The organism is Cohnella soli (assembly GCF_042655525.1).
In the GTDB taxonomy this organism is placed as follows: domain Bacteria; phylum Bacillota; class Bacilli; order Paenibacillales; family Paenibacillaceae; genus Cohnella; species Cohnella soli.
In genome coordinates, this window is the sequence record NZ_JBHSMI010000062.1 from 57,672 (window position 1) to 115,342 (window position 57,671).

47 protein-coding genes and 1 riboswitch (2 of these 48 cut by a window edge) are annotated in these 57,671 nt (G+C 53.8%); of the genes, 39 read left to right on the forward strand and 8 right to left on the reverse strand.

The annotated features are described in order from the left end of the window. The 13 genes from ACFPOF_RS29055 to ACFPOF_RS29115 all read left to right on the forward strand — a co-directional run. A protein-coding gene (locus tag ACFPOF_RS29055) for an asparagine synthase-related protein (RefSeq protein ID WP_378138885.1) crosses the window boundary here: on the forward strand, positions 1-338 show its 3' portion. It extends 1,615 nt beyond the left edge of the window; only the last 338 of its 1,953 coding nucleotides appear in the window; its start codon lies off the left edge, out of view; its stop codon occupies positions 336-338. Between the two features lie 6 nt (positions 339-344). After that, on the forward strand, positions 345-488 hold the full coding sequence (locus ACFPOF_RS29060; RefSeq protein ID WP_378138886.1) for a paeninodin family lasso peptide: 144 nt from the start codon (positions 345-347) through the stop codon (positions 486-488). 127 nt (positions 489-615) lie between these two features. Next, positions 616-1,557: an aldolase gene (locus ACFPOF_RS29065; protein ID WP_378138887.1), complete on the forward strand. Its 942-nt coding sequence runs from the start codon at positions 616-618 to the stop codon at positions 1,555-1,557. 24 nt (positions 1,558-1,581) lie between these two features. Next, positions 1,582-3,396 (forward strand): ABC transporter ATP-binding protein, encoded by a 1,815-nt coding sequence (locus ACFPOF_RS29070; protein WP_378138888.1) that lies wholly within the window; start codon positions 1,582-1,584, stop codon positions 3,394-3,396. An 80-nt stretch (positions 3,397-3,476) separates the two neighbouring features. Then, a complete protein-coding gene (locus ACFPOF_RS29075; RefSeq protein ID WP_378138889.1) occupies positions 3,477-4,661 on the forward strand; it encodes a nucleotidyltransferase domain-containing protein in 1,185 nt (394 codons plus the stop codon). Then, complete coding sequence (locus ACFPOF_RS29080; RefSeq protein ID WP_378138891.1) at positions 4,658-5,725, forward strand: glycosyltransferase; 1,068 nt, start codon at positions 4,658-4,660, stop codon at positions 5,723-5,725. Before ACFPOF_RS29075 ends, ACFPOF_RS29080 begins: the two co-directional genes overlap by 4 nt. Positions 5,726-5,739: 14 nt before the next feature. After that, positions 5,740-6,897, forward strand: a complete 1,158-nt coding sequence (locus ACFPOF_RS29085; RefSeq protein ID WP_378138893.1) for a polysaccharide pyruvyl transferase family protein — start codon at positions 5,740-5,742, stop codon at positions 6,895-6,897. 7 nt (positions 6,898-6,904) lie between these two features. Beyond that, on the forward strand, positions 6,905-8,098 hold the full coding sequence (locus ACFPOF_RS29090) for a glycosyltransferase (protein ID WP_378138895.1): 1,194 nt from the start codon (positions 6,905-6,907) through the stop codon (positions 8,096-8,098). 10 nt (positions 8,099-8,108) lie between these two features. Beyond that, positions 8,109-9,296 carry a glycosyltransferase gene (locus tag ACFPOF_RS29095; protein ID WP_378138897.1) on the forward strand — a complete coding sequence of 396 codons (1,188 nt, stop codon included), beginning with the start codon at positions 8,109-8,111 and terminating at the stop codon, positions 9,294-9,296. 21 nt (positions 9,297-9,317) lie between these two features. Beyond that, positions 9,318-10,508, forward strand: coding sequence for a glycoside hydrolase family 88 protein (locus ACFPOF_RS29100; protein ID WP_378138899.1), 1,191 nt, complete (start codon positions 9,318-9,320; stop codon positions 10,506-10,508). Next, positions 10,505-12,052 carry a lipopolysaccharide biosynthesis protein gene (locus tag ACFPOF_RS29105; RefSeq protein WP_378138901.1) on the forward strand — a complete coding sequence of 516 codons (1,548 nt, stop codon included), beginning with the start codon at positions 10,505-10,507 and terminating at the stop codon, positions 12,050-12,052. Before ACFPOF_RS29100 ends, ACFPOF_RS29105 begins: the two co-directional genes overlap by 4 nt. A 4-nt stretch (positions 12,053-12,056) precedes the next feature. Further along, the gene (galE, locus tag ACFPOF_RS29110) at positions 12,057-13,070 is read left to right on the forward strand and encodes a UDP-glucose 4-epimerase GalE (protein WP_378138903.1); all 1,014 of its coding nucleotides are present in this window, start codon (positions 12,057-12,059) and stop codon (positions 13,068-13,070) included. 114 nt (positions 13,071-13,184) lie between these two features. Next, positions 13,185-13,267, forward strand: a riboswitch (cyclic di-GMP riboswitch). A gap of 17 nt (positions 13,268-13,284) precedes the next feature. Further along, entirely contained in the window at positions 13,285-13,476 is a 192-nt protein-coding gene (locus tag ACFPOF_RS29115; protein ID WP_378138905.1) for an anti-repressor SinI family protein, read from the forward strand. Between the two features lie 8 nt (positions 13,477-13,484). Here ACFPOF_RS29115 and ACFPOF_RS29120 read toward each other — a convergent pair whose 3' ends face one another. From ACFPOF_RS29120 to ACFPOF_RS29130, 3 genes are all read right to left on the reverse strand, one after another. Beyond that, positions 13,485-13,823 carry a helix-turn-helix domain-containing protein gene (locus ACFPOF_RS29120; RefSeq protein ID WP_378138907.1) on the reverse strand — a complete coding sequence of 113 codons (339 nt, stop codon included), beginning with the start codon at positions 13,821-13,823 and terminating at the stop codon, positions 13,485-13,487. Between the two features lie 149 nt (positions 13,824-13,972). Beyond that, a complete protein-coding gene (locus ACFPOF_RS29125) occupies positions 13,973-14,428 on the reverse strand; it encodes a lasso peptide biosynthesis B2 protein (protein WP_378138909.1) in 456 nt (151 codons plus the stop codon). Next, a complete protein-coding gene (locus ACFPOF_RS29130) occupies positions 14,425-14,727 on the reverse strand; it encodes a lasso peptide biosynthesis PqqD family chaperone (RefSeq protein WP_378139019.1) in 303 nt (100 codons plus the stop codon). Before ACFPOF_RS29130 ends, ACFPOF_RS29125 begins: the two co-directional genes overlap by 4 nt. 387 nt (positions 14,728-15,114) lie before the next feature. On the opposite strand from ACFPOF_RS29130, the gene spoVT reads away from it, so the two are divergent. Further along, the gene (gene spoVT, locus ACFPOF_RS29135; protein ID WP_378139021.1) at positions 15,115-15,657 is read left to right on the forward strand and encodes a stage V sporulation protein T; all 543 of its coding nucleotides are present in this window, start codon (positions 15,115-15,117) and stop codon (positions 15,655-15,657) included. A gap of 95 nt (positions 15,658-15,752) precedes the next feature. Here the strand turns inward: spoVT and ACFPOF_RS29140 are convergent, their stop codons facing one another. Next, positions 15,753-16,457, reverse strand: coding sequence for a FadR/GntR family transcriptional regulator (locus ACFPOF_RS29140; RefSeq protein WP_378138910.1), 705 nt, complete (start codon positions 16,455-16,457; stop codon positions 15,753-15,755). A gap of 128 nt (positions 16,458-16,585) precedes the next feature. Between ACFPOF_RS29140 and ACFPOF_RS29145 the strand changes: the two genes are divergently transcribed. From ACFPOF_RS29145 to ACFPOF_RS29180, 8 genes are all read left to right on the forward strand, one after another. Continuing rightward, the gene (locus ACFPOF_RS29145) at positions 16,586-18,001 is read left to right on the forward strand and encodes an FAD-linked oxidase C-terminal domain-containing protein (RefSeq protein WP_378138912.1); all 1,416 of its coding nucleotides are present in this window, start codon (positions 16,586-16,588) and stop codon (positions 17,999-18,001) included. Beyond that, a complete protein-coding gene (locus ACFPOF_RS29150; RefSeq protein ID WP_378138914.1) occupies positions 17,994-19,385 on the forward strand; it encodes a (Fe-S)-binding protein in 1,392 nt (463 codons plus the stop codon). Before ACFPOF_RS29145 ends, ACFPOF_RS29150 begins: the two co-directional genes overlap by 8 nt. 199 nt (positions 19,386-19,584) lie before the next feature. Further along, positions 19,585-21,411 (forward strand): polysaccharide biosynthesis protein, encoded by a 1,827-nt coding sequence (locus tag ACFPOF_RS29155; protein ID WP_378139023.1) that lies wholly within the window; start codon positions 19,585-19,587, stop codon positions 21,409-21,411. Positions 21,412-22,040: 629 nt separating this feature from the next. Continuing rightward, complete coding sequence (yabN, locus tag ACFPOF_RS29160; protein ID WP_378138916.1) at positions 22,041-23,573, forward strand: bifunctional methyltransferase/pyrophosphohydrolase YabN; 1,533 nt, start codon at positions 22,041-22,043, stop codon at positions 23,571-23,573. Between the two features lie 189 nt (positions 23,574-23,762). After that, positions 23,763-24,035, forward strand: coding sequence for an HU family DNA-binding protein (locus ACFPOF_RS29165; RefSeq protein WP_378138918.1), 273 nt, complete (start codon positions 23,763-23,765; stop codon positions 24,033-24,035). Between the two features lie 3 nt (positions 24,036-24,038). After that, positions 24,039-24,320 carry an RNA-binding S4 domain-containing protein gene (locus ACFPOF_RS29170; RefSeq protein ID WP_378138920.1) on the forward strand — a complete coding sequence of 94 codons (282 nt, stop codon included), beginning with the start codon at positions 24,039-24,041 and terminating at the stop codon, positions 24,318-24,320. A gap of 69 nt (positions 24,321-24,389) precedes the next feature. Next, on the forward strand, positions 24,390-26,420 hold the full coding sequence (locus ACFPOF_RS29175) for a hypothetical protein (RefSeq protein WP_378138922.1): 2,031 nt from the start codon (positions 24,390-24,392) through the stop codon (positions 26,418-26,420). A 29-nt stretch (positions 26,421-26,449) separates the two neighbouring features. Beyond that, a complete protein-coding gene (locus ACFPOF_RS29180; RefSeq protein WP_378138923.1) occupies positions 26,450-27,703 on the forward strand; it encodes an outer membrane protein assembly factor BamB family protein in 1,254 nt (417 codons plus the stop codon). 79 nt (positions 27,704-27,782) lie between these two features. Here the strand turns inward: ACFPOF_RS29180 and ACFPOF_RS29185 are convergent, their stop codons facing one another. The 3 genes from ACFPOF_RS29185 to ACFPOF_RS29195 all read right to left on the reverse strand — a co-directional run bounded on the left by ACFPOF_RS29185 (position 27,783) and on the right by ACFPOF_RS29195 (position 34,515). After that, positions 27,783-31,103, reverse strand: a complete 3,321-nt coding sequence (locus ACFPOF_RS29185) for an SGNH/GDSL hydrolase family protein (RefSeq protein WP_378138925.1) — start codon at positions 31,101-31,103, stop codon at positions 27,783-27,785. A 138-nt stretch (positions 31,104-31,241) separates the two neighbouring features. Continuing rightward, a complete protein-coding gene (locus ACFPOF_RS29190) occupies positions 31,242-32,792 on the reverse strand; it encodes a response regulator (protein WP_378138927.1) in 1,551 nt (516 codons plus the stop codon). A gap of 10 nt (positions 32,793-32,802) precedes the next feature. Then, the gene (locus ACFPOF_RS29195; protein ID WP_378138929.1) at positions 32,803-34,515 is read right to left on the reverse strand and encodes a sensor histidine kinase; all 1,713 of its coding nucleotides are present in this window, start codon (positions 34,513-34,515) and stop codon (positions 32,803-32,805) included. Between the two features lie 209 nt (positions 34,516-34,724). Between ACFPOF_RS29195 and ACFPOF_RS29200 the strand changes: the two genes are divergently transcribed. From ACFPOF_RS29200 to spoIIE, 13 genes are all read left to right on the forward strand, one after another. Then, positions 34,725-35,753 carry a serine hydrolase domain-containing protein gene (locus ACFPOF_RS29200; protein WP_378138931.1) on the forward strand — a complete coding sequence of 343 codons (1,029 nt, stop codon included), beginning with the start codon at positions 34,725-34,727 and terminating at the stop codon, positions 35,751-35,753. A 132-nt stretch (positions 35,754-35,885) separates the two neighbouring features. Continuing rightward, a complete protein-coding gene (locus ACFPOF_RS29205) occupies positions 35,886-37,235 on the forward strand; it encodes an ABC transporter substrate-binding protein (RefSeq protein ID WP_378138933.1) in 1,350 nt (449 codons plus the stop codon). 74 nt (positions 37,236-37,309) lie between these two features. Next, positions 37,310-38,194 carry a carbohydrate ABC transporter permease gene (locus ACFPOF_RS29210; protein WP_378138935.1) on the forward strand — a complete coding sequence of 295 codons (885 nt, stop codon included), beginning with the start codon at positions 37,310-37,312 and terminating at the stop codon, positions 38,192-38,194. Further along, positions 38,194-39,021 (forward strand): carbohydrate ABC transporter permease, encoded by an 828-nt coding sequence (locus tag ACFPOF_RS29215; protein WP_378138937.1) that lies wholly within the window; start codon positions 38,194-38,196, stop codon positions 39,019-39,021. The genes ACFPOF_RS29210 and ACFPOF_RS29215 overlap by 1 nt, the downstream gene beginning before the upstream one ends. Before the next feature lie 21 nt (positions 39,022-39,042). Further along, positions 39,043-41,010 carry a glycoside hydrolase family protein gene (locus tag ACFPOF_RS29220; RefSeq protein ID WP_378138938.1) on the forward strand — a complete coding sequence of 656 codons (1,968 nt, stop codon included), beginning with the start codon at positions 39,043-39,045 and terminating at the stop codon, positions 41,008-41,010. Between the two features lie 52 nt (positions 41,011-41,062). Further along, the gene (locus ACFPOF_RS29225; protein ID WP_378138940.1) at positions 41,063-42,433 is read left to right on the forward strand and encodes a GH39 family glycosyl hydrolase; all 1,371 of its coding nucleotides are present in this window, start codon (positions 41,063-41,065) and stop codon (positions 42,431-42,433) included. Beyond that, positions 42,430-45,672 carry a glycosyl hydrolase gene (locus ACFPOF_RS29230; protein ID WP_378138941.1) on the forward strand — a complete coding sequence of 1,081 codons (3,243 nt, stop codon included), beginning with the start codon at positions 42,430-42,432 and terminating at the stop codon, positions 45,670-45,672. Before ACFPOF_RS29225 ends, ACFPOF_RS29230 begins: the two co-directional genes overlap by 4 nt. A 64-nt stretch (positions 45,673-45,736) precedes the next feature. Continuing rightward, a complete protein-coding gene (locus ACFPOF_RS29235; RefSeq protein WP_378138943.1) occupies positions 45,737-46,819 on the forward strand; it encodes a lactonase family protein in 1,083 nt (360 codons plus the stop codon). 279 nt (positions 46,820-47,098) lie between these two features. After that, complete coding sequence (yabP, locus tag ACFPOF_RS29240; protein WP_378139025.1) at positions 47,099-47,341, forward strand: sporulation protein YabP; 243 nt, start codon at positions 47,099-47,101, stop codon at positions 47,339-47,341. Continuing rightward, complete coding sequence (gene yabQ, locus ACFPOF_RS29245) at positions 47,338-47,931, forward strand: spore cortex biosynthesis protein YabQ (protein ID WP_378138945.1); 594 nt, start codon at positions 47,338-47,340, stop codon at positions 47,929-47,931. The genes yabP and yabQ overlap by 4 nt, the downstream gene beginning before the upstream one ends. Before the next feature lie 195 nt (positions 47,932-48,126). Continuing rightward, positions 48,127-48,435 carry an FtsB family cell division protein gene (locus ACFPOF_RS29250; RefSeq protein WP_378138947.1) on the forward strand — a complete coding sequence of 103 codons (309 nt, stop codon included), beginning with the start codon at positions 48,127-48,129 and terminating at the stop codon, positions 48,433-48,435. A 125-nt stretch (positions 48,436-48,560) separates the two neighbouring features. Then, positions 48,561-49,010: a S1 domain-containing RNA-binding protein gene (locus ACFPOF_RS29255; RefSeq protein ID WP_378138949.1), complete on the forward strand. Its 450-nt coding sequence runs from the start codon at positions 48,561-48,563 to the stop codon at positions 49,008-49,010. 450 nt (positions 49,011-49,460) lie between these two features. Continuing rightward, the gene (spoIIE, locus tag ACFPOF_RS29260; protein ID WP_378138951.1) at positions 49,461-52,010 is read left to right on the forward strand and encodes a stage II sporulation protein E; all 2,550 of its coding nucleotides are present in this window, start codon (positions 49,461-49,463) and stop codon (positions 52,008-52,010) included. Between the two features lie 421 nt (positions 52,011-52,431). Here the strand turns inward: spoIIE and ACFPOF_RS29265 are convergent, their stop codons facing one another. After that, positions 52,432-53,106 carry a uracil-DNA glycosylase gene (locus tag ACFPOF_RS29265; RefSeq protein WP_378138953.1) on the reverse strand — a complete coding sequence of 225 codons (675 nt, stop codon included), beginning with the start codon at positions 53,104-53,106 and terminating at the stop codon, positions 52,432-52,434. A 169-nt stretch (positions 53,107-53,275) separates the two neighbouring features. On the opposite strand from ACFPOF_RS29265, the gene ACFPOF_RS29270 reads away from it, so the two are divergent. From ACFPOF_RS29270 to ACFPOF_RS29285, 4 genes are all read left to right on the forward strand, one after another. After that, positions 53,276-54,682: an MBOAT family O-acyltransferase gene (locus ACFPOF_RS29270; RefSeq protein WP_378138955.1), complete on the forward strand. Its 1,407-nt coding sequence runs from the start codon at positions 53,276-53,278 to the stop codon at positions 54,680-54,682. Positions 54,683-54,705: 23 nt separating this feature from the next. Then, positions 54,706-55,938: a DHHW family protein gene (locus ACFPOF_RS29275; protein WP_378138957.1), complete on the forward strand. Its 1,233-nt coding sequence runs from the start codon at positions 54,706-54,708 to the stop codon at positions 55,936-55,938. 175 nt (positions 55,939-56,113) lie between these two features. Next, on the forward strand, positions 56,114-56,872 hold the full coding sequence (locus ACFPOF_RS29280; RefSeq protein WP_378138958.1) for a hypothetical protein: 759 nt from the start codon (positions 56,114-56,116) through the stop codon (positions 56,870-56,872). Beyond that, positions 56,856-57,671, forward strand: the 5' portion of a protein-coding gene (locus tag ACFPOF_RS29285) for a serine/threonine protein kinase (RefSeq protein ID WP_378138960.1). Its footprint extends 117 nt past the window's final position; only the first 816 of its 933 coding nucleotides appear in the window; the start codon lies at positions 56,856-56,858; its stop codon lies beyond the right edge, outside the window. The genes ACFPOF_RS29280 and ACFPOF_RS29285 overlap by 17 nt, the downstream gene beginning before the upstream one ends.

Sequence of the window (57,671 nt, forward strand, 5' to 3'; positions counted from 1 at the left end):
AATACGTAACAGGGGGTATGGATCGGGCGCTCGTCCGACGGGCGACCGATAAGCTACTTCCGGACGACGTGCGGTTGAATCAGCGCAGCCGCGGGGTGCAAGGCGTTGATTGGGTGCATCGCATGCTTCCTGAATGGGGGGCGTTTCGGGAAGAACTCCAACGGTTCAAGGCAGACAAGGAAGTGTTCCGTTACTTGAATTTCCCCACCATCGAGAACGCGATTCGCAAAGCCGAAGACGGAGTAAGCCCGGATTTCATCTGGGACCCTTCTGCTAGGGTTCTTATGCGGGGGCTCATAGTTTACCGTTTCATTCGAAGACTTCAAGAAGGGAGGTGAATCCACATGGCATCGAAAAAAGAATGGCAATCTCCGTCTTTGGAAGAGCTGAACGTGAACCAAACGATGGCTTCCACGAGAAGCGGTCCTTTGACAGACGAAGCTTACGTCCCAGGCGTAAGATCGAATGACCCACGTTTCACGAGCTAATTGTGGCTCCCGTTTGCGGCTTAGGCCGCAAGCAAGCGAAAGGTAGAAGCCCTGTACATCTAACCCATGTATATGGGTTTCTATCTTCGTGTGAAGTTTAAAGAAGCAAATCTGCGGAGTGAACGCGATGAACGAAACGACACCCAAATTCGAATACAAGGCATTCGGCCTTCTCGTTAGCAGCGATATTCCCTTGCCCGAGCTCCCCCGGCAGGCGTTGGGGGGGGAAGCGGCTGATATCGAAGTCAGAATCGATTCTGACGCGATGGGCGCTTACGAAGAGCGGCTGCGGAATGCTCCCTATATGCATTTTGTCGAGGGACAGGACGTGATGTTCTACGTCCCAGACAACGCGATGTTCCGAGTTTCCGGCGGTAACGTCATCCGAATTTCACCGGACGCGGGCTCGGACGGCGACTTGTCGCGACTATACGTTCTTGGCACGTGCATGTGCGCCATTCTCATGCAAAGACAAATCTTCCCGCTGCATGGCAGTGCCGTCGTGATTGAAGGAAAGGCTTATGCGATCGTCGGGGAATCGGGTGCGGGCAAATCGACGTTGGCATCAGCTTTGATGAATGAAGGCTTCCCGCTACTTAGTGATGATTTGATCGCCGTTACCTTAAAGGAAGATCGATCGGCGCTGATTGTAACGCCATCGTTCCCGCAGCAGAAGCTGTGGGAGGAAAGCTTAAATCAGTTCGGCTTGTCCGCGGCCGATTATCCTTCCATATACGGGCGTGAGACGAAGTTCAGCGTACCTGTTGCTGACCGGTTCTACGTGAATCCCGTTCCGCTTGCCGGCGTGTTTGAGCTGGTGAAGGTCGGCGAAGACGAGAAAGCAAGTATTGAACCGATCGGCAAGTTGGACAGGCTGCAGACGCTCTACACCCATACGTTCCGTCAATTTCTCATTCAGCGTCTCGGCTTGATGAACTGGCATTTTAGTCTGTCGGCCGCTATTGCGGAACAGACGACTATGCATCGCATTTGCCGTCCCGAGTATCGGTATACGACACCGGAATTAATCGCCATGATTTCGGAAGCGGCCGCGTCGGGACGGCAATAATCGGCTAGCCAAAGGATGAACGCGATGAAACCCCTGTTGTTTTTTGTGAAAAGAATTCATGCCTATGCTGGCAAAGTGCTATACGTTAATTTATTTGGCATGACAGCCATCAGCTTTATCGAAGGCTTCGCGCTTCTGTTGCTCATCCCGCTCCTCGGCATGGTCGGTATCGGGAACGACGGATCGAGCGGGTCGTCTTGGTTAAGCCTGTTCGATTTTCTGAAAGACATGCCTGAATCGAATGCGCTGGCCCTTATTCTGGTTGCTTACGTGCTGCTGATGGTCGGCCAAAGTTTGCTTTACCGGAGCTTGAGTTTGCGGGACATCCGCATACATACAGGCTTTATTAATCATTTACGGCTGGAAATTTACCGAGCGATTCTACAATCGGACTGGAATTTCTTCATCCGGAGAAGAAAATCCGATCTGATACATTCATTGACGGACGAGTTGGGGAGAGTGACCAACGGCACGTTCGTTTTTCTGCAGTTTGTCGGGTCGGCTGTCTTTACCCTCATCCAAATCGGTATCGCACTTTGGCTGTCACCTATGCTGACGTTGTTTGTGCTCGCGTGCGGACTGGTCATAGCGTATTTGTCTCGCGCTTTCGCGACCAAGTTCCAAGCGCTTGGCAACCGAACATCGGAGCTTGCGCGCACCTATATCGGCGGAATGACCGACCATTTCAACGGCATTAAAGACATCAAGAGTAACATGCTCGAGCGGTCGCGTTACGAATGGCTGCAGGAATGGAGCGAAGATATATCCCGCGAACGCTTTGAATTCGCCAAGTTGAGGATGAAATCCCAGCTCTATTATAAGGTTTCCCAGTCGATAATCGTCGCAGCGTTTATCTTTATGACGGCCTCGTGGTTTCATGTTCAAGGCAGCCAATTGCTGCTCGTCATCCTCATCTTCTCCAGGTTATGGCCAAGATTTACCGAATTGCAATCTCATAGAGAGCAGATCGCATCGGCTGTTCCGGCTTTTAAGAATTTGACCGAACTGCTCGCTTCATGCTCCTCGTCGCAAGAAGTTGCCAGCACCTTGGAAGAGAGGAATGACATCGAGTCGATCCGGCTGCAACACAGCTTGGAATGCGTAAATGTCTCCTTCCGGTATAGTCAGGAAGATCTTGAATATGCGCTGAAAAATATAAATGCAACGATTCGCGCCAATGAGACGACGGCAATTATTGGCCGTTCTGGCGCCGGCAAGAGTACGTTAATTGACGTGTTGATGGGTTTGCTACGCCCGGAGCGGGGAGAAGTTCTGGTAGACGGCATTCCACTGACGGACGGGAATTTGCTCTCGTTAAGACAGGCGATCAGCTATATACCTCAAGATCCGTTCCTCTTTAATGGGACGATACGGGAGAATATGCAGTTGATGGCGTCTGGCGCAAGCGAACAGGACATGTGGGAAGCGCTCTCCGACGCGTCCGCCCAAAAATTCGTGGAGCGGCTGCCGCAAGGGCTCGATACAGTGATCGGTGATCGTGGCATTCGGTTGTCGGGAGGAGAACGGCAGCGTCTCGTGCTGGCGAGAACGCTGTTACGCAAGCCTTCGATACTCGTGTTGGACGAGGCCACAAGTGCGCTCGATGCGGAGAATGAGGCAAGTATTCAAGCCGTATTGGAACGGTTGAAAGGAACGATGACGATGATTGTCGTCGCCCATCGTTTGTCCACGATTCGCAACGCGGATCAAGTTATCGTGCTTGATCATGGATCGATCGTCCAGACAGGGCAATTCGATCAGTTGGCCAGAGAACGGGATGGGGTCTTCGCCGGGCTTCTAAGCCGCCAAGCGCAAAGAATTGACAACTTTCCTGCCTGAATGGTACGCTGTAACTGTTCGTTAAAAAGAACAAATTCCTGTGTGGTTGTTCGTTAAGCATTCGACGAAGGAGAACGTTCATGAGCTATCCGATATCTCTCGTCGCCGAAGAGCTCTCATCCGATATGAAGCTGCTGCTCGCTCTCGTCCGGGCCGAAAACAGCAAGGACGTGCGCGATTTGCCGGACGAGCTGTTGGCTGGAGCGGATTGGCATGCATTCGTCGAACTGGCGAGGCACCATCGGGTTCATCCTTATTTATACGCCAAGTTAAAGAAGGCCGAGGACAGCAGAATTCCGCCGTTCGTAGTCGGTAGTTTCGAGAGCGACTTTCGGAAGAACACGTTTCTGATGCTCCAGCACTGCGGCGAGATAGCGACGATTGACAAAAGTTTGGCGGATAAAGGTATTCGCTCGATTTTTTTGAAAGGCCCTTTACTCGCTTTAGATCTGTACGGAGACCTGTCGCTACGCACTTCCAGCGACATCGATATGTTGATTCCTTTGACAAAGTTGACCGAAGCAGAAATGACGTTGACGTCGCTCGGATACGTCAAGGACGAATATATTCACACAGTGCTGAACGATTGGAAGTGGCGGCATCATCATACGACTTTTTACCATGACCAGAAGGGAATCAAGGTCGAATTGCATTGGAGGCTAAATCCTTCGCCGTCGGGTGAACCGGGCTTCGAACGACTTTGGCATCATAGCCGTGTCCGGACGATGGGCAGCAGAGATGTCCGCTATCTGGGTAGGGAAGATCTGTTTATGTTTCTTGTATCCCATGGGGCGCGGCACGGTTGGTCGCGATTGAGATGGCTGTTAGACATTCGGCAATGGCTGCTTCAGCCGATCGACGCTCCGTCGCTGCTTATGCTGCTGCACAAGCACGACTATGTCAGCATCGGAGGACAAGCCATTGCCCTTGCTTCGTCATTATTCGAAGTACCCGTCAGCAGAGAGCTTCGCGAGCTTGCCGACGCACCCAAGTCGCGTAAGTTGGCTTATGAAGCGATGTATTACTTGAAGAGGATCGTTAACCTGCATACGCAGCCGCTGCCCGAAGACGTTGATCGCTACCATAAGCGTCATTTGTTTTCCTTAATGACATGGAGGCAAAAAACGATTTTCGTGCTGAGTTTTCTATATCCTTATCCGGAAGATGCGGAGACGTTGCCGTTACCTAAGTCACTTCACTTATTGTATTTTCCGCTTCGTCCCTTTATTTGGAGCTGGCGGAAGATGGTAGGAGGCCGGCAATGAAGAACGAATTGTTGCCGGCAAACCGAATAGGGGCGAGGTGCAAGATTAGTGTTATCGTTCCTGTGTATAACGCCGGCTCATACTTGGCTGATTGCGTGGCTTCTCTGCTAGATCAAACATTCCACGATTGTGAATTTATATTCGTCAACGACGGTTCCACGGACCGAAGCGGCACCATCCTGGATGAGCTTGGACAAACGGACGCCCGAATGCGGATCGTCCATCAGACCAATCAGGGGGTGAGCATGGCGCGCAACACCGGACTGGCCCTGGCGGAGGGAGAGTATATTGGATTCGTGGATGCAGACGATACGATAGCTCTCGACTTCTACGAGAGGCTGTATGAGGCCGCTGAGAGGTTTCGCGCTGACGTCGTAGCGTCGAATTTTGTCAGCGAAATGGGCGCGTACCAGGTGACGACGAGATATCCGTTTCCGATGGATGAACTGCTGGATGACCGCTATATCACTCGCGAGGTACTTCCGTACTTTCTGAAGAGCGACGACTTCAATACAGTGTGCACTAAGTTGTACAGGGCTGAACTCATTCGACGGAAGGGCATTGCGTTTCCGGCCAAAGTCGCGCTTGGCGAGGACGGTTACTTCAACGCGTTGTTCTATAACGCGGCGGCACGCGCGGTCTATCTGGACATGGCCGGTTACTTATACCGCGAAAGAACAGGGAGCGCGACGAGAAGCATCGGAGAGAAAGATTATTTCGGCCGAGCTGTCGAGGTGTACGAATCCGGGTTGCCCGAAAGCTTGGTCGGCCGTATCGAAAGCACCGATGTTGCCCGGCTGAAAGCGGTTCGGTTCATCCGCACGTTGCTCTCCATCATTCATGTTTATTTCGCGGCTTCAACGGAAATGAGCTTGCGAAATCGGTACAGCTATGTTCGCCGGGCAATCAGACATGAATACGTCGGGCAATCGATGCGATTTTTCTATGATTCGGAGTATCGCTCGCTCGGAAAGTTCGACAAGTTGACGATCGTCTTCGTACGGCACAGAATGACTTTCGGGTTATATGGTCTGGCGTTGTATAGCAGGATTAGAAATAAATAGATGGGAGAATCGGCATGAAAATCATGATGTTTGCGCATGGAGGAAGCTTGAACAGGGGGTGCGAGGCTATCGTGCGCTCTTCTACGGCCATTCTGAAGGAGCGTATTGGAGAAGCACGCGTCTATCTGGCATCGGGACGTCCGGAGACGGATCAGATGATTCCGCTGCTGGATGGGATTTATGACGGTTCCACCCGCCATATCTCTCCTTATTCGTGGGAGAGGCTCGTTTCGACGTTTCAGATCAAGCTGTTCAAGAACGAATCCTATGCGCTCGGCCGGATTCACCATAATATTATTAGCAGAATTAACGATATGGACGTACTTCTGTCGATTGGTGGCGACAACTACTGCTACGGAGAGCAACCTGGTTGGTACGAGATCGATCGACGGGTCAAAGCACAAGGGAAAAAACTGGTCCTTTGGGGCTGCTCCATCGGAGAAGAAGATATGTCGCCACGCAAGCTGGAGGATTTGAAGTTGTTCGATCTTATTCTCGCCCGCGAAACGTTGACGTACGATATGCTTCGCCGTCATGGCTTGGACAACGTTCGGCTGTGTGCCGATCCGGCTTTTACAATGAGTAAGGAAGAACTGCCGCTTCCGGATGGCTGGAAGGAAAGCAATACGGTAGGCTTGAACTTCAGCCCGCTTGTCCACAAACGTAACCCGGCCTCACGCGCAGCCGTGCGCGAACTGATTCGGCACATTCTCGATACGACGGATATGACAATTGCTTTCACGCCTCATGTCATTGAAGCGGGCAATAACGACTATGAGACTTTGAACCAATTGTACGAGGAATTCAAGCAGACCGGCAGAGTCGTTCTGCTGCCGGACAATCTCACGGCGGTGCAATATAAAGGCTATATCGCGAGAATGCGTTTTTTCATCGGTGCCAGGACACATGCGACGATCGCCGCCTACTCCAATCGGATTCCAACTCTTGTGCTAGGTTACAGCGTCAAATCGAAAGGCATCGCCAAAGATTTGTTCGGAGAAGAGAAGCTGGTGCTCGGCATCGATCAGCTATCGAACGGGAGCAAGCTGAAGCAAGCATTCGACGAGATGGTCCGCGAAGAAGAGGGAATTCGGGCCCAGCTGTCGGAAGCGATACCTAAAATTCAGTCGATGTCTTACAAAGCCGTGGAGTATATCAGCCAGTTGGCTTAATGAAGAAATGAAGAAAAAACTATTATTCGTCATCCCCAGCCTGACCTCGGGCGGAGGGGAGAGAAGCCTTGTCAACTTGCTCAGCCATATCGAATACGATTCTTACGAAGTAGATTTGTTCCTGTTCAGTCACGAAGGACTGTTTATGGAATACTTACCGCCCGAAGTGCGCGTATTGCCGGTGCCGGAATCTTATCGCTTGTTTGCAAACTCTATCGGCAAAGCGGTTGGACAGCTTGCGCTTCGGCTGCAGTTCTCTCTTGCCTTTAGTCGGATTCTTTACAGTTTGCGGCATCGTTTTTCTGGCAATACGTCGACCCGAGAACAATACAACTGGAAGTACTTATCCCGAGCGGTTCCAGAGCTGTCCGGCAAGTATGACGCGGCGATCGGCTTTCTCGAAAAAACATCTACTTACTTAGTTGTGGACAAAGTCGATGCGCAGAAAAAGGTCGGTTGGATTCATATCGACTACGATAAGATGGGCATGGACCCAGCTTTTGATCGGAGCTACTTCGATCAACTGGATAGAATTGTGACGGTGTCCGAAGAATGCGCCGCTATTTTGCATCGCCAATTTCCAGAGCATGGCCATAAAGTCGATGTTATGTACAATATTGTCTCTCCCAAAATTATCCGCGGCTTGGCTGATAAGACGAGCACAGACGTTTTTGACCGGAGCGAGGGTGAGAAGGTCATCCTTTCGATCGGCCGTCTCCATCCGCAGAAATCGTTCGACATCGCGATTGATGCTTGTCGGCGGCTTATAGACCGGGGGTATAACGTGCAGTGGAACATTATTGGCGAAGGGGACGAGCGGGAGAAGCTGACGAGGCTTATCCAGGAGAAGGGACTTGAAGGAAAGTTTAAGCTGCTCGGGCTGAGGGCCAACCCTTATCCTTATGTTCGCCAAGCCGATATTTACGCGCAAACCTCTCAATTCGAAGGCAAGTCGATCGCCATCGATGAAGCGAAAATATTAGCCAAGCCGATCGTTGTCACTCGCTTCAGCACGGCCCAAGACCAAATCGAACATGGAGCCGAGGGGCTTATTATGGACATGAACGGCGAAGATGTCGCAAATGGCATTGAACGACTGCTGCAAGACGAGAAGCTGCGCGACCGGTTTAGCGAGCGTTTGTCGACGCTTAAGCTGGGCACGGAAGATGAGATCGACAAGCTGTATGAGATGCTGGAATAGGGGACGAGCGGTGAAAACAAAAGTATTGTTCGTCATGAGCAATTTGACCAGCGGTGGAGCCGAGAAGTCGCTGTTGTCAGTACTGCAGGCGATGGATTATACCCGGTACGAAGTGGACTTGTTTTTGTTTAAGCACGAGGGACTGTTCTTCGGCAGCGTACCGAGCCAAGTGAATGTATTGCCTGCCCCACCTTTGTATCCGTTGTTCGATACAGCGATCGGCAAAGGTATTGCCGGACTACTGAAGAGGGGTAAGCCTCATCTGGCGTTACATCGTGTAAGACTCGGTTATATCCACCGGACGGAAACAAGGCCGGCAGTTCGGGAGCAACGGGCGTGGCGGCACCTGTCGCCGATGTTGCCCAAGCTGGTGCGGGACTACGACGTGGCTATCGGTTATCTGGAGAACAACCCGGTTCGTTTCGTCGTCGATCGGGTTCGGGCGAAGATCAAGATCGGTTATATACATAACGATTACGACAAGTTAGGTATGGACCCGGTGCTGGATGATGCATATTTCGCCAAACTAGACAGTCTCGTTACTGTATCCGAAGAGTGCGGCAATGTGCTGAGAAATCGGTTCCCGGCTTATCAGGACAAAGTTAGGGTCATACATAATCTCGTGTCTCCCGATGTCATTCGAGCGATGGCTGACAATCCGGTCGAGTGGGAGACTTCGAAAGCCTTCCGTATTGTGACCGTCGGACGACTGCATCCACAGAAAGGTTACGACATGGCGCTGGAAGCTTGTAAACTTCTTGCAGATGAAGGACTTGATATTCAGTGGTATGTCATCGGCGAAGGCGAGGAGCGAAACAATCTGGAGCGAGAGATCGAACGTTTGGAACTGCAGGACCGTTTCAAGTTGCTTGGCGTCCAAGAAAATCCATACCCTTACGTGGGGCAAGCGGATCTTTATGTTCAGCCTTCACGGTTCGAAGGTAAGTCTATCGCGATAGATGAAGCAAAAATTTTACACAAGCCAATCGTTGTCACCCGATTTACGACGGCCGGCGATCAAATTCGCACCGAAGAGAACGGCTTAATCGTGGAGATGAACGCTAAATCGCTTGGCGAGGGCATTAAGCGACTTCTGCGAGACGAGCCGTTGCGCCTTCGATTCGCTGGCAATCTCGCACAAGAAGAACTGAGCACGGAATCGGAAATTAACAAACTGTACGAGCTGTTCAAGTCTTAGTCAAGGGAAGGGAGAGCGGTCATGGTATACGTGGTGGCGTCGGCATGCGTGCTGCTCCTCGTGGCGGCAATCGTGATAATCGATATAGTTCCGATTGCCCGTGAGTGGCTGGGGCGCATTCATATCGGCAGATATGCTGACCGAGAACGTTGGGGGAGCGACGTCACAAAGCGGGGATTAGGTTGGCTGAATCGGACGCCTACGATCCGTGCGACAGACAACACTCGGTTTATTGCACTCGATATGCTTCGAGGCAACTACGCCAAACGTGCCATTCAGCATTGGCAAGAAGCGTCTTTGCTTCTTGGGCTGGCAGAGACGACCGATTCTTCTCCCGGCAAGGACGAAGAAACGAGAAGAGAGATCAAGGCATTTCTCGCCGCCAAATTTGACGAGCAGGGCCGATGGCTCCATCAGCCGCAGTATGTGGATGCGTCGATCCTCGCTTACGCAGTGTTGAAGCTTCCCGACGCGGCGGACACGTACAGAGCTGCGATGGACGAGACGTGGGCGCTCATTCGCGAGCATATTGGCGCGGACGGAACAGTTTTGTATCGCAAGGGAATGGCCAACTATCGTTACGTCGACACGATCGGGTTTATTTGTCCGTTTCTTGTTCGATACGGCTTGACGTTTAATCATCCGGAGTGTGTAGAACTGGCGGTACGCCAAATCCGGGAATACGCAAAACAGGCGATGCCTGAATCGTTATACGTTCCGTTCCACGCTTATCAAGTTAGCACGGGCTATCCGTTAGGATTGTATGGCTGGGGACGCGGGTTAGGATGGTTTGCAATCGGTCTCGCCGATGCGTGGAACGAGCTTCCGGATAGTCACGAGTTGAAGCCGGAGCTCGAAGCGACAGTCGTCCGGTTCGCGAAGGCTGCGATGGCGTGCCAAGGTTCCCCTGGTTGCTGGCATTGGACCGTCATTCGAGCAGAGTCGCGCCCGGATTCTTCTGCAACGGCGACATTGGCGTGGTTTCTGCAGCAAGCTTCGCGTATTCCCGAGATCGCTTCAGAGGCTTCAAGCGCTGTCGACCGCGCTATACGTTACCTCATGTCAGTAACGCGGCGTAATGGCACTGTCGATTTCTCGCAAGGAGACACGAAAGACATCGGCGTATATGCGATGTTGTTCTCTACGCTGCCGTTCACCCAAGGCTTCTGTATTCGGCTCTTTCAAGCGGCGAGCGCGAGGGAGAAAGCATGAGAATCCAGCACACGATTGTCAACATCGCGGCGGGTGTCGGCAACCAACTCGTCATTACGGCGCTAAGTTTTATTTCCCGCACAGTGTTCATTCAGAGTTTGGGCATTGAATATTTGGGTGTCAACGGGTTGTTTACGAACATCCTGGCTATGCTGTCGCTAGCGGAAGCCGGTATCGGCTCGAGTATTATGTACAGCTTGTACAAGCCCGTGGCCGAAGGCGATCGAGATAAGATCAACAAGCTCATGCGCCTGTACCGGAATGCCTACCTCGTTATCGCCGCGATTGTCGCGCTGCTCGGGCTTGCACTTCTACCGTTTCTGCACGAGTTTGTTAAGAACACCGACGTACCGAATTTGACAGGTATTTATCTCATTTTTCTATTAAACACCGTTTCTCCGTACTTTTTCTCATACAAAAACGCCTTCCTTAACGTCAATCAGAAGGGCTATATCGTTACACTGACGTTCTCCGTATCGTCCATCGTTTCTTCCTTGCTGAAGATCGGCATTTTGTACTACACGCAAGACTACATCCTGTTCCTCATAATCGACAGCCTGTTTACAGTGGGCACGGCCGCAACATTAAATGTCATTGCCAATCGGAAATATCCCTATCTGAAAGATAAAGTCAAGGCTAAGCTCGATCAGCCGACGAAAGTTGGAATCGTCAAGAATGTAAAAGCAATTATTCTGCAGAATGTCGGCAGCTATCTCGTACTCGGGACGGAAAATATTCTTATCTCGACTTACGTCAGCGTGGCTGCGGTAGGATTGTATTCGAATTATAAGATGCTTATCGAAATCGGCAGAACGTTTATCTACCAAGTATTCAATAACATGTACCACAGTGTCGGGAATCTGGTCACGATGGAGAAGGAAGATAAAATTTACAGCGTCTACAAGGTCATGCTGCTGCTCAGCTTCTGGCTATACTCGCTGTTCGCTATCGTACTTTATATTGTCATCGGTCCGTTCATTACGCTGTGGATCGGCTCCTCGTATTTGATGAGCAACAGCGTGCTGATTCTTCTGTTGCTCCTGTTCGTCGAAAGGGGGATGAGGAACTCCATCTCTACGGTCAAAACGACGGCAGGTATTTTCCACGAAGATCGGTTCGTGCCGTTGGTTCAAGCGGCTGTTAGCCTTCTCGTCTCGATCGCGCTCGTGCAGCGGATTGGAATTGCGGGTGTGTTCATCGGTTCTTTCGTCAGCGCGCTTGTGCTCCCATTCTGGACAACACCTTATTTGGTATATAAGAAGGTGTTTCTTAGGCCGGTATTGTTCCATTATCGGATCTATGCGGCTTACATCGTGATCGGTTTCGGCACATTCTATGCGGCGAAACACCTGGCCGGTCTCGTTCATGGAGATGGAGTGACGGCGATCATTGCCAAATCTTCAATAGCGAGTGTTTCCGTTATGGCACTGTACTTAATCGTTTTCTGGAAAACGGATGAGTTCGCCTACCTGAGAGGTCTCGCACGGTTATTATCCGGTAAGCTAATCTCGAGAATTAAGTCTAACAAACAAGCGGAGGTGTAATCTTATGGCGATTCTGATTGCTGGGGGAGCGGGTTATATTGGCACCCATACGTGCGTGGAGTTGCTCCAGGCAGGCTACGATATCGTTGTTGTCGACAATTTTGTCAACAGTCAGCCTGAGGCGCTTGAGCGAGTACGGGACATTGCAGGCAAGGATTTTCCGGTATACGAGTTGGATTTACTAAGTGAAAAGGCGCTTAGCGACGTATTCTCGCGGCATCAGATTGAGGCCGTCATCCATTTCGCCGGTTTGAAGGCGGTCGGGGAGTCGGTGGCACAGCCGTTACGGTATTACCGCACGAATATCACTAGTACGCTGATTCTGTGCGAGACGATGCAAAAGTATAGAGTACGCAGGTTGGTGTTCAGTTCATCTGCAACTGTGTACGGGACGACAGACCGCATGCCGGTCGCGGAATCCGCACAGCTTGGAGCTATGAATCCGTATGGCAGAACAAAGCAAATGATTGAAGAGATGTTGCAGGACGTGGCAGCTGCCGATCCGGAATGGTCGATTGCGATTTTACGATATTTTAACCCCGTCGGGGCACATAAAAGCGGCCGAATGGGCGAAAATCCGAACGGTATTCCGAACAATCTTCTGCCCTATATTTCGCAAGTGGCAGTCGGACGACTGGAGCAAGTTGGCGTGTTCGGCAACGACTATCCGACGAAGGATGGAACGGGCGTCCGCGACTATATTCATGTCTCCGACCTGGCGAATGGACATGTTCGGGCACTGGCGCATATTATGACGGTTAAGGGCTCTAACGTATATAACTTGGGAACAGGTCGCGGGTACAGTGTGCTTGAGATGATTGCGGCTTTCGAGCAAGCGTCTGGTCAAACGATTCCTTATGCGATTATGGACCGTCGTCCTGGGGATATTGCAGTCAGTTACGCGGATGCTTCGAAGGCAAACAATGAGTTAGGTTGGCATGCAACGAGGGGATTGGAAGAGATGTGCGAAGACGCATGGAGATGGCAAAGGAGCAATCCGGAAGGTTATAAAAAATGAAAAAAGTTTGAAAAAATATCCCATTCGACAAAATTCGTCCAAAAAATAGGTCTTTAACATCCAAAATTCGACAACACTAATCCGACAAGCTCATATATAATATGACTTGTAACAACAAAATCAGGAGACTGAGAAATGCGTTTTTATCTGGGCACCTTAAACGCATGGAGTCAGTGGTGCAACCGGCCGACTAATCATCGGAGGGAATTTTGAGATGGAAGTGTTAAAGGGCACGGCAAAATCATCCAAGACCGATCACACGCTGTTGGACGCCGAATGGGCAAAATTGATTCTGGAAGCTCGTAGTATGGGGATGACGATCGAAGATATTCGACTCAGTCTTGCCATGCTTCAAACCACGGAGCTAGTCAAGTGGCAAACGGCGGCCGGTTCCGCCGTTGGATGACGGGAACGTCAGGAGTCCCGTTGCTGATTTTTCCATCTGCTAAATTCAAGGAATTCCCTGAACTGCTCTTTGCTGACGCCAGAGTTCATCGCTTCTTTCACCAAGTCAGCCCACTCATTGTCCAGGGGATTCTTCGAATTGGCGTTCGCGTTATCCGATTGAAGAAATTCCTCTACGGTTATACCGAGTACGGCACCGACTTTCTCGAGAAATTGAATCGAGGGGTTCATTTGTATTCCCCGTTCAATAGAACTTAAGTATGATTTAGCGACCGAGGCCTTCTCCGACAGTTCTGTCAAGGAGAGGTTTTTCTTTTTGCGGAGCATCTGAATTCGTTCACCGATCAACAGAATCCCTCCTCTTGTTGATATTGTTCAGCACCAGGTTATCTTATTGACAGAAGAAAATTTCTCCTGGAATTTGATTGCGATATATTATAATGATACGAAACGAAACACAAGACCGCAACCTTGACCGCCAGTAGAAGACAAATTCCTTACTTTATGATGAATTTCGCGAACGATTGGACAACCGTAAAGTCATGCATGAGATCGTCTCCCGTGATGAAGAGTGGTCCGCTGCGAAGCCATGCATGAGCGATGAGACGACCCTGCTCGTCTTTGGCCGTGCCAAGGTATAATGTGCTCTCGATGCATCGCCGATTCAGCATGACCTGTCCCGCGACGGCGCGTACGAGACATTTGCTATCCCATGGGGTGTAACGGCTCATTAGGTTAACTGCGCTCCGAATATGTTTAACTGTTGCCGAATCACTCGGAACGAAAGCTTCCGATGTTTCCTCCGATGGCGTTCCAAGGCGTCTCGCAAGTCTGGAGAAAGGAAATATTACTTGTATTCTGGCCCACCCGAGCAGTAAATAAGCTTCCGTAAAAAGAAGCATTGTTCGGCGGTTGAGCTTGGCCGATATGACTAATTTGCGAAAGGCGCTCATTCTGGCTGCGAGCGCTGGATCAAGCCTTCTGCGTATAAGTGATCGAGGAAGGCATTGACTTGGGCCAGGCAGGTTTCTCGTGAAACTTCGTATTCCTCGAGCAGTCTGTCAACGACTTGTGCTACAGTGCTTGGCGGGCTCAGCAACTCCCAGATACGCCCCCCGACTTCCCCCAAGTTATAATACTTGCCTTTCTCTACACTTAGCATAACTTTCTCCCCGGCCATGTCGCTGACGATATTGCCTTCACATTGTTCAAAACGATCGGTCGGTAAAAGCTGTTCGGAAATATGATTCATCATTGTATGGCACCTCATCAAAAGATCTATTCATTTGTTCTTTATAACGAACTGCACGATAACACTAATCTAACATTTCCCCGGCCGTATTTCAACTGCCTAAGCAGCAGATTTCCAGAATTTAAGCAGTCTCCCGTTTGCAACAACACGAGAAGTCTTTAAGCTGGGAATTCGAAATAAAGAACAAAACTTCAAATTGCGATTGCAATTGGTGCGTTTCTCCAGTGGCGGGAAAGCGCATAAGAAAATGGGAGAGGTTGAATACTACATTTACGGTTCAATGTCACCTTTTTCCGATTGTACTAACGTTCGTCATAAAGGCCGGCAATTCATTGGAAACCGGCGGCCGCAGTGCGAATACACCAATGAAAGTGGGGCAACATGAGCATGAAAGCAACCGGAATTGTACGCCGCATCGACGACCTCGGCAGGGTCGTCATTCCAAAGGAAATTCGCCGCACGCTCCGCATTCGGGAAGGCGATCCGCTTGAAATTTTCGTTGATCGCGACGGCGAAGTTATTCTCAAGAAGTATTCCCCCATCGGCGAGTTGGGCGATTTCGCCAAAGAATACGCGGAATCCCTTTCTGAGAGCACGGGACACATCGCCATGATTTCTGACCGCGACACCTTTATCGCAGTGGCTGGCGCTTCGAAGAAGGAATACCTCGACAAGGCAATCGGCAGCGTCCTGGAAAGCTGTATGGACAATCGTAAAATCGTGTTGGAGTCCGGAACAGGCAACTATGAGGTACTAAGGGATGGGAACGAGACGATCGGCGCATTCGTCGTCGCACCGATTGTAGCCGGCGGGGATCCAATCGGCACGGTTGTGTTGCTTAGCAAGGAAGATCAGGCGAGCATGGGCGAGATGGAGAGCAAGATGGTCGAGACGGCTGCAGGCTTCCTTGCGAAGCAGATGGAGCAGTAACAAGCCGGCAACGGAGCTGGTGGGAGGACCCGGACTACGGATGCATCGCGAGGTGCGTAGCCCGGGTTTTTTTGTATGAGGCCATTGCGATACGTTTATTTCAAAGCCGTTCGCAGAACGGAGATCACTTTCTCGACGTGGTCACCGATCAAAGATGCGGCAAGTTGGGCGTCTTGTCGCTTAATGGCTTCATACAAGCTCTGATGCTCCTGCAGCAGTCTCGCGGCGGTCGCGTTTTCCCGGTAAAACCATAACTCGCGCGTCTGTCGGATCGTGGAGGCGAACCGATCTGACAACGACTCCATGAGCTGGATAAAGAGCGAGTTGCCGGATGCTTCGACAAGCGTTCGATGGAAACTGACATCGGCGCGTTCGCCTTCGGCTGTGTTGTTGTCGGCCAAGCTTTGTTCCATCACAATGAGCAATTGCTGCAATGACCGAAGATGTTCATCGCTCCTACGCTTGGCGGCAAGCGATGCCGCTCCGACTTCCAACGCCTTGCGGACTTCAAGCAACTCGATCAAGGAATTGGCGTCTCGGAACAGTTGATCCACGGCATTCTTCGATTCGTTCGGCAATGACTTGCTAACGAATGTACCGCCGCCATGGCGGACGTCAAGCCAGCCCATCGCTTTCAACGCGCTGACGGCTTCGCGTATCGTGGATCGTCCGACCCCGTACGACTCGGCCAGCTCGACGACCGAAGGAAGCCTCTCGCCGGGGCTGCGTTCACCGTTTTTGATTTGCTGCAGCAGATGGTCGGCCACGAGCTCGCGGCCCTTCATCGTCTCGATCTTCATTAAGTCATCGCCCCCCGGGAAAATACGGCTCTTCTACAAATTCGATCTGTACATAGAACTCAGTATAGCATATAATTTTTCTCAAAGTCATCTGATGACATGATGAGTTAGAGGAGGCAACAAAACCGATGTTAAATCAAACCTTGACCGAACGACTGCGCAGCATCGTTGGCGATCGCTACTATAGAGACGACAAGGAAGCTTTGGTCGCCCATTCTTATGACGGCACGCCAATGCTTCAAAGTTTGCCTGACGGTGTTATTTATCCCGAAAACACGACGCAAGTGTCGGAGATTATGAAGGTGTTGGCGGAGCATCGGGTTCCCGTCGTCTCGCGAGGTTCAGGCTCGAACTTGTGCGGGGGGACCGTTCCCGTTCAAGGCGGCGTTGTCATGGTCATGCACCGGATGAACCGGCTCCTTGAGATCGATATGGACAATCTGACCGCGACGGTGCAGCCGGGAATGATTACGGCCGAGTTCATTGCGCAGATTGAAGCGCAAGGTCTTTTCTACCCACCCGATCCAAGCAGCATGAGAATATCCACGATCGGCGGGAACATCGCGGAATGCTCGGGCGGGCTGCGGGGTTTGAAATACGGCACAACGAAAGATTACGTCATCGGGCTTGAGGCGGTGCTGGCGAACGGAGAAATCATCCGCACCGGCGGCAAACTGATGAAGGACGTCGCCGGATACGATTTGACGAAGCTTCTCGTCGGCTCAGAGGGCACGCTCGCGATTATTACGGAAGCGACGCTGAAGCTCATTCCGCCGCCTGCGACGAAGAAGACGATGCTTGCCATGTACAAGGATCTCTACTGCGCCGCGCGGACGGTATCCAAAATTATCGAGGCGAAGATCATTCCGGCAACGCTCGAATTTATGGATAACCCGACCATTCGCGTCGTTGATGATTTCGCGAAGCTGGGTTTGCCGCGAGATATGGAGGCTGTGCTCCTCATCGAGCAGGATGGAGACCCTGCGACGGTCGAACGCGATATTGCCCGCATACGGGAAATATGCGAGCTCGAGCAAGCAGACAGAGTTGAAGTTGCGGAAACGAGAGAACAGGCTGAGAAATTGCTGACCGCGCGACGCAGTGCTTTTACGGCGCTGGCCCGACTTCGTCCAACGACGATTCTTGAAGATGCGACAGTCCCGAGATCGCGAATCGCCGATATGGTTCTGAGAATTAACGAGATCGCGCTCAAGCACGGAGTGACGATCGCGACGTTTGGTCACGCAGGGGACGGCAACTTGCATCCGACAGCGACGACGGACGCAAGGGACAAAGAGGAAGTCCACCGCGTGGAAATGGCGTTCGAAGAAATATTCGAAGCTGCCATCGAGCTTGGAGGTACGATTACCGGCGAGCACGGGGTCGGACTGGTGAAGGCGCCATTTTTGGAATGGAAGATCGGCAAAGCCGGCATTGAGGTCATGAAGAGCATCAAGGTCGCTTTCGATCCCCATAACCTTCTGAATCCCGGCAAAATGTTCGCCAAGGAAACACGTAAACGGGTGGTGATCGACCATGGCTAAAGAGATGACGAACGCGCCCGCCTGCGGGAAACCCGATATTGACCACGCCAATCCATTGGCGCGTACGATGCTGGAGAAGTTGGATTACGATCAGCTGACGAATTGCATGCGGTGCGGCTTTTGTCTCCCGGCTTGCCCGACTTTCCGCGAAACGGGGCTGGAGCCGGAATCGCCTCGGGGAAGAATTGCGCTGATGAAAGCGGTCGTCGACGGCGTGATGGAGCCCGACGCGGCTTTCACGGATCAAATGGATCATTGCTTAGGGTGCCGAGCTTGTGAACCTGCGTGCCCGGCCGACGTCAAATATGGCGGATTGATCGAACAGACTCGGGATGCGATAGAAAATCACGCGAGTCACGGCATGGCCGTAAAAGGATTGCGCAACGTGCTGTTCAAAGGCGTGTTTCCGAAGCGGGGGCGCTTGAAATGGATCGGCAAATCGCTTGCCTTCTACCGCAAATCCGGCTTGCGATCGGTCGCTAGAGGAACGGGCATCATGAATCTGTTTCCGAAGCATATTCGGGATATGGAAAAAATATTGCCGGATGCCAGCGGTCAAGGCGTCGTGGAGCGCCTTGGGACGGTATACCCGGCCAAGGGAGAGAAAATTGCACGCGTGGCGCTGTTCCGCGGCTGCATCATGGACGTAATGTTCGCCGATACGAATGTGAATACGGTGAAGCTGCTGTCGGAAGCAGGATTTGAAGTCGTTATTCCTGAGACGCAGGTGTGCTGCGGAGCCCTCCATGCACATAGCGGGGAGATGGAGCAGGCGCGGGAACTCGCTCGCGTGAACGTGCGAGCGTTCAAGGAAGCGGGCGTAGAATATGTCGTCTCGAACGCGGGCGGCTGCGGCGCTCTGCTAATCGAATACGACCATCTTCTGCACGAGGATGAGCAATACAGCGAACAAGCCAAATCGTTCGCTTCCAGCGTCATCGACGTCAGTAAACTGCTTGTCGAGCGGGGGAGGCTGCCGAAGTTTGCCGAAGAGAGCGGGCGCAACGATGAGCCTGTCACGATCACGTATCAAGATTCTTGCCATCTTCGCAATGTCATGAGAAGCTCGGATGCTCCAAGGCAACTGATGCGAAGCGTCTCCAATGCGCGCTTTGTCGAGATGAAGGAAGCGGACCGCTGCTGCGGTTCGGCAGGGATTTATAACGTGACGCAGCCGGAGATGGCCGGGCAGATTCTCGAACATAAGATGGAACATGCGAACCGGACTCAAGCGAACTATTTGCTCACTAGCAATCCCGGATGTTTGTTGCAAATGAAACTCGGAGTGGAGCAGCATGGGGTCGGCAATCGGATGGAAGTGCGGCACGTCGTCGATTTCCTTTATGAAAGAATAGCGGGAACAGGGGACGAGACGAAGGGCTAAGTGGCGATAACAATAGCTATAGGACAGCGCAAAGCGGCTGGCCGTATGAGAGCGTAGACTCCGTGCGGTTCGGTCGCTTTGCGTTTGTTTGCTTTTGCAGCGGGGCGCTTTGGATTATAATCGAGTCACGAACTGTGCAGCGGAGAACAAGGAAGCGGAGTAGGCGACGCAAGCGCGAGGAATGGGGACGTGTGCGGTGATGAAAATCGAAGTCGATCCGATGCATTCGGGCAAAAAAGCGCTTTGGCAAGGAGCGGCTCTTCTCGGAGGGGCGGCGCTGTTGTCGAAGGTGATCGGTACGCTGCAGAAGATCCCTTTGCAAAATGTCGCCGGGGATGAAGTATTCGGCCTGTATAGCGCGGTATATGCACTGGCTATCATGTGGATGACGCTTGCCGCCGCCGGCGTCCCGGTTGCAGTGAGCGCGCTTGTTGCGGACCGGACGGCTCGCGGAGACGAGGAGGGCGCGCAGCGCATATTGCGCTGGGCGCTCGGGCTGCTGGGCGCGAGCGGGCTTGTTATGTTTGCCTTGCTATGGCTGGGGGCGGACGTCTTGGCGAGTTGGATGAAGCTGGACGATGCGGCGCCGGCGATTCGAATGTCGTCGCTTGCGTTGCTTTTCGCTCCTGCGACAGCGGTGTTGAGAGGGTATGAGCAAGGACGCATGCGGATGCTGCGTCCTGCCGTCTCTCAGCTTGCCGAGCAGACTGCCCGCGTGACATTCATGCTGGTGGCGCTGTTCGTGGCGGTAGGTGCGGGATGGTCCGCGCCGGCGACGGCAGCCGCCGTGCACGGCGGCTTGGCTACCGGTGCGATAGCAGGCTTGGTCGTTATGGTATGGACGACGGGCGGCTGGTTCTCGGGAAGCAAGCCGATCGTGATTCGCGGCGTTGGCGCGAAGAAAAGCTTCGCGGCAGGCGGCGAAGGGGGAGAAGCGGGGACTGAGGCAAGAGGAAAGGCCGTTGGGACGCTGGCGGCAGGCAACGGCAGCAAGGGGACGGGAGCCGGGGGCGGCAAATCCGCCCCTCGAATCGTGACACTGCCGGAAAGCCGGGTCGATCTCGTCAAACGTATCGCGAAGGTGGCCGTGCCGGTTGCCGCCGCATCGATTACGGCACCGCTGATCGGGTTGATCGACGCGTTCTCGATTCCGCGTTTGTTGCAGAGCGAAGGGGCGACGGCCGTATGGTCGATGGCGCAATTCGGCGTATACAACCGCGGCGTCGCCTTGTTGCAGCTTGTCGTCATGGCGGCAGCGGGTGCGGCGGGGGCGCTTGTGCCCGCGTTTACAGCGGCGCGAGCGCGTGGCATGACGGGCGAGCTTGTCTCGCGCGCGGCTTTCTCGCTGCGGTCCGCTTGGTGGTTTGGCTGCGCGGCAGCGGTCGGCCTGGCGATTCTCGCCGCGCCGATCAACGAAGCGCTGTTCGCCGACCGCAGCGGCACGGCGGCGATGGCACTTATTGCCTTGGCCGCAGCCGGAGGCACGCTGCAAGCGGTAAGCGCCGCGCTGCTGCAGGGCTTGGGCGATCTGCGATCGCCCGCAGTCAACTTAGCCGCAGCTGCGCTGCTCAAGTTGACGCTTAACGCCGCGCTCGTGCCGGCGCACGGCATTATCGGCGCCGCCGCCGCAATGGCGGCCGCCTACGCTGCAGCTGCGCTGCTGAACGCGCTGAGCTTGCGTCAGCGCGTCCAACTGCCCGCCCCGCGCGCTTCGCTCGCATGGCGCTCTGGCGCTGCGCTGGCCGCGATGGCGGCCGCGGCCGCGCTAGTCGCGCTATTGCTGGGTGCGGCTACCGCCGCCCTGCCCGCGCGCGTGGCGGCGCTGCTCGTCGCCCTGCCGGGCGTCGCGGTCGGCGCCGCCGTCTTCGCCGCGGCGCTCGTCGCCTTCGGCGCCGCGCGGCCGCAGCAATGGCGCGAGCTGCCGGGCTTCGCCTCCGGCAGCCGCCTGGATGCGCTGCTGCTCCGCATTCCGACCTTGCCTCAGCGGAAAAGCAAAGCAGCGGCTGAAGCGGAAGGGACCGACTAACTCTCTCAGCGCCATTGGCTCAAAGTAACTCATGCAGACGCACTAACTCCCGCCCAAGTAGCGGCGCCGATGGGTCGGAGTTACGCACGCAGAGAGCAACTCGCTCTCGGACGGGGCTCGGGTGGGGCAGTTGCTCGAAACAATCGAACAATTCTCGCTCGGACGGAGCTATCAGCAGGCAGTTGCTCGAAAAAATCGAACAATTCTCCCTCGGACGGGGCTCGGGTGGGGCAGTTGCTCGAAAAAATCGAACAACTCTCGCTCGGACAGGGCTCAGGTGGGGCAGTTGCTCGAAAAAATCGAACAACTCTCGCTCGGACGGAGCTCGGGTGGGGCAGTTGCTCGAAAAAATCGAGCAGCTCTCCCTCGGACGGAGCTCGGGTGGGGCAGTTGCTCGAAAAAATCGAGCAGCTCTCCCTCGGACGGGGCTCAGGTGGGGCAGTTGCTCGAAAAAATCGAACAACTCTCGCTCGGACGGAGCTATCAGCAGGCGGTTACTCGAAAAAGAAGCACTAACTCCCGCCCAGTAACGCCAATGGCTCAGAGTTACGCACGCGCAAAACATATTAACTCCCGCCCAAGCGGATTTTACCTAACCCAGCTTACCCAGAAAGGACTGAGCTTCTACCATGAATTCCACCAAAGATAACACCAATCGCAGCACCGCATCCAGCGATTCGCCTTCCATTACGATCGTCGGCCTCGGCTCCGGCGGCGAAGACCAGCTTACTCTCGGCATCTTGAAAACGTTAGAGAAAGCCGGCAGACGTTTCGCCCGCACTTCCGATCATCCGGCCATCGCCGACCTTGCCGCTCGCGGCATCGTCTTCGAGTCGTTCGACCGCATCTACGAGAGCAACGAATCCTTCGAGGCCGTGTACGAGGCAATCGCGGACGAGCTCCTTCAAATCGCCGCAGAGCATCCCGGCGAACAAACGATCTATGCCGTTCCCGGACATCCGATGGTTGCCGAGCGTGCCGTGCAACTGCTGCGCGAACGGGCGCCTTCAGAGAATGTCGCTTTGACGATTCTCGGCGGAGAGAGCTTCCTTGACCAGGCGTTCACGCGACTTGGTTTCGATCCGATCGAAGGCTTCCAACTGCTCGATGCGGCTAGCTTATCCCGTGAGCATCTGCGCCCTCGCCTGCACACGGTAATCGGCCAAGTGTACGACGTCTTTACCGCATCGGAAGTGAAATTGACGCTGATGGGTGTCTATCCGGACGACCATGAAATCGTCGTTGGCCAAGCTCTCGGCGTGCCAAACGAGGAAAATATTCAACGAATTCCCCTGCATGAGCTAGACCGCCTCGAGTCCTACGGCAACCTGATGCTAGTCTACGTCCCGGCGAGCGAAGACAGCCAGCTGCGCCGCGGCTCGTTCGAGCGGCTGCATGAAATCGTGCAAATTCTTCGCAGTCCGAACGGCTGTCCGTGGGACCGCGAACAGACGCATCTGTCGATCCGGCGTAATTTTATCGAGGAGACGTATGAGGCGATCGAAGCGATCGATCTGGATGATCCGGACGGTATGAAGGAAGAGTTCGGCGATGTCATCCTTCAGGTGCTGCTGCACAGCCAGATGGAAGAAGAGACTGGCGCGTTTGACGTATACGATGTGCTGGCCGAGCTGAACGATAAGCTTATTTTCCGTCATCCGCACGTGTTCGGGGGCGAGAACGCGCAAGACGCCGAGGAAGCGCTGGCGAATTGGGAGCAGATGAAAGCCGAAGAGAAGAAACGCAAAGGACAAGCCGAGCGTCTTTCGATCCTCGACGGTTTGCCTAAGGACCTACCTGCCCTGCCGCGTGCGCACAAAATCCAGAAAAAGGCGTCCGGCGTCGGCTTCGACTGGCCCGATCTGTCCGGCGTGTTCGACAAAATCGAAGAAGAGCTGCAAGAGCTTCGGGAGGCGGCCCGGAACGAATCTCCGGAACGTCAGAAGGATGAGCTCGGGGACCTGCTTTTCGCCGTCGTTAACGCGTCCCGTTTCCTGAAAGCCGATCCTGAGGAGGCGCTTGCGGGCACGAATCGGAAGTTTGCGGAGCGGTTTCGCTATATCGAAAATCAACTGCGTATACGAGGCAAATCTTTTGAGCAAACTGATTTAATAGAGATGGAAGCTTGGTGGCAGGAGGCCAAACTGCACGATTCTCCTTAAAAAAACCTAAAATACCGCCGATTTTCCCATACTTTCTACCTATTTCGCGAAATTTTTTTGAAATTCGGCAGGATTTTTTTAACAAGGAGCAGAATAGTATCCATCGTGCTGTAAAACAAGCCACGTTCCAAGCGGCTCTAAGGCTCGCGGGACGAATAAGAGACAATCCATAGGAGGAATTCCCCTACCATGAACAAAACAGATCTGATCAACAACATTTCGGAAAAAAGCGGTTTGACGAAAAAAGACGTAGAGTCCGTATTGAACAGCTTCCTCGGCGAAGTAACCGATGCTCTCGCTGGCGGCGACAAAGTCCAACTGATCGGCTTCGGCACGTTCGAAACGCGCAGCCGTTCCGGCCGTGTAGGCCGCAACCCGCAAACGGGTAACTCGATCGAAATCCCAGCTTCCAAAGTTCCTGCTTTCAAAGCAGGCAACAAACTGAAAGACGCTGTAAAGTAATCAATGCGTCTTGATAAGTTTCTAAAGGTGTCGCGGCTGATCAAGCGGCGCACCGTTGCGAAGGACGTGTCCGATCAAGGGCGCGTCCTTCTCAATGGCAAGGAGGCCAAACCGAGCGCGACCGTCAAAGTTGGAGACGAGCTCGACGTTCAGTTCGGCCAGCGTACGCTCACCGTTCGCATCGAACGGTTGACCGATTCGAGCCGCAAGGAAGACGCCGCCGAGATGTACACCGTATTGAAGGAAGAGTATCGCAAGCGCGAGGAAGATCCGTTTGGGCTCTGAGCGCTTGGGCAATAGTACGCGAAGAAGCCAGCCACTTTGGGCTGGCTTTTTTCACAAGCATAAAGGGGAATGAAGAAATTGAAAGTTGTTTCGCTTCATCGTATTTTCGTACTGGCCATATGCGTAAGCTTCTTCGCGTTACCTCTGTCAGTGACTGCAAAATCAAATGTAGCTATCAAATGGGAGTTTGCGAATGACGTACATTCTGCTCATTTAAGAGACATTATCCGTAATCAATCCGGTGTCTATGTAGCTGTCGGTAACGACTCCTCTATTATGGCTTCTCCGAACGGAACGGACTGGAGTCGCGCAAGCGTTCCTACGTCTGTGGTAGCCGATCTTTTCTCCGTTGCCACGAACGGCAACAGTTTTATTGCAGTTGGCAGCAGAGGGGCGTTGCTGATCTCAAGCGATGGGACGAATTGGCGCACGTCTTCGGTCGCCGTCAACTATACGCTAGGGGACATCGTGCCGAAGTCGGATAGATCGGGTTTCGAAGCGAATTGGTCCAAGCGTTTAACGCAAAACGATTTGATTCTGGAGGATGTCGTCTGGGACGGCAGCCGTTATGTCGCGGTCGGGATCGTGAGCAGCCAAGTGAAGAAAGCCCGCGTGAAGAGCTACTCAGGGAGATCCAAAGGCATCATTCTCACATCGTCGGATGGCCTTGCATGGAAGCAGGCTCCCCTTATTTCCAAAGGTTCGGGAGATCGCCATAAGCTGCTGTGGAACGGCAAGCAATATTACGTTTTTACGGGATGGAGTACGGTAGGGGAAGATTTTGAGTATAAGAGCGTGTCTATTACGAAGGATTTTAAAAGCTGGAAAGAGGTAGCATTTAATTTTACGAAAAGTTCAATTAGGGATATTGCATATAACGGCAAAGCTTTCGTGGCTGTGACGGGGCTGCCGAATACGACGCTGGAGAAATCGAGTGACCGTACGTACATTTATTCCTCTCCTGATGCCGTCAAATGGACGGAATATAAATTCAACCAACCGAAAGTCGTATCGCTTAACTCCGTCATTTGGGACGGCTCCCGATTTATCGCGGCCGATAACAAACGAGGTACGATTATAGGATTCGACTTTGCCGGAAATGCGTCTGTGCAGGAGTATGGGTATTACAACTCTGCGGAAGACGGATCGGCAGGCCGCAGCGCGGTTCTGAACAAGCTGTATTGGGACGGCAAACAGACGATCGGCATCGGAGATTACGGTTATATTCTTTCGTCGACAAATTTGAAAAACTGGATGGCGCTCAAGGAGCCAATGTCTGCTGATCTGCTCAGCATCGCGTCTAGCAATGGTCGGTACGTTGCATCGGGCTGGAACAACACGTTGCTCGAATCCGCGGACGGGAAGGTGTGGTCAAGATCTCAGCCTTTGCAAGGAACGGCCGGGAATATCCATGAGAAAGTTGTGGGCAATAACGGCGTGTTCCTCTCTACTTACAAGTCCCAATTCTTCTCGTTTATAAAGCAGCAAACGGTAAAAATATCGGAGCAAGAGGGCGTCTGGAAAGTCTATGACGATACTTCCGAGGTTCCCGTACAATTGCAGCGCAAATTATTCGGTGAAGGCGTTCGACATCAGAAGGTGGTCAAGAACGGGAACATTTTATTGGGCGTCCCGTTTAAGACCGGAGAATTCTCTGATATTTTCCAAAAAGATGTTGCCTATGAAGTGTCAAAAGATAATGGCGTTACATGGACAAAAACGAATCATATCGGCAAGGGGCACGCGGTCGCGGCAGGAAACGGCAAGTTCGTCGACTTTGTCGGAACGCAGGCGTACACGTCAACGGATGGAGTCAATTGGAAAAAAGGGGACGACCTTGGCGCTAAAGACAACTATTTGCCTGCAAGGTTGGTCACTTCCCTGGCTTCGAACGGTCATGTATTCATGGCAACCAGCGAGTTGACTTTTAATGCCTCCGGTACAAACGAAGGGTACTCCTTGATGTGGGTTTCCAAAGACGGCGTGTCATGGGATACGCTCAGTGTTCCTACGACTAGTACCATAAATCAAGTGATAGGGGATGGCGCGAGCTTTATCGCTGTTGGCGATGGGGGTACGATTCTGGTCGGTATAGAGTAGATTAATTACTTGAGAGGGGAAGCTGAGAAGTGAAAGCCAAATTCATGCTTCGAGCATTGCTCGTCATGCTGCTCGTCGGAGCGCTCGGCGTGACAACCGTTACGGCGGCTACTCCGGCGGCGAAGGCTCCGACGCGGTTGCCGGCCAAAGAGTATAAAGAATTGAAATACGTGAACGATCGCGGAGAGAAGTTGAAATTCTACGGCTACAAGCAGTTCAAGATCGCTTGGACGAAAGAGATGACCGACCCGACGGACATCGTCATGAATACAGAGAAAACCCGAATCTTCGTGACGAATGGCAATGAGGTCATCGCCTACGAATTATCGGGTAAGGAAGTGTGGCGTTATGAGCTTCCGGACATGTCCTTTAATTATTATCAGCTTCATATCGGAGCTGACGGGACAATCTATGCGATCGAACAACCGGAAAATCTACTGGGAGATTATAAGCCGGGATATGTGGCTGCCCTAAGCGATGAGGGCGAGCTGCGGTGGGAGATCACGTTCGAAGATCAGCGGCAAGCGGCATGGATGAGCTATAGCGGCAGCTCCGAAGGCACGTTTGTGACATTTACCGATAACGGCATCGTTGGCGTACGCGACGGAGAGATTGTTTGGACGACTCCGGACATTCTGGAAATTACAACGCACACATCAGGCACCTACTCGTTCTCGTTTCCGAATGTGTATCACATGTTCTCCGATTACGACGGAACGACTTTCGTTACGACGGATGACCAGACGTATGCGCTGGATGATGAGGGCAACGTACTGTGGAACCGTAGCTTCGAAGGAGATATTGTGCTCGTTAACGACGATGAGTTCCTGCTTCAGATTCTGCCAGCCGGCGGTTGGAAGCTGTGGGATGCCCTCACGGGGAAGCAAGTAAATGGTGTTGTACTCAAGCCCGAATGGCTTAAGGGCACCAATGTGGCGAACGACGGCGCGGGTGGGCTGTACGTCAGCAACATGAACCAAACGAAGAAGAATGGAATCTCGAAAATCGACGCCAAAGGGAAAACACTGTGGAGCTACAATATTCGATTCTCTGGCTATTCCGATGCGTACGAGATTGGGTCCGACGCTGGGGGTAACGTCTTCTTCACCGACAGCGGCGGTACGTTCTACTCTCTAGACCGGAACGGAAACGAGAGGTTTATTTTCCTGTACCGCAACCAGTACGGTCCGGATTCGACGAAAGCGGTCGCGGACTTTGACGGCAACGTCTACGCCTTGTTTAGTAACATCGGCCTGATCAAAGTCGCGAAAATAGCCAAGTAAGCCTTCTCTAACGATTGCCGTTCCAATGCAAGAAGACCCGCCACAGAGACGGGTCTTCTTGCATTGGGACCGATACTTCTCAAGGAATCAGCAAAGCGGATAAAGATTGGGCATAGGCCCGAACGAGAAAATCGTTCGGATGATTGACGTTGTTGCCCGTCATATCCTGGAATCGTTTGGCGCCGAGCAGCGTTTGATGAAGTCCGGTCATGTCCATCAGGACGGTGCCGGAGGAGACGAGCTGCTGCAATACCGCTTTGTAGTCGGCTTGGTTGCCGGCATAGCCCGTCTCCGGGTTCGCGAGCGTAGGGGAGACGAGGATGAATTCAGCATTGGCGTTCGTCGCGCGAACATCGTTGATGATGGCTTGGACATTGCTCTTGAAGGTAGCTGGAGCAACAACACCCGTTCCGTCATTCATGCCGAAAGCGATAATGACGAGATCGGGATGATTCGTCGAGACGAGGGAATGGACGTTCGTCGCCCCCCATGACGAAGTTTGGCCGGAGACGGACGGATTGCGGAACGTCAGGTTGGAGCCATAATTGGCCTGAAGCTTCACCGTCGCAAGCGTGCCCCAGTTGGGCAGGCCGGGAGCGGCGCCTTCCACGCCGCTCGCGGAATGGCCTACCGATATGCTGTCGCCGTAAAGCGTTATGCCAAGAGGCTGCCCCGCGGTCAACTTCCCGATCGACCGAGGCAGATTGCCTCCTTGATAAACGGGTATGGATCCTGACCATACGTTCGAATTGTGCGAATAGCTAACGGCTAGCTGCCGGTCGTGAAAGTACTCTCCCTCGCAGCCTAGCACGTTGCCGCCTCCCACCTTGGGAACGGTAAAACAGCCGGACGGCGGGGTGACAGGGTAGAAGTCCGAGCTATTCATATAAGCTGCGGCCGATCCGGACGTCAGTTTGATTTTGTTCGTCGCGCCGTCGTAAGTCCAATCGGTTCCTTGCGCGTAAGTCGTGCCGAGTTGGGCGTTCTTCACGGTAATCGTTCCGGTCGGATGGAAAAGGAGAGGGGCTTCGGCGGCAAGCCCTCCGGTCGAGATCATCTGAACCGATTCGTTGTACATCGTAGATCCCGACCAGTATGGCGCCATCATTTCGTCGAAGCTGAAGGATGGCGTAAGGCTGATCGTCGGGTTCCAATACGTTTTGTCGTTGGAAGGCTCTCCGTTCGCGTCGATCTTGAAATAGAGAGCATCGCCTGCCGTCACCGTTGTCGTAAAATCGTGGGACGTCCCTGTCAAAGTCGTTACCGCCGTATCGCCCCAAATCTTGGTGCCGTTTTTCCAGACGCTCGCGATAATGCCGTTACCGGAAGCCGAGTCGTACTTCCGGACGGTTCCTGCTATACGAACGGTTCCGGATGAAGGCGAGATCCATTTCCGCTGCGATTGGATGCCGATTGCCGGGTGCTGCCAGTCGCTGCCGATCAACAGTTTGTTTACGGATCCGGACCATACGCCCGCAGTTCCGTTCCAGGTCATGTTCGTTTCCGCGCTCCCGTTGTTCTCGACGTAACGCCAGCCGTACATGCCTTGCTGGGGACCGAAGTCCGTGTTTGCCGTGTAGGTCGTTTGTTTGATCTCTTCCACAACCGGGTTCCACGTCGTCTTATCGTAAGAGGAGTCGCCGTTAGGGTCCAAGACGAACGCGATTGTGTCGCCCGCGTTGACGCTGACTTGCATGTCATGCTGTACGCCGGTCGTCGTCGTGACCGCCTGAGCCCAGATTTGGGTTCCATTCTTCCAGATGCTCGTGATGACCCCGTTGCCGAGAGCGGAATCCGTTTTCTTGGGATTGCCCGTAATCCGAATATTTTCCGAGGCGGGAGCCGTCCAGATTCGCTCGGTCGCATAGCCGGTCGCGGGATGCATCCAGTCTTCGCCGACGAGCAGGAACGTGGCGCTTCCTTGCCAGGTTTGGTCCGTATTGTTCCAAGTGAGATCGCTGATCGTCGATCCGTTGAACTGCCTGTAGGTCCAGCCGTTCTTGCCCTGCGTACCGCTAAAGCCCGTGGAGGCGTAATTCAAAATATTGCCGTTAGGAAGCTTGACGGTATTGTTCGAGAGCGAATAGCTGCCCGTAGGCCAGTATTCGTTAAATTGAGGGGTGCGCTCGACGATCATGTTGAGCGATTGCGCCCGGCTTGTCTTGATGATCGTGTTGCCTGACACGGTTCCGCCATTCGTATAGTTGAATTGCTGCACGAGGAAGGCTGCGTGCGGGCTGCCATCGTTGTTAATGCCGTTATTCTGGAAAACGTTGTTGATCAGACTCGTATTGACGTTCTCGACGCCGCCGCTCCACTGGGGATTGCGGTATACCATCACGGCTTCGTCCGCATTATCGTGGATGTAGCTGTTCTGCACGGTGACGTTTTTGTTCAGTCCCTCGTAATCGACGCCTACGCCGTCGATGTTGTTCGGCGATCGGGTATAACCGATTTCCACATTGTCCGCCACGAAGTTCTCCACAGCGTTAAACTGCAAGCCGGCGGTTCCCCAAGCCATACCGCTTGTGCCGGAGTTGAGAATGACGCTGTCCTTCAGCAGGCCAACCGGCGTCCCGGCGTAACCGACGTTAATGCCCGTCAACTGGACGCCTTCCCGATACGATTCGTTCGTATGGATGCCTTCGATCGACACATTGTCGGCTTTGCGAATCTCCAGCGGCCCGTCGGTCCGTTCGATCGTGACATTGTTGACCGTGACGTTTTTCAGCCGTTGATTGGAGGCGGACGATTCGTCCAGATGAGTGTAGATGCCTACCGAATACGACATGATCTGCAAGGCGGCAAGCCGATTGTCGGCGGAAGGAAAAGGGTTCATCGGCCATTTGACGATGTCGTGGATGTAGCAGTTCTCGATCCATAACCCGTCGCGCGAACCGCTAGTATCGTTGACATAGACGATACCGCTCTTGGCATAGCCGATCTCGAGTCCAGAGATTTTCCAGCCTGCCGCGTTGTGAAGATAGACGGCATAGAGCAGGCCGTTCGCGGCGAGATTCGTCGGATTGGCGGCCGGAATCGCAGCCACGGAAGTATAGGGAGTAATGACGGGTTTAGCGGTTCCCGTTCCATACGAGGAGAGCGTGATCCAGTTGGATGAAGAGCCGTTACCGTTCAAATACAACGTCTCCCCGGTCCAAGTGTCACCCTTCTTAAGCAGGATGGCATCGCCGGCGCCGAAAGCGAGGGAGGAAACTTTGCCAAGCGTCTTCCACGGAGTGGCGGCGCTCAGCCCGTCATTCGAGTCATTGCCGGAGGAAAAGCTGACATAATACGTCTGCGATGCAGCATACGCCGAAGGAAAGCCTGTGAGATGAGGTGCGGTAAGCAGCAGTATAAGCGCGAAACCGATTGTCATACGCCATAACCTTGAATTCATAAATTCAGCTCCTCTATCAAGTTGGCGACCGTGGCACCTATTCCATCGGCCGCTCTTGCAGCGAATTATAGCGGAGACATTCGGAGGGGGTATATGGATAATCGTTCGGGCGCAATGGAATTTTGGACAATAATCGCTTTAATCGCCGTTAGCTGCGCTGCGCGACCGGAAATCGCTCGGGCTCATGCCGATGACCGTCGTGAACACGCGGCTGAAGTAGTTCTGATCGGGATAGCCGACCATCTCGGCGATCTCCTTGTTTCGCATGCTTGGATAGAATCGCATGAGGTCTTGAGCTTTGCGCATCCGATAAGACGTAACATACTCGACGAACGACTTGCCCGTGTAATCCCGGAAAAGATTGCAAAGCTGCGTCTTGGAGACGTGGAAGTGCTCGGTCAGCAGCGGAAGTGAAAGCGGCTGGCCGATGTGCGAGGCGATATAAGTCTCGATACGGGCAAACAGCCGACTGAAATCGCCGCCCTCCTGTTCGACCTCGTCCCACCCGAAAACGAGCGCCAACATAGAAAGAAACCCTTCGGCCAGTTCCGGCAATGTTCGGGCCGTCTGCAGAAGTTCGTCGATCCGCGCGTCCCCGTCGTTGAATTCCAGCCGGCTCGAATCGTCGCGATGGCGCTCGATGCCGGAGACGATTTCTCTCATCCGTTTGCCGATGGCTTTCATCGGATAGCTGCCGCTTTCCCAACTCCGAAACAGTCCGCGGATAAATGCGGACGCGCCCGAAGTATCCTGAACGGATAACAGTTTATCCAGCTTGGCCCGTTCGATGTCCGAATAGGGAGCTGTCACGGGCGCATATGGGGTGGAGACCGCAAAGAACGACGGCTTGCCGATGACGATTCTGTCGGCCAGCGCAGCTCGTAAAGCAGGAACGAGCCTGTTCAGTCTCAGAATATCGGTAATAGCTTCGCTATATACGATAGACGGCTTTATGCCGTCGCTGGCGTAGTGGGAGGAGACGGAAGCCAGAAGGGCGGGAAGGTCGTGCCCGTTCTCGCCGGTCATTGCGAGAACGATCAGTCTCGACCTTCCATCGTCCAAAGGAATAATCCAAGATGGCTGTTCGCCTAGCAACGGCCGCAAAGCCTGACACAAAACCTCGTTATCCTCTTCGATATTAGGCGCCAACACCGGATATTCGTATACGGATTCCCTATTGCGCACGAACAGTGCGCGATAGAAGGGATGGAACAGCGCGCGGCGCGCGGCTTGTACCGTGGATTCCTCCAATTGAGGAGAGGCCAGCACCGCCAGCAGGCAGTCCCGGGCAAGCTTGTCGCTACGACTGCGGCATTGCAGCGCAAGCTTGTCCAGAATCGCCTTTAAGGCTTGCATGTCGATCGGCTTGAGCAAATATTCAGATACGTTGACGCGCATCGCTTCGCGTAAATAATCGAACGAAGGATAGGCGCTTACGATGACGACGGGCAGCTCCGGATAACTTTGGCGAATAGCCTTGGCCAACTCGATGCCGTCGAGCGCGCTCATGCGGATATCCGTGAACACCGCATCGGGCATGTCCTTGGCGATAAAGTCCAACGCTTCGCGGCCGTCGTAACATTGCCCCGCGACGGAGATCTCGATTCCCATTTCGGAGCCGGCGATCGCCAGTTTCTTCTTGAACTGCTCGATGTAGAAAGGTTCGTCGTCTACAATCAGGATTCTCATGTGAAGTCACCTACCCGTTGATTAATCCCCGCATCGTAATTTCCGCCCCGCCGTCAGGATGATTGCCGATCTCGACTTGAAGCTTGCTGCGGAACATCAGCTTTAGCCGGACGATCGTGCTGATCAGTCCCATGCCCCCCATTCCGAGCCTTACCGTCTCGAAGTCAGAGTTCAAATGCTCCATGGCTTCTTGAACTTTGATCCGGACCTCTTCCAGTCGTTCCCTGCCGAATCCGGCTCCGTTGTCCCGGAAGCGAATTTCCCACTGTTCGCCGAGGAGGCGCCCCGTCGCCTCGATATGAAGCGGGTGAGGGATGCCTGCGAATCCATGGTTGATGGCATTTTCCGAAAGCGGTTGCAGAATAAGCTTCGGAACCATCATGTGCAGCATGTTCTGATCGAAATCGAAGGAGTAGGTCAGCCTGTGCATGTAACGCGTCTTCATCAGCTCCAAGTAGCGCATCGAGAAGGAAACTTCCGTTTCCAGAGTCGTGACCGGCGAATCCGTGGAAATGGAATAGCGCATGAATTCGGACAAGCTGCGAGAGATCGTCTGGACCTGGGGGAGCTCGCCGTTCTCGGCGGACTCTTGAATAATGCCGAGCATATTAAACAGGAAATGCGGGTTAATCTGCGCTTGAAGAGTATCGAACTGCGATTGCAGCTGCGTCATTCGGAATTGCACGATTTGCTCGAGGGAATGCTGCAGCCGTTCATTCATGTTGCGGAAGGATCTGTTGATCCGCTCGATCTCGTTGACCTTGTACTTGTTGTCGATATTGAGCTTCTTGTCTTCCAGATCGATGGAATCGATCGCTTCTTTTAATTTAACGAGCGGTTGGGTAAGCAGTCTGGACAAGTAATAGTAAACGAGCAGGGAGAACACGACGAGCACGAACAGAGTGGCCAACGCGAAGTTGCGGAAAAGAGTAAGCTCGGACAGGACGACATGGCGAGGAACGGTCAGCGAGATCGTCAGATTCGCGGATTCGATATTTTTCCGAAAGACGTAAGCGTTCCGCTGCGGTTGAGAGGCATCGCCCGCCGCGCTGTCGAAAAGAATACGGTCGCCTTCCGATAAAGTGAGGACAGCGCCCGATATCGAGCGAATTTGGTCGAGAGGCAACATATCGTCCGCGCGAATCTGCATTTCGATGACCGCGATTTTATCCTGCCTCGGGTTAAGCAGCCGGCTAAAGCTGAATACCGGCGATGCGCCGGAGCCTGCCCAACGGTCGCGAACCGCATATCGGAACACCGTCTCGCCCGCGGATTGCCGTATTTCCCGCAATTCGGAAGCGTCTGGATAAGCTTGCGCGACGGACATTGGAGCTTTCGGATTGGAATAGACGGCATCGCGGGAAGTGAAGATCGTGAGTCGGTGAATGTCGTTGTATATAGAGGTGACGAGACCCAGCAAACTGTAGACGGCTTGCACCGATTCGATTTCGTCGAAGGAGCCCTTAAAGTTTTGCAGGATTTCCAAGCGCTGAATAACGGTGCGGTTGTTCGAATCCGTACTCAGGTAAAGCTGTTTGCTGATGTTGTCGAATTCCTTCAGACTGGCATTCAGCTTCTCGAAGACGTTCCCGACCGTTTCGTTCATCGTATTAAGGGCGTTTTTCTCGATCCCGCGCTTGAGATAAATATACGTGGGAACGCTTGCAAGAATCGTAATCAAGATGAAGACGAGAGAATAGAAGAAGAAAAGTCTGATCTGCATGGGATTGCGAATTCTCAGTCTGACCACCGCCTTGGGTTTATATTAGCACAAGCTAAAGGAGAATTAGACGGTCGGAATGAAATAGGGTCAAAAATCCAGAACGACCAAACAATCCTCCATATTGCAAGGAGATTGATTATTGTATAGTACTCACAAAGCTATTTTTCTAGGTAGATAGGGCGGACCGAAGAGGACTGGAGGCGATCGGGATGTTGTTGTCGGCGCATGCGCCTCGTTTGGATTCGTATTTCAATCGGCTGCTGGAAGAGGAATTAAGTCCTTGCTTGTCGATCGGCTATTCGGATAATTCAAGAGAGCTCCAATATGCCTTCACGGGAGGTTGCTCCGCTCCGAAAGGTTATGAGCGGGCAGCCATCGACGGCCGGACGCGGTTTAACGTCGGATCGGTGACCAAGATCGTCACCGCCAGCTTGATCGTCAAGCTGATCGAAGAGGGGCTGCTTACCCTGCATACGCCCGTGCGATCCGTTATTCCGGATTATCTTTTTCCCGACGTGACCGTATGGCATCTATTAACGCATACCGCAGGTTATGAAGGATTCGACGAGCCCTGGCCGAGCAGGGAAGACGCGGGAGCGTATTTGCGCCGAATTTACGCGATCGATTCCCGTTCCTATTCGCCAGGAGAGAGCCAGATTTATTTCACGCAAGGGTATACGATCATAATGGATATGATCGAAAAGCTGACGGGGAGAAGCCTGGAGGTTTATGCGAGGGAAATGCTGTTCGATCCGCTGGAGATGAGGGATACGACGTTCGAGACGTCGCTCCTGCAGGAGGGCACGTTCGTCCTTCCGTGGAACTACGAGACGGGAAGCGGCAGGAACGATTTGCGTCACGCGGCCGTAACCGGGGACAGCGGTCTGTATTCCACCGTATCCGACCTGATGCGATTTGCGCAATTGTTCCTTCACGCGGGAAAGGTTGAAGATAAGATCATTTTCTCGTCGGCCGGAGTAGATTTGATGCTGCGGGAGGCGACGGGAGGCCGATTCTCGAAGACGCCGATCGCTTGGCGGAAATCGGATATCGATCCGCACGGATGTTTCGGAGACCTGCAATCTCCCTCGTGTATCGGACATCCCGGGTTCACCGGATGCATGTTGACGATCGATCCTCATTACGAGCGAATAGGCGTTATTCTAAGCAATAGTCCAAGACTCCATAGCGACTGGAGCAATTACAACAAGATCTGGAACAAGCTGATGACGCTCTGATCGCGCACCCGCAAGTTTGTCCAAAAATCCAGATCAACCGAACGATCCTCTATATCCCGCATGATTAACCCTCTGCAATAATGATCATGCATCCTAATAGATTGAAAATTCAGATTATTGGAGGTCATCGCTTTGTTAAAAAGAAAAGGCAAGCTTGGAATCGCGTTATTGGTAACCGCTCTCATGATGTCGATCCTGGCCGCGTGCGGAGGGAACTCCAACAAAGAGGCTTCTAAGGAACCTTCGGGCTCGCCATCGTCGGGAGCGTCCGCATCGGCAAGCCCGAGCTCCGGCTCTAGCAAGAAGCCGGTCGAAATGGTACTCGCCACTTTCAACGCATGGGGAGAGTCCGAGGGACTGAAGAGCGCAATCGCCGCGTACGAGGAGTCGACTGGCAACAAGGTACGAATCGACGTCTATCCCGACGATCAGTTTATCAATATCTTGAAAACCAAAATGTCGACTAACGACGCGCCCGATCTGTTCATGGCCACAGCCGGAGACGGCACGATTCCCTTCTCTTTCTTGGAACCGCTTCAAGGACCGTGGGTGGACAAAACGCTCGACAGCGTGAAGATCTTCACGACGAAAAATAACGTCGCGTACGAGGCTTATGCGTTCCCGCTCGGATACTTCGGCGCGATTTACAACAAGAAAGTGTTCGAGAAGGCCGGAGTCAAAGTGCCGATGATGAACTACGCGGAATTGATGGACGGCTTGAAGAAGATTCAAGGCACGGGTGTCACGCCGCTGTTCATCCCGGGCAAGGACAGTTGGACTTATCAGATGCTGCAGGCCGTCGGCGGCGTCTTCTCGATCACCGACGAAGACGCGGCGAAGATGGCCAAGAACGAGACGAAGCCCTCAGAGATGCCCGGCTTCATGCAGTTCGCCGAGCGCATGACTTCTCTCGTGCCATATACGAACAAAGACCACCTTTCTCTTCTTATTGCGGATGGCTACCAAGGACTGCTCGACGGCAAATACGGCATGACCGTTCTCGGCGACTGGCTGTACGACGATCTCGCCAAGCTCGATGCCGAGAAGGTCAAGGATTTGGGCTTCATGCCGTTCACGATGGACGATTCGAAGATCAGCGCCGTCGTCAACTTGTCGGGACGCGCGCTGGGTGTACCGCTGAACAGCAAGCATAAGCAGGAAGCGAAAGATTTGGTCAATTATCTGATGGAGCCGGATCACTTTAACATGCTGGTTAAGCCTGTCCAGGGCGCGGCGCCATACAAGGACTACAACACCGAGAAGAGCGTCTGGCAGCAAGAGATGGACGGTTATATTGCCCAAACCGGGATGCCGGTCACGCTGGATGTCATTCGCCAGAGATTCCCGACTTTCCCGCTTGGTACGGATGCGGGCAAGCCGTTCATGGATATTTTCAACGGCAAAGACAGCAAGAAAGCTTACGACGACTGGTATACGGACTATGCGCAATATAACCGCACTGTCCAAACCCCGGGCTGGTAATCAGCCCCGCGGATAAGAAACTGCCGCCGCGTACCGGGTCACCGGCGCGGCGGTTTCATTTAAGGGGGTACGGCATGCGTTCCAAAGGAATTTCCAGACAATATACGGTGCTGTTCGTCCTTCCGGCTTTTGGCCTGTTCAGCCTATTCTTTATTCTGCCTAACTTGTCGGGACTCGTCATGGCGTTCACGAACTGGTCTTCCTACTTCCCGTTAAGTCCCAAATTCAACGGCTGGCGGAACTTTCAAGATTTGTTCGAATCGCCGGTGTTCGCGATTTCCGTGCGCAACACGCTGACCTTCACGGCTGCGACGACGATCGTAAAAATCGTCGTCGGCTTCGGCCTGGCGCTCATCTTGAACAACGGCGTCAAATTCAAGAATACGTACCGTACGATCATTTTCTCGCCGTTCGTATTCAACCCGCTCGTCATCGCGTATGTCTTCAGCGCGCTTTATCAGCCGACTTTCGGTCCGATCAATACGCTGCTTAGGTATGTCGGTCTCGGGTTCTTGGCTCAGAACTGGTTGACGGATACGAAGTATGCCATGACGGCTATCTGCGTGATGGATATATGGATGTCGATCGGCGCGATCGTCGTCATTTTTCTGACGGGCTTGCAGTCCGTACCGAAGGAATATTACGAAGCCGCTACGGTGGACGGCGCTGGCGGCATTAGCAAGTTCAGGCATATCACGCTGCCTCTGACGATCTATTCGCTGTGCATCAACACGATTCTCTGTCTCATCGGAGGCGCAAAGGTGTTCGGGCAAGTGTACGGTTTGACGAACGGGGGACCGGCGGACGCGACGCAAGTGTACGGCACCTTCATTTTCAAATCGTTCTCTTCGGGCTTGTTCGGCTATTCCGCTGCGGCGGGTTTACTGTTTACGGTCGTGATCAGTCTTATTAGCTTTATCACCCTCGGCTTGTTCCGCAAACTGGAGGTCGATTATTGATGAAGCGAATCTTAATGCCTCGCACATCAACATTTCTTCTAGAAGTGATCATGGTCATCGTCGCGCTCTGTTACCTCATGCCGATCTGGATTGTCGTGGTCAATTCGCTTAAAGACACGCTCGGCGCCAACCGGCTCGGCTACGACTGGCCCAAGAGTCTGCACTTCAACAATTACGTTCAAGTATTCGCGAAATCCAACGCCCTTCAAGGCTTGAAGAACGGCGTGTTCATCGGGGCCTCTGTCGTCGTTATCTCCGGCCTTCTGGCCGCAATGGCTGCGTATTACATCTCTAGAAAAGGCTCTGGATTCTCCAAGTTTACTTCGCTCTATTTTCTGACGGGAATTATCGTGCCGACGGCGATCATCCCGACCTACTTCACGATGCTCGTTCTGCATTTGAATAATACGTATTTGGGAATCGTCTCTATATTTATCGCCTATACGCTGCCTTTAAGCATATTCCTATATACCGGTTTTATCCGGACGATCCCGCGTGAGATTGACGAAGCGGCCATTATCGACGGCAGCCGTCCGATTCAGATGTTTTTCCGTATCATCTTCCCGTTGCTCGCACCGGTCACGGTCACCGTTATCGTCTTCAACTTCATCGGCGTCTGGAACGACGTGACGACGTACCTCTACTTCGCCGGGGGAGACAAGTGGCCGCTTCCGATGACGGTTTTTCGATTCTATGGAAAGTTCAGTCAGAGGTGGGACCTCTTATTCGCGGATATTTTGATTGCCATAATCCCATGTCTGATTTTCTTCATTGCGGGCCAGAAATACATGGTAGCCGGAATTACCGCCGGTTCAGTCAAATCCTAAGCGAGTGATGGAGGTGAGACCATGGACTATGCGGAGAGCCGGCACGCGCGGCATTGGCATTCCCATCCGCTGATCGGGGACCCTTCGTTCGATGCGTTCGCCGAATTTACCGGCAATCCTGTCCACACCGGAATCGGCGTATGGGATTGGCCGGTTAACGGATACTTTTTCATCGATCCTGTATCCGAAAATTGGTATTTCTACGTGAGCTTATACTCGAAAGGATATGTTCACCTCGGAGTCATCACGCTCTTGCGCTCAACGGACAGAGGGGCAAGCTGGCACAACGCCGGCCCCGTGTTCGACGGCAGAGGGCTGGCCGATCGTTATACGCCGAAGGATGCAGCGCTCGCAACTCTCGATGCTTCCGTCGTGTACGAGAACGGAATCTATCATATGATTTACGGCTGGGGCTCGCTGAAGGAGGAGCAGGGAGGCATCGCGTATGCCTCCGCTTCACGACCGGAAGGCCCCTTCATTAAACATGCGCATCCGCTCCGCAACGAGACCGAACAGCCGCTGCTCAAAGGGATGTACAAGCGAACTTACGCCAGTACGCTGATTCGGCGTTCCGAAGATTGGCTGATTGTTGGCATGATGAGTATGTCGCGCAATACCGGCGGCTCCTGGTCGCTCGTGGCACTCGTCGCCGGCCGACCCGATGGACCGTATGGCGATCCTGCCTTTCTTCTATATCCGCAAAGCTTGAAGTACCATCCGGCGCCGCTTGAATTTTATCCTTCTTATGTGCACGACGGATACGTATACGCACCCGCTACTTCCGTCGGGAGCAATCGCTCTTATCAGGCCGTATTCCGGGCGGAACTTGAGAAGGCCCATTTGGAAGGGGCTTGGGAGCTATATCAGGAAGGATCCTGTTGGCACTCTTTCCCGCGCAATCATGAGAGATATGGCATATGGGGACAGACGTATTCGGGACAAGTGACCGCGGACGGGATGCTTCATGCGCTGTATCCCGCGTTGAACGAACGTGGGGAAGGGACGATAAACGTTGCTTCGCGCCTTTGGGCGGAGCCTTATGCGGACCGGTTCGTTCTTTCGGCCAACAATGCGCCTGCGGTTAGTTTCGTCCGTCAAGCCTACGAGGAACTCATGCTTCGCGCCGAGTTCGTCAGCACCGGATTATTTACCGTCGTATGGGGCTGGAACGGGCCGGTCGGATCGACGGTCATGCCGCGCTGGGCGGATGGAGAGCCCGATCCGCGCATGTACGCCGACGGCATTGGACTCTGCGTTCAAGGCGGCGCCGTCGCTTTGATCGAAATCGCGCGGGACGGAACGAAGCGTATGGTTGCGACCGGCGGGGAAGTCGGCGAAACGCCTTCCGATTGGGTGGAATCCGATCCGCATGAGTACGGTGCCCGTCGGCCTTTCGGTGAGCCCGTAACCTACCGGATTACCGTCGTGCAGGGGCGAGAGAGCTACTTGGTTACGGTTAACGGAATCGAGATGGCAATCGAGCGGACCGCCATGCCGGGTCGCATCGGCCTAATCGCAAGCGCAGGCGTCATCGTCGAATGTACGCGTTTGGAAATACAAGGCGAAGCACGGGAGCACTGGATCTCCTTGCTGCCGGCGGAAGGGCTGGCCGGATCGGCGCAGAGCCCGGACCGCTGGGAGCTGGAGAAGTGTTCCGACTATACGCACGGCTACGGCTATCGTTCGGTAGATCGCCGTGGCTTCGCTGAGGAAAGCGAGCATAGGCTCAAGTGGAATTTCCGCGGCGACGCTTTTCGGCTGCGAATGCCAGCGAAGGCGTACGGGCGGGCAACCGCGTATTTGGACGGCCTGAAGCTGGAGGAGCTAGTCGTGCGGTCGGAAGGGTGTTCGGATTCGCGCGCGCGCGTCGTGTTGGAGCGGAACGAATTATCGGACGAGCGTCATACGCTCGTTGTGATCGTGGAGGAGGGCGTCATATGTTGCGATGACTTCTCCTACCGGACGAGCCAATTCGAAGATTACCGGTAGAACAGACGCTGAACTTGGTAGGCGGCTGGATGTTCCATTAGGAGGATGAAAAATGGCAGATCTTATTTTGCATTCCGATCGTAAAACGTCCCCGCTCAAACGGGTGCATGGCGTGAACAACGGTCCTGTATGTTATGGATCGTTGATGGACGTATCCGTCTATTATGAAAAAGCGGGCATTCCTCTTGTCCGGTTGCACGATACCAATTGGCCCAATCCGGGCGAAGTGGATATTCATACGATTTTCCGGGATATGAGCCGAGACGAGAACGATCCTGCAAGCTACGATTTTTCCCGCACGGACGAATATATCGCCTCCGTATTGGCGACGGGAGCGAAAATCGTCTACCGCCTCGGGGAGAGCATCGAGCATACGAAAGTCAAATATTTCGTGCATCCGCCCGCCGACATGGACAAGTGGGCCCGCATCTGCGTGAATATTATTCGCCACTACAATGAGGGGTGGGCTAACGGCTTCTATTACGATATCCGTTATTGGGAAATCTGGAACGAGCCCGACAACCCCGACCGGCAATGCATGTGGTCCGGCACGCCGGAGCAATATTACGACCTGTACCGAATCGCCGCTACCGCCATTAAAGCGCATGATTCCACGCTAAAAGTCGGAGGACAAGCCGCGACGATGGTTAATATGCCTTTCACGGAAGGGTTCGTAGCCTATTGTCGCCAGTACGGCTTGCCTCTCGATTTTTTCACGTGGCACACGTATGCGGACGATCCAAGCCAGATCCAAACCAATGCGCTTAAAGCCCGCAAGCTATTGGACGATGCGGGTTATGTCCGGACGGAAAGCCACCTCAACGAATGGAACTACATGCGGGCCGACGAGGGCGCGAACGACGAAATCTGGCGCCAGCTATGGAAGCCGGGCGGGGAGACGTTTCGCCGCAACTTGTTCGAACGGCAGAAAAACGAAGAGGGAGCTTCCTTCATCGCCGCCGTATTCGCTATGTTGCAAGATTCGCCGGTCGACGAGGCCAACTATTACGACGGTCAGCCGCATGAGCTGTACGGCGGATTGTTCGATGCCTATTGCATCCCGCAGAAATCCTACCGCGTGTTCGAGAAATTCGAATCGCTTTCGGTTTATTCGAGCCGCGCGGAAGTGTCGGTACGAGCGGAAGGTCTTTACGCGCTGGCCGTGACGTCGGAAAACGGGCAATCGGCGCTTTGGGTCAGCAACTTTAGCGGCGAAAGTCGGGAATATACGATTGAACTGGAAGGAAGCTCAGCGGCGTATTCGAATGTTGCGGAGTGGGAGTTGTTGGATCGGTCGCGCGACTTCGGCGTCGTTGAGTTGGCTCGCCTTAAGGACGGTCGGGTCGAGCTGTACCTTCCGCGGCACTCGGTGCTTGTGCTGCGATTCGGACAATCGGCCGCCGACGGGAAGGCTGGCGAATGAATGCGGGGGTGAGCCCGAGGGAATTCGGGCAGGCCGAGCGCTCCCTTCGCGATCAGTTTCTCGATCCGGGCGCGGAATATCGCTCCAGCCCTTTCTGGGCTTGGAACGGACGGCTGGACGCCGCCGAATTAATCCGGCAAGCGGAACAGATGAAGGAGCAGGGGATGGGCGGCTTCTTCATGCACTCGCGAGAAGGGTTAGAGACGAAATACATGGGCGAGGACTGGATGACCTGCGTCTCGGAAGTCGTGGCTGCCGCCCGTAAGCTTGGGCTTCGCGCCTGGTTATACGACGAGGACCGCTTTCCTTCGGGCGGAGCGGGAGGACGCGTGGCTTCGATGGGCGACGCTTATCGTGCCAAGGCGGTGACGCTGGAGATGAGAGCTTCCCCGCCCGGTGCGGAGGAAGCGGGAATGTTGGCGGTATTCCGGGCGCAATTGCGTGAAGGACGTACGATCGTCTCCTTGGTACGCGTGTCAGTCGGGACTGCCGAGGAAGAAGTTACGAAGGCGAAAAGCGCGGGGCGCGATGGAGACGGAGAGGGTGATTCGCCGATCTGGCTGCTGTTGCGGCGCGAAGTTTCCGCCGGCAGCGAATGGTTCAACGGCGAGGCGCCGGTCGACAACTTGAATCCGGCCGCCGTCGCCTCCTTTATTTCCGTCACTCACGAGCCGTACAAGCAGATTGTCGGCGAACACTTCGGAGGTGCGGTTCCCGGAATTTTCACCGACGAGCCGAGCATCGCCGACTTTCACTGCAGATATGCCGAAGGGAGGCCTTGGCTTCCTTGGACCGAGGATTTCGATGACCTGTTTATGGAAAGGAGAGGCTACGATCTCATCGACAGATTGCCTTACCTGTTCCTGGAGGGGGAAAAATCCGCCAAGACAAGGCATGACTACTGGCGAACGATCTCCGAGCGCTTCGAGGAAGCTTATTCCCGACAGATTGGCGAATGGTGCGAAACGAATGGGCTTTCTTTTACCGGACACTATCTAATCGAACATAATCTTGGAATCTCTACGCGCGTTACCGGTGCTGTTATGCCGCATTACCGCCATCAGCACGTTCCCGGCATCGACATTTTGGACGAGAAAACCGAGGAGTGGCTGACGGTCAAGCAATGCACGAGCGTTGCCCATCAATACGGCCGCAAGCACGTCCTGAGCGAAACTTACGGTTGCTGCGGGTGGGACTTCACTTTCGAAGGGCAGAAGTGGATCGGCGATTGGCAGTTCGCGATGGGCGTGACGATCAGATGCCAGCATCTGTCGCTATACAGTCTGAACGGTTGCCGCAAACGAGATTTCCCGCCGGTATTCAGCGATGTTTCCCCGTGGTGGAAGTACAATCACGTGATGGAAAATTATTTTGCGCGACTGGCGGCGGTATTAAGCGATGGCCGGCCGATTCGTGATTTGCTGGTCATCCATCCCGCATCGACGGCTTGGACGATGGTGGGCAGCGATCCGCATTCCTATTTGCAATGGGAGGATCCGAGTTTGCTCGCCGTCAACGAGTACGAGGCCGAGCTCGTTCGGACGATGAAGACGTTGCTTGGTCAGCATATCGACTTCGACTTCGGCGACGAAACGATCATGGCCGATGACGGATATGTGCGGGAAGGGAAGTTCTTCGTCAAGAACGCACCCTACCGAGCTGTACTGCTACCGACACTTCGCACGGTTCTTCGCTCGACTTTCGAGTTGCTGAAGAAATTCGCCGACGAGGGCGGGTTGATTATCGCGATCGGGGGATTGCCGTGTCTAATCGACGGGGAGCAGTCGGACGACTGGATGGCACCGGAACTGGTGCGGCATCCCGGGTTCTGCCATGCGAAGGATGCTGCTGAAGCGGTATCTATTCTTGAGCAGCACGGACTTCGACAAATAGCGTTGAGAAGCGAATATGGACTGGAGCTCCCTCAACTTCTCTATATGTTCCGTGAACACGAGGAGGGTTACTCGCTATTCGTTGTTAACAACGATAGGACGACCGGCGCGGAAGCGGAAGTTCGGCTCCCTGTCCGGGGAGACCTGGAGGAATGGTATCCTTTGACGGGAGAGGTTGTACGGAAGGCGGATCCGACAACGCCGTCGGATAGCGGCGGAATGCGTTTCGTCGACCGTTTGGGCGCGGCTGGATCGAAACTATATTGGATACGTAAGGTTCGCAAGCATGGGCGGTTGACCGCCCAGAGTGCTCCGACCGAGGAGCGCTTCACGTATCGGATGGCGCATGAATTGACGATGGCGACGACAACCTTGCCGGTGAAATGTCCTTTCTCCCGGACGATGCCGAACGCGTTACCGCTGGATCGGTGCAGCTACCGGATGAACGGGGAACCTTGGTCCGAGCCGATGCAAGTATGGCAGGCTCAACGGCAAGTGCGCGATCGCCTTGGTATGCGCGACATTCATTATAACGGCCAGCAGCAACGCTTTCGTTGGACTTTACAGCCTCATGAAAAGGACGGAGCGGCAGTGGATTGGCGGTTCTTTTTCGAGATTGGAGAGGAGCTGGAAGAGGATCTCTATGTCGCCGTGGAGCATGCGGATCGGTTTCGCATCAAGATGGATGGTAAAGAAGTTCCGGTTCAGGCAGAAGGCTATTTCATCGATCGGGATTGGTTAAAAACGCGATTGACGCAAACCGGTGTTGGATGTCACGAGTTAGTGCTTTCTTGCCTCTATCGGAATGCCGATGAGATGGAAAATATATATGTTCTCGGCGATTTCGCAGTCGACGCAAAGAGGCGAATCGTGCGAGAGCCGAACGAATTATCCGTCGGCGATTGGACGCTGCAGGGATATCCGCATTATCCGGGCAACATTGTCTATCATTACACCGTTGAGCCGAACGCGTCTTTGAGGGATGCGATAGACGGCGAACGGAGCTGCAAACTCATCTTGGGAGAATGGCAGGGCGTATGCGCGGAGCTTCGCGTGAACGGGCATTCCTCCGGCGTCGTTGCGTGGGAGGACGCCGACGGCATCGACATCGCTCCGTCGATGATCGGCGCGGACGGCGAGTGCCGCATCGATATCGAGGTAGCGGGAAGTCTACGCAATCTGTTGGGGCCTTTCCATCAATCGGGCCAACACAATCCATGGATGGATTGGTCGTTCTTCGAACGCGAGGATGCCCGCGACGAGCCGGGTTACCGGTTAAAGCCTTACGGCTTGATGGTTCAGCCGAGTATTCATTGCTCCGCAAAATCCATAATTGTTGTATCATAAATAAGAGTTCCCCGAGGCGACTCCGGGGCTCTTATTTTACGATATACATAACCAAGGAGCGATCATGGTGTCCAAAGCTCACGAAATATGGATCGGCGCATATAGCGCAAAGAACGAAGTTGGCCTTACGAGAATCGAACTGCTGCCGGATACGGGCGAGCTAGTCAAAACAGCGGAGTACGGCGGCATCGAAAACCCGACATTTCTGCGTATGAATAGGGCGGGTACCCGCCTTTACGCAGTCAGCGAGGCTGACGCCTATATCGATGCTGATGGAGATCCTGCGGAAGGCGGGCAGCTTGCCTCCTTCCCGGTCGATCCGCAGACGCGCAAGCTCGGTCCTGGATCGTACGCGCCGACGCACGGCAACCATCCATGCCATTTAAGTCTGACTTCGTCCGAGGATTGGCTCGCGGTGTCGAACTACAACGGCGCATCTGTCGTGCTGTATCCGGTTAATCCGGATACTAGGCCGGGACCGCCGATGGTCCGGTTCCGCCATACCGGTACAGGGCCGAACGCGGAACGGCAGGAAGCGCCGCATCCGCATTCGGTGTTTTTCAGCGAGGACGGCAGGCGTCTGTACGTATGCGATCTCGGCATGGACAAAGTGATGGTGTACGAGCGCGGACAGGAACAGGGGGAGTGGACCGCCTGCGATGCGTCGTCGCTTGAGCCGGGCGCGGGGCCTCGCCATCTGATTCTCCATCCGGCGAATGGATACCTGTATGTGGTGAATGAACTGAACAGTACAGTCACCCGATTCTCGAAAAATGCAGAAGGCCAGTTGGAGCGCAAGGAGTCGGTATCGACGCTTCCGGGCTCTTTCGGCGGGGACAGCTGGTGCGCGGAAATCGTTGTTTCTCCGGACGGTCGTTTCCTCTACGTGTCCAATCGCGGACATGACAGCATCGCAGTTTTCGGGATCGACGGAACGACAGGCGTGCTGACGCCTGCAGGCCACGTGTCAACCCGGGGTCACTGGCCGCGGAACTTCACGCTGACCCCGGACGGACAGTGGCTGATCGCCGCGAACGAGCATTCCGACACGATCGTCCTGTTCCGCATTGAGCCGCAATCCGGGCTGCCGGTGTTTACCGGCTCGGAGCTGACCGTCAGCAAGCCGGCTTGCGTACTGGCCCGATAAAGAGAATACGAGCTATCCCAAAGCGCTCCCGTCACTGTGACGGGGGCGCTTGTTTGTTGAAAAAGATCGCTGCCGTAGCTTCGTTACTGGAAAAGTCCATTTATTTCGCAAGTCACACCGCCCCCTATCTTTTTTTCGAGATTGCGTCCTACGTTCTAATTCGTAATACCTGCCCATAAGCTAGTCTCATAAAGGTAGTTTAAAGCTCCGATCCTCATTCCAGACAAGGAGGGACGTGCCTTGGAACACGCGAAGGGCGCCAAACATCAGGAAGTCCGCATGCTGAACCGAAAGTCGCTAGACATTACCGGAGTAAATAACGTGGAGAGCTTCGACAACGAAGAGTTTCTGCTTGGAACCGAGTGCGGTTATTTGACTGTGCGCGGCCACAATTTGCACATGAAAAATTTAAGCCTGGAGCAAGGGCTCGTCTCGATCGAAGGGACGATCCATTCTCTCGTTTACCTGGACGGCAGTACGGGGACGAAGTCGAAGGGCTTGTTCGGGAAGTTGTTCAAGTGACCCCGGCGGCGCAAGGGGCGGCGATCGCCTCCATGATGCTGTGCGGGCTGGCCATTGGACTAGCTTTCGACGTCTACCGGGTCGCTTCCCATCGCTACCATGTCGCGCGTTGGCTGCTCCCTGCGCTCGACGTCGCTTTCTGGGCGGCTGCCACCCTTGGCGTGTTCGGCGTGCTGCTTGCGCGCAACGAAGGCGATGTTCGCATGTACGTCTTCCTCGGGCTGGGCATCGGGGTGACCGGGTATTTCGGCTTGATCAGCCCATGGGTGATTAAGGCGGCCGGCAAACTGGTCGATATCATAAACGGACTGGCTCGCTTCGTGTGGAGAACGTTCGAAATTTTGTTGTTAAAGCCTTTCCTATGGATTGTCCGGCTGCTCGCCAAAATACTCGATATCCTATTCGTCGTGACGGCGGCAGTTGTGCTGTGGACGAGCCGTCTGCTGTTCAAGCCGATTGGCGCGCTTGCGCGCTGGCTCTGGCCGAAGACGCTTCCGGTTCGGCACAAGTTCGACCCCATCGCCCGTACCTATAGACGGGGGAGGGAACGCATGAAACGGATGATCGAAGCGTTCAAGAAAAAAGAATAGGGCGGTTTCTGCAAGAGACGGGGGGATTCTCGTATTTTGTAAGACTGAAGCCGCGAAAGTTCGACGGAGGTGCATGCCGAATTGCTTCCGAAGAAGGATATTTTCTCCTGAGCTGATTATGCTATAATGATCGAGATACGAATCGCGATCTATCTCTGTTTATTTGCTGATAGGCTTGCAGAAGGAGGCAACGGATTGACCTCGCGCACGATGACGGCGACGCCCCCAGCGGCGGGAGCCCGCAGAAGATTAAAGCTGTTCCTGTTCGTTATGGTTCTCTTCTTGAGTTGGGCCGCATACGTTCTGATTGTTCAACAAGATCAGATCGGCGATCGTTCCCGTCAGTTGAACGAAGTTGACCGGAAGCTGACCGATGTGCAAGCCAAGAATGAAGGCCTGAAACAACAGATCAATCGGTTGAACGATGATGAATACATGGGGCAGATTGCCCGTAAGGAACACGGATTAGGGATTCCCGGTGAGAAGATCATCCAGACGGAATAGTTTTACCTGCAGGGATGAGGTAGTCTAACGTCTGTTGACCTTGTTTTCGATTGTCGGTTATAATTAGCATAGCCGAACCTATGAGGTTTGGGCACATTCAGGTTCAGGGAGGAACATCGGTTTTTATGGCCATCGAAGTAGGTACGAAATTGGAAGGCAAGGTTACCGGCATTACGCATTTCGGAGCGTTCGTCGATTTGACAGGCGGGGTAACGGGCCTCGTTCATATTTCCGAAATCGCGGATAGCTACGTTAAGGATGTTCACGAGCACTTGAAGATTAATGACATGGTTACTGTCAAAGTCATTAACGTGGACAAGGACGGTAAGATCGGCCTTTCCATTCGTCAAGCCGTAGACAAACCGCCTGAACAACAACAGCAGCAACAGCAATATCCTTCGCAACGCGGCCCGCGTGATCGCGGCGGCCGTCCTCCTAAGCCGGGCGGCTTCGGAAGATCTCCTTCGTTCGACGACAAATTGTCCCGTTTCTTGAAGGATAGCGAAGAACGTATTTCCAATCTTAAGAAGAGCACCGAGTCCAAGCGTGGCGGACGCGGCGGACGTCGCTCGTAAGATATAAAGGGCATTTATGCGATAAGAGCCGGACCTCTCGTGGGTCCGGCTTTACTGTTGAATGGGCTAATGAGGGCTAGCGGGCTCGCTTAAACATTGTTCAAATTTCCCCCAACGTGAAAATAGCAAAAAAGTTATAGCACCTTTTCGCGATGATCCGGCAATATCTCGCGGATCGCGTCCGCAAGCGGACGGCAAGGAGCGCCATTCATCGTCGGATGAAGGCGTTTTTTTGTTGTCGCAATCGGCGGGAATGCCGGGAAGAACGCGTGACGAATCGCCCCTATCCCACGCCCCGCAAGGGCTCGAGGCGATCGCGCATCCCGTCGTCAATCGCCGACTGAGCCTGTCGGAAAAAACTTTTGTCCAGCCAACCGTTTCTGACAAACTTCCTGCAATGCCCCGCCTATAATGAGAAACACATTGAATCTGGTAAATGGGGTGTGCATCATGGACAAGACGTCCGTCGTTCCTTTCGTGCCTCGCACGGGAGCCGGACCCTCCCCGATTCCCGAAAGCGGGAACGAGGGCTGGTTGCAGAATCGGAGTGACTCCGCAAGCAAATCGGGAAAGGGGGTATCCGAAAGTGCGCCCTTCTACAAGAGATGGGGACAAGCCATCGCTCAGCAAAGGTGGGCGATCTTGACCGTCGCAATCGGGTTTCTGCTCGGAAGGGCTGCGATGCTGGAAGGAATTGCTCCGTTCGCGGCTGCATTTTTCGGCGTTGTGCTGTATTTGCGGAAGGATATGGCTTTCTGGGCAATGCTGTCGCTCGTTGCAGGCAGTTTCTGGGCGATCGATCCGATGCCGGCGGTGATCGTCGGGGAGATCGGAGTCGTGTACCTTCTCTACAGAGGATTGTCGTTATACGAGAAAGCGGATTTGTCGCATGCTCCGGTAGTCGTGTTTGCTTCGGTGTTGCTCGTCCGAGTGTTCGATACAATGCTTGCCGACAAAACCAATTGGCTTCCTTACGCGCTAACGCTCGTGGAAGCGGGGCTTGCGTTCGTGCTTACGCTGTTGCTCGTCCATGCGCTGCCGATTCTAACCCGGTCATCGAAACCGGCGAACTTGCGCCACGAGGAATGGGTCGGCATCGCGATTCTGATGGCTTGCCTGCTGACCGGCATGACGGGCTGGACGGTGTATGGCGTCATTGTAGCGAGCGTGCTCTCCCGTTACTTCGTCGTCCTGATGGCTTACATAGGCGGTCCAGCTCTCGGCACGGCGGCGGGTGTCGTCGCCGGTATGATCCTCAGCTTGTCCAATCATGGAACTCCCGCGGAGGTCGGCCTGCTCGCTTTCGGCGGGTTAATGGCCGGACTCGTGCGGGAAGGGGGGAAAGCGGCCGCGATCTTCGGTCTGTTGCTGGGCACTTCCGTGCTGGCGCTATATGGCTCCGACAATGCGGAGACCATGGCGTCCACGTGGGCAACCGTCACGGCATCGATCTTGTTCCTCGCGACTCCCCGGGCGGCGATCGAACGGATCTCGCAATTCGTGCCGGGTACTACAACCTATGCTTTGAACCAGCAGGAATATGCCCAGAAAGTTCGCGATCTGACCGCAGAAAGGGTAGAGAAATTTTCCGAAGTGTTCCGACAGCTCTCCAGAAGCTTCCGTCAGATGACGCAAGCGGGGGAGACGGATCGGCAGGAGCGCGAGCTCGATCATTTCGTAAGCGAGGTTCACCAGCGCGCTTGCGCGAATTGTTATCGCAAAGGAGTGTGCTGGGACGGGCAATTCATTCAGACGTACAAGCTGATGACCGATATGATGACGGCGATCGAGGATAACCCCGAGATGACGCCGGCTCAGATTCCGAAGCCATGGCAGCGAGTATGCGTGAAGACCCCGCTCGTGCTGGACGTGCTGAAGCGCCAATACGAAATGTACCGCCACGATCAGCATTGGCGGCAACAGCTTCAAGACAGCCGGTTTCTTGTGGCGGATCAGTTGTCGGGCGTGTCCCAGGTCATGGATGATCTCGTGAAAGAAATTCGCCGCGAGGCCCAGCAGATGGAAGCCCAGGAGAGGCAGATTCGAGATGCGCTCGATCGTCTGGGGCTGGCGATTCAACATATAGATATTATCAGTTTGGAGGAGGGACATATCGAGATCGAGATGGTGCACGCTTTCCGCACCGGTTATGACGAATGCCGCAAAATGATCGCGCCCATCCTGACCGAGATTCTCGGGGAAACGGTAACTGTCAGGGCCGAGCGAAGCGGGGAGCCTGCATCGCATCTATCAACGGTGACATTTGGATCGGCCAAAATTTACGAAGTGGAGACGGGGGTGGCCGGAGCGGCCAAAGACGGCGGCTTGCTGTCGGGAGACAGCTTCAGCATGGTGGAGCTCGGAAGCGGCAAATTTGCGGTCGCGCTGAGCGACGGCATGGGCAACGGGGTGAGGGCGAGGATGGAAAGCAGCGCAGCGCTCGGCATGCTGGAACAGTTGCTGCAATCAGGCATCGACGAGCGGCTTGCGGTCAAATCGGTGAACTCGATTTTGCTGTTGCGCTCGCCGGACGAGATGTTCGCGACCGTCGATCTCGCGCTGATCGACCTGTATACGGCGCATGCGACGATGCTGAAGATCGGGTCTACGCCAAGTTACATTAAGAGAGGGAAGGAAGTGATTCCGATCGCGGCGAGCAACTTGCCGATCGGTATTCTGCAGGATATCGAGATCGACATGTTGCGGGTGGAGTTACGACCAGGGGATACGCTCATTATGATGACGGACGGCATACTCGATTCGCCCGGCCATGCGTTAAACAAGGAGCAGTGGATGAAGCGGGTGCTACAAGAACTGGAGGAGGAGGAACCCCAAGAAATTGCCGACTCGATTCTCGATACGGCGCTTCGTCAATACCCCGGCGGAGTCAAGGACGATATGACCGTTATCGTAACGCGTATTAACCGTTATCAACCGGAATGGGCGGCGTTCAAATATCCGGGCATCGGCCGCATGGAGCGACCGCGAACGGTCAGTTGAGAGGGAGCCAGTATCCGAATACATCGAACAAGAAATGAGCAGGCACTCCCATTGGAGAGCCTGCTTTGCTCTGGCAGCCCGAACCGACTCCGACAGTTGAAAGCCTGCAAAAATACAGGCTTTAGCAGACCAAACCGACTCCGGCGGATGAAAGCCTGAGAAAATACAGGAATTTGCTGAAGAAACCGGCCCGGATGTCCCCCCAATGCGGCGAAAAACTGTAATTTGGCATGCTTTTGGCGCGTGCGAGCTAATATTGGTGCGAAAGGATGTATTTTTGCAGGCTTTCCTTGCTAGCCAAGCCCTTCGTAGCTTATACGTCAGACGATTTGGGACGAATACTCGAAGCAATTGTGACGGACATGCCAATAGCGGCGCAGGGAGTCGGCTTCCCTTGCGCCGCTATTAGCGGTTATACGCCCTATAAATTCGGAATTTGCCAGTCGATTTCTGACACCCCAGAATCGCGAAGAAATTGATTCGTCCGAGAAAACGGTTTGCTCCCGAAAAAACCGCGATGCGCCGATAATGGGCTCGGGTGCGGCGACCGGATGATCAAATGCTGCTTGTTCGTAATCAGCTCCGCCTTCTTCTGGGCGTGGCTGCCCCACAGCAAAAAGACGACGGGAGCGTCCTTCCGGCTGACGGTGGCAATAACGCGGTCGGTGAACCGCTCCCACCCTTTGTCTTTGTGAGAATTGGCCTCATGTGCCCGCACCGTCAGCACGGTGTTGAGCAGCAGTACGCCCTGCTTCGCCCAATGAATCAGATGGCCGTTATTCGGAATATAGCACCCCAGATCGTCCCGCAGTTCCTTATACATGTTCAGCAGCGAAGGCGGTGTGGCGATGCCCTCCTTGACGGAGAAGCTTAAGCCGTGCGCCTGTCCAGGTCCATGATAAGGGTCTTGTCCGAGAATGACGACCTTCGTGTCCGCAAACGATGTGTAATGTAGAGCGTTAAAAATATCGTATATGTCCGGATAAATCGCTCCTGAGCGATACTCGTTGGTCAGAAAATCGCGTAATTGCCCGTAATACGGCTCCTCAAACTCCGATTCCAATTCGTTCGCCCAGTCGTTTTTCAGAATGGCCATGTCGTGTTCGTCCTCCTGCATGGATCTCGTGAACTCCCTTTTATTCGACAGGATTATACCATATTCGCTCCTAAATCCGTTAAACTGGATAACTTTTACACCCTTTATTGCGTCTATTAATCGTTATAATAGGAATAACAATTTTGGTCGCATCAGGGGGACGCTTATTTTGGTTTTCAGCTCGGTTAGTTTTTTGTTTTTCTTTTTGCCGCTTGTGCTAGTCTTGTATTTCTCCGTACCCTTCAAATGGAAAAATGCGATTCTATTTCTTTTCAGCTTAGTCTTCTACGCGTGGGGCGAACCCCGATATGTCATTCTCATGCTTATATCCATTGTGATGAACTACGGCTACGGGATTTGGATCGATCGCGCGGGGGAGCGCGAAAGAAAGAGAGTGTCAGTTCTTACGCTTGCGATTGTTACGAATATCGGATTGCTGGGCTTCTTTAAGTACGCCAACTTCTTTGTCGAGGTCGTTAACGCTTCGCTGCACACCGATATTCAGTTAGGACCTGTGCCGCTGCCGATCGGCATTTCTTTCTATACTTTTCATGCGCTTAGTTACTTGATAGACGTTTATCGTCGCGTGGAAAAGGCGCAAAGCAATCTATTTCGCCTGGCGCTGTATATTACCTTCTTTCCTCAGCTCGTCGCCGGTCCGATCATCCGCTACAACTCGGTCGCCGCGCAACTTGCGAAGCGCGCCTTCTCATCGGTCCAGTTCGCCGAAGGCATCAAACGTTTTATTATCGGCTTGTCCAAAAAAGTGCTGTTGGCCAATCCTCTCGGCGCCGTCGCGGACACTGTATTCGACGCGTCTGCTGCGGATCTTTCCACTGGAAGCGCCTGGGTCGGCATTATCGCCTATACGCTTCAGATCTATTTCGATTTCTCGGGTTATAGCGATATGGCCATCGGGCTAGGCAAAATGTTCGGCTTCGAGTTCGCGGAAAACTTTAACTATCCTTACGTTGCCAAGTCGACCTCCGAGTTCTGGAGAAGGTGGCACATCTCGCTTGGCAGCTGGTTCCGGGACTATGTATATATCCCGCTTGGCGGAAGCAAAGTCGCGCCTTGGAAAGTGTACCGAAATCTGTTGATCGTATGGACGCTGACCGGGTTCTGGCACGGGGCCAGTTGGACATTTATCGCATGGGGCACGTATTATGGCGTACTGATCGCTTTGGAGAAGGCAGGTTTCGAAAAGGTTCTTGCCAGAATCTATCCTCTCAATCATGTCGTTGTGTTGTTGCTCGTCATGATCGGATGGGTGTTTTTCCGCGCCGATAACTTTGGATACGCGGCTCAATATATCGCTGCCATGTTTGCTTTCCGCAGCGGAACGATTGGCGATGCGCAGGCGCTCTCGCTGCTATCGATGAACTGGCTCCCGTTTGCCATCGCGATTGTTGCGGCGACTCCGGTTGCGGCCAGTCTTCGCAAGCTAAAGCTTGGCACGGCGGCGCATCGCACCGTAACGGTCTGCGTGATGCTGTTCAACTTTTTCCTTTTCGCGGAAGTGATTTTGTATCTGATTAATTCAACCTATAACCCTTTCTTATATTTTAGATTCTAATAGGTTCATAAGGAGTGCCGGAAGTGAGCAAAAGTGTTTCCATCGTATACATTGTCGTATTTGCTGCCATTATTTTCGGTTTCGCAATTGCCAGCGCCATTTCGCCGGACAAGGACATATCTATTACCGAGAACAGAACGTTGAGCAGACTGCCTGCGGTTAACCTGGAGGCGGTGGCCTCGCGTCAATTCTTCGAAAAGATGAATCAGTATTTTAACGACCAGATTGCTCTGCGCAACGAGATGGTCAATCTCTATCAGGGACAGATGAACTCCAGGCTGCTCAATCCCGATCTTCTGCATTCGCGAGTCGTGTCCAATCTTGTGGTGGTCGACAACAAGTGGATTTTGCCGATGACCGATAAAGTCGTGCATAAGAATCGGATTGACGAGTCGACCGCCAAACTAATCGCAGCTGTTAAGTACGCCGAAGGGCAAGGAACGGAAACGCATTTTATTTTTAACCCGTCCAGAACGAAATCCTTAATGCATTTATATCCGGCCCACTTGCAGACTGACGCTTACGCACAATCGAAAGCTTATTTTCTATCCAAACTCGCGAATAACGTGGATGTCCTGAATATCGGGAACAAGTTCGACACCTTCACGGATGCGGAGCTTGAGCAGCTTTATTTGGAAACCGATCATCATTGGAACATCAAGGGCGCTTTTGCAGCCTATCAGGAAATGATTTCTCAATTGTCCGACAAGAGTCCCCAGTTCGAAGGCAAGCCGCTTACTTTAAGCGATATTCGCGTGACCGCCTTGTCAAGCGGTCGCTTCGAAGGCAGCTATAACGTGCAAATGAATTTTGCCATTAATCCGAAAACTGCCGACAGAACGATGATTTACGAGCCGAAGTTGCCGTTCGCGTTTCAGAATTTCGAAGTCATCGGCAAGGACGGCAGCCAGACAGTCAAAAGCTTTGACGATTTTTACGGTTTCAAGAGCGAACGACGCACTTATGCTTACGGTACCATCTACGGCGGCGATCAGCGGAAAATCGTGTACGACAATCCCAAGGCAAGCAACAGCTTAAATGTGCTGCTGCTGAAGGATTCTTTCATGAATCCGCTCACGCCGTACTTGGCCCAGCATTTTCGCAAGCTGACGGTGTACGACAACCGCTACTACTCTGAATTCAGCCTGAAGAAGATACTGGCGAGCGAGCATTACGATATGCTCCTCATTGCCTTCCACGATGACAATCTGTTTAGCGGGACGTATGAGTTTGAGAAAAAAGGCGAAGGCCTATAATCTCTGCCGGACGTTGCGCAGAGCCGCAGACTAAATCTCCTAATCATTGGCGACACTCTTAATAGATGCTAGACATCTATGGTGAGGCTAATTTTAATGAAAGTTCAAAAAGTTCGATGTTCAGCACGTGATCAGAATCGGACTTTTTGAACTACCTCTAAGGAGAGTGGCTCTAATGAAGCAAATTTTACTCATTACAGACGGAGGCTCGAACGTCGGCGACAGCCCGGTTATCGCGGCGGCGCAAGCTTATGCGGAGGGCATTACGGTGAACGTGGCGGGCGTCATCGACGAAGGCGCGATCGGGGAATACGGCGCAACGGAGATCGCCGAGATCGCCCGTGCAGGCGGCGGCATCAGTCGCATCGTGACGAGCCGTCAATTGGCGCGGACGGTGCAGATGATGACGCGCCAGACCGTTGCCGGTACGATTCGGCAGGCGGTTAATCGCGAGCTGCGCGAAGTGTTTGGCGTGGGCGACGTTGGCGCGCTTCCGCCGCAGAAGCGCGCGGAAGTCGTTAAAGTGATGGAGGAGATGGAGGAGACGACCGAGCTTTCTGTCGCGCTGCTTATCGACGCCAGCGCCAGCATGAAGCCGAAGCTTCTTGCCGTGGAAGAAGCGGTGCGCGATCTGACGCTAAGCCTGCAAGCCCGTACGGGGCGGAGCAGGGTGTCCGTGTTTCATTTCCCGGGCGACACCCAGTATTCGCCTTGCGTGATGGATGCAGGCTGGACAAGCGATCCGTCAAGACTTGGCTCGCTCTTCGGGCGCATTCGGATGAAGGGAACGACGCCGACAGGGCCGGCACTGCTGGAGGTCGTTGAGTTTATCCGGACAACTTGTGGTAAAATAGGCAAAACAGACCTGACGGAAACGCCGACACAAGCGACGCGGGGGACATCGAACGAGGTGCGGAGTGACTACGTCGTCTAACGAAACGATGCCTCTTCCGAGAGGGACAGAACTGACCGGCAATTGGAACGGCAAGAAGTACCGGCTTGAACGGATGCTCGGGCTCGGTTCGAACGGCCAAGTTTACTTGGCTTCCTCCTTGCCGGGAGGGCGGGGGAGCTGCGCGATCAAGCTCGGCCTCGAAGCGGCGGAGCTGCAAGGAGAGGCGAATATTCTCGCCTCTCTCGACAATTCGGAGAAGGAGCGACCCTCCTTCTTGCTTGACGTGGACGACGCCATACTTAACGGGGAAACGGTACCGTTCTACGTGATGCGTTATGTGCCGGGTGTTCCCGCTGCCGACTTCCTGCGCAAGCACGGGCCTCAGTGGTTAGGCGTCATCGGATATCGACTGCTGGAACGGTTATCTAGGCTACATGAAGCGGGTTGGGCGTTCGGCGACATCAAGAGCGACAACGTGCTTATCGGCGATTACGGCCGCGTCGAGCTGGTCGATTACGGCGGAGCGTCGGCAATCGGTCGGAGCGTGAGGCAGTTCACGGAAATTTATGATCGCGGATATTGGTCCGCCGGAAGCCGGATAGCAGATCCGGCTTACGACTTGTTCGGGGTTGCTGTGTTATGGTTGCATGCGCTTGACGGCAAGCGGTTGAAACAATTGACCCGGACCCTCATTCCGCAAAATCGCCATCCGAGAGAGCTGATGAAGCTCGTGCGCACGCATGCCCAATTAAAGCCGCTTGAAGGTTGGATGGGGATGGCGTTCGCCGGTCAATTCGATTCTGCCAGGGCTGCTTCCGCTTACTGGCGCGAAACGTTC

Excerpts from the sequence above, each read along its gene's own strand:
- ACFPOF_RS29150 (WP_378138914.1), top strand. The coding sequence starts at position 17,994 with ATGGCTAAAGAGATGACGAACGCGCCCGCCTGCGGGAAACCCGATATT.
- ACFPOF_RS29225 (WP_378138940.1), top strand. The coding sequence starts at position 41,063 with ATGGCAGATCTTATTTTGCATTCCGATCGTAAAACGTCCCCGCTCAAA.
- ACFPOF_RS29165 (WP_378138918.1), top strand. The coding sequence starts at position 23,763 with ATGAACAAAACAGATCTGATCAACAACATTTCGGAAAAAAGCGGTTTG.
- yabP (WP_378139025.1), top strand. The coding sequence starts at position 47,099 with ATGCTGAACCGAAAGTCGCTAGACATTACCGGAGTAAATAACGTGGAG.
- ACFPOF_RS29190 (WP_378138927.1), bottom strand. The coding sequence starts at position 32,792 with ATGAGAATCCTGATTGTAGACGACGAACCTTTCTACATCGAGCAGTTC.
- ACFPOF_RS29090 (WP_378138895.1), top strand. The coding sequence starts at position 6,905 with ATGAAGAAAAAACTATTATTCGTCATCCCCAGCCTGACCTCGGGCGGA.
- ACFPOF_RS29175 (WP_378138922.1), top strand. The coding sequence starts at position 24,390 with ATGAAGAAATTGAAAGTTGTTTCGCTTCATCGTATTTTCGTACTGGCC.
- ACFPOF_RS29265 (WP_378138953.1), bottom strand. The coding sequence starts at position 53,106 with ATGGCCATTCTGAAAAACGACTGGGCGAACGAATTGGAATCGGAGTTT.
- ACFPOF_RS29100 (WP_378138899.1), top strand. The coding sequence starts at position 9,318 with ATGGTATACGTGGTGGCGTCGGCATGCGTGCTGCTCCTCGTGGCGGCA.
- ACFPOF_RS29220 (WP_378138938.1), top strand. The coding sequence starts at position 39,043 with ATGGACTATGCGGAGAGCCGGCACGCGCGGCATTGGCATTCCCATCCG.
- ACFPOF_RS29075 (WP_378138889.1), top strand. The coding sequence starts at position 3,477 with ATGAGCTATCCGATATCTCTCGTCGCCGAAGAGCTCTCATCCGATATG.
- ACFPOF_RS29195 (WP_378138929.1), bottom strand. The coding sequence starts at position 34,515 with ATGCAGATCAGACTTTTCTTCTTCTATTCTCTCGTCTTCATCTTGATT.
- ACFPOF_RS29170 (WP_378138920.1), top strand. The coding sequence starts at position 24,039 with ATGCGTCTTGATAAGTTTCTAAAGGTGTCGCGGCTGATCAAGCGGCGC.
- ACFPOF_RS29070 (WP_378138888.1), top strand. The coding sequence starts at position 1,582 with ATGAAACCCCTGTTGTTTTTTGTGAAAAGAATTCATGCCTATGCTGGC.
- ACFPOF_RS29140 (WP_378138910.1), bottom strand. The coding sequence starts at position 16,457 with ATGAAGATCGAGACGATGAAGGGCCGCGAGCTCGTGGCCGACCATCTG.
- ACFPOF_RS29085 (WP_378138893.1), top strand. The coding sequence starts at position 5,740 with ATGAAAATCATGATGTTTGCGCATGGAGGAAGCTTGAACAGGGGGTGC.
- ACFPOF_RS29210 (WP_378138935.1), top strand. The coding sequence starts at position 37,310 with ATGCGTTCCAAAGGAATTTCCAGACAATATACGGTGCTGTTCGTCCTT.
- ACFPOF_RS29105 (WP_378138901.1), top strand. The coding sequence starts at position 10,505 with ATGAGAATCCAGCACACGATTGTCAACATCGCGGCGGGTGTCGGCAAC.
- ACFPOF_RS29065 (WP_378138887.1), top strand. The coding sequence starts at position 616 with ATGAACGAAACGACACCCAAATTCGAATACAAGGCATTCGGCCTTCTC.
- ACFPOF_RS29185 (WP_378138925.1), bottom strand. The coding sequence starts at position 31,103 with ATGAATTCAAGGTTATGGCGTATGACAATCGGTTTCGCGCTTATACTG.
- spoVT (WP_378139021.1), top strand. The coding sequence starts at position 15,115 with ATGAAAGCAACCGGAATTGTACGCCGCATCGACGACCTCGGCAGGGTC.
- ACFPOF_RS29080 (WP_378138891.1), top strand. The coding sequence starts at position 4,658 with ATGAAGAACGAATTGTTGCCGGCAAACCGAATAGGGGCGAGGTGCAAG.
- ACFPOF_RS29280 (WP_378138958.1), top strand. The coding sequence starts at position 56,114 with ATGAAGCAAATTTTACTCATTACAGACGGAGGCTCGAACGTCGGCGAC.
- ACFPOF_RS29255 (WP_378138949.1), top strand. The coding sequence starts at position 48,561 with ATGGCCATCGAAGTAGGTACGAAATTGGAAGGCAAGGTTACCGGCATT.
- ACFPOF_RS29115 (WP_378138905.1), top strand. The coding sequence starts at position 13,285 with ATGGAAGTGTTAAAGGGCACGGCAAAATCATCCAAGACCGATCACACG.
- ACFPOF_RS29235 (WP_378138943.1), top strand. The coding sequence starts at position 45,737 with ATGGTGTCCAAAGCTCACGAAATATGGATCGGCGCATATAGCGCAAAG.
- ACFPOF_RS29200 (WP_378138931.1), top strand. The coding sequence starts at position 34,725 with ATGTTGTTGTCGGCGCATGCGCCTCGTTTGGATTCGTATTTCAATCGG.
- ACFPOF_RS29230 (WP_378138941.1), top strand. The coding sequence starts at position 42,430 with ATGAATGCGGGGGTGAGCCCGAGGGAATTCGGGCAGGCCGAGCGCTCC.
- ACFPOF_RS29155 (WP_378139023.1), top strand. The coding sequence starts at position 19,585 with ATGAAAATCGAAGTCGATCCGATGCATTCGGGCAAAAAAGCGCTTTGG.
- ACFPOF_RS29215 (WP_378138937.1), top strand. The coding sequence starts at position 38,194 with ATGAAGCGAATCTTAATGCCTCGCACATCAACATTTCTTCTAGAAGTG.
- galE (WP_378138903.1), top strand. The coding sequence starts at position 12,057 with ATGGCGATTCTGATTGCTGGGGGAGCGGGTTATATTGGCACCCATACG.
- ACFPOF_RS29130 (WP_378139019.1), bottom strand. The coding sequence starts at position 14,727 with ATGAATCATATTTCCGAACAGCTTTTACCGACCGATCGTTTTGAACAA.
- ACFPOF_RS29125 (WP_378138909.1), bottom strand. The coding sequence starts at position 14,428 with ATGAGCGCCTTTCGCAAATTAGTCATATCGGCCAAGCTCAACCGCCGA.
- yabN (WP_378138916.1), top strand. The coding sequence starts at position 22,041 with ATGAATTCCACCAAAGATAACACCAATCGCAGCACCGCATCCAGCGAT.
- ACFPOF_RS29145 (WP_378138912.1), top strand. The coding sequence starts at position 16,586 with ATGTTAAATCAAACCTTGACCGAACGACTGCGCAGCATCGTTGGCGAT.
- spoIIE (WP_378138951.1), top strand. The coding sequence starts at position 49,461 with ATGGACAAGACGTCCGTCGTTCCTTTCGTGCCTCGCACGGGAGCCGGA.
- ACFPOF_RS29060 (WP_378138886.1), top strand. The coding sequence starts at position 345 with ATGGCATCGAAAAAAGAATGGCAATCTCCGTCTTTGGAAGAGCTGAAC.